This window comes from Streptomyces endophytica, assembly GCF_026153355.1.
Lineage (GTDB): Bacteria > Actinomycetota > Actinomycetes > Streptomycetales > Streptomycetaceae > Streptomyces > Streptomyces endophytica.
In genome coordinates this window covers 6,781,007-6,838,677 of record NZ_CP110636.1, presented here as the reverse complement: position 1 = coordinate 6,838,677, position 57,671 = coordinate 6,781,007, and the positions used below count along the sequence as shown (strand labels likewise).

The 57,671-nt window shown below is 70.7% G+C and carries 41 protein-coding genes and 4 pseudogenes (2 of these 45 running past the window's edge); 29 read left to right on the top strand and 16 right to left on the bottom strand.

The genetic code is table 11. The features are described from left to right. From mtnC to OJ254_RS30475, 3 genes are all read left to right on the top strand, one after another. Positions 1–689, top strand: partial view of an acireductone synthase gene (mtnC, locus tag OJ254_RS30485; RefSeq protein ID WP_265364956.1) — the 3' portion only. 79 nt of this gene lie to the left of the window's left edge; the window shows 689 of its 768 coding nt (coding positions 80–768); its start codon lies beyond the left edge, outside the window; its stop codon occupies positions 687–689. 34 nt (positions 690–723) lie between these two features. Then, positions 724–1,539, top strand: coding sequence for an S-methyl-5'-thioadenosine phosphorylase (locus OJ254_RS30480; RefSeq protein WP_265364955.1), 816 nt, complete (start codon positions 724–726; stop codon positions 1,537–1,539). 245 nt (positions 1,540–1,784) lie between these two features. Beyond that, on the top strand, positions 1,785–3,014 hold the full coding sequence (locus OJ254_RS30475; protein ID WP_265364954.1) for a PP2C family protein-serine/threonine phosphatase: 1,230 nt from the start codon (positions 1,785–1,787) through the stop codon (positions 3,012–3,014). Between the two features lie 153 nt (positions 3,015–3,167). Here the strand turns inward: OJ254_RS30475 and OJ254_RS30470 are convergent, their stop codons facing one another. Continuing rightward, positions 3,168–3,554, bottom strand: a complete 387-nt coding sequence (locus tag OJ254_RS30470) for a cupin domain-containing protein (RefSeq protein WP_265364953.1) — start codon at positions 3,552–3,554, stop codon at positions 3,168–3,170. Between the two features lie 320 nt (positions 3,555–3,874). Between OJ254_RS30470 and OJ254_RS31295 the strand changes: the two are divergent. Further along, positions 3,875–4,299 (top strand): annotated as a pseudogene (locus OJ254_RS31295) (MarR family winged helix-turn-helix transcriptional regulator). 887 nt (positions 4,300–5,186) lie between these two features. On the opposite strand, the gene OJ254_RS30460 reads toward OJ254_RS31295, so the two are convergent. Next, on the bottom strand, positions 5,187–5,741 hold the full coding sequence (locus OJ254_RS30460; protein ID WP_265364952.1) for a hypothetical protein: 555 nt from the start codon (positions 5,739–5,741) through the stop codon (positions 5,187–5,189). 87 nt (positions 5,742–5,828) lie between these two features. Beyond that, positions 5,829–6,761: a hypothetical protein gene (locus tag OJ254_RS30455; protein ID WP_265364951.1), complete on the bottom strand. Its 933-nt coding sequence runs from the start codon at positions 6,759–6,761 to the stop codon at positions 5,829–5,831. Between the two features lie 588 nt (positions 6,762–7,349). Here OJ254_RS30455 and OJ254_RS30450 point away from each other — a divergent pair. The 5 genes and pseudogenes from OJ254_RS30450 to OJ254_RS30430 all read left to right on the top strand — a co-directional run bounded on the left by OJ254_RS30450 (position 7,350) and on the right by OJ254_RS30430 (position 12,347). After that, positions 7,350–8,156, top strand: coding sequence for a PTS sugar transporter subunit IIAB (locus OJ254_RS30450; RefSeq protein WP_265364950.1), 807 nt, complete (start codon positions 7,350–7,352; stop codon positions 8,154–8,156). A 144-nt stretch (positions 8,157–8,300) separates the two neighbouring features. After that, positions 8,301–9,769, top strand: a pseudogene (locus OJ254_RS30445) (PTS ascorbate transporter subunit IIC); the annotation flags it as partial. Positions 9,770–10,023: 254 nt separating this feature from the next. Then, positions 10,024–10,476: a MarR family winged helix-turn-helix transcriptional regulator gene (locus OJ254_RS30440; RefSeq protein WP_265364949.1), complete on the top strand. Its 453-nt coding sequence runs from the start codon at positions 10,024–10,026 to the stop codon at positions 10,474–10,476. Further along, entirely contained in the window at positions 10,476–11,525 is a 1,050-nt protein-coding gene (locus OJ254_RS30435) for an ATP-binding cassette domain-containing protein (RefSeq protein ID WP_265364948.1), read from the top strand. The genes OJ254_RS30440 and OJ254_RS30435 overlap by 1 nt, the downstream gene beginning before the upstream one ends. Then, positions 11,485–12,347: pseudogene (locus OJ254_RS30430) on the top strand (ABC transporter permease). Before OJ254_RS30435 ends, OJ254_RS30430 begins: the two are co-directional and overlap by 41 nt. A 168-nt stretch (positions 12,348–12,515) precedes the next feature. Here OJ254_RS30430 and OJ254_RS30425 read toward each other — a convergent pair. Next, the gene (locus OJ254_RS30425; protein ID WP_265364947.1) at positions 12,516–13,250 is read right to left on the bottom strand and encodes an SMI1/KNR4 family protein; all 735 of its coding nucleotides are present in this window, start codon (positions 13,248–13,250) and stop codon (positions 12,516–12,518) included. A gap of 80 nt (positions 13,251–13,330) precedes the next feature. Next, positions 13,331–14,488, bottom strand: coding sequence for a magnesium/cobalt transporter CorA (corA, locus tag OJ254_RS30420; protein WP_265364946.1), 1,158 nt, complete (start codon positions 14,486–14,488; stop codon positions 13,331–13,333). Positions 14,489–14,709: 221 nt separating this feature from the next. On the opposite strand from corA, the gene OJ254_RS30415 reads away from it, so the two are divergent. From OJ254_RS30415 to OJ254_RS30380, 8 genes are all read left to right on the top strand, one after another. Continuing rightward, the gene (locus OJ254_RS30415) at positions 14,710–15,099 is read left to right on the top strand and encodes a cell division protein SepF (RefSeq protein ID WP_265364945.1); all 390 of its coding nucleotides are present in this window, start codon (positions 14,710–14,712) and stop codon (positions 15,097–15,099) included. A gap of 55 nt (positions 15,100–15,154) precedes the next feature. Then, entirely contained in the window at positions 15,155–16,360 is a 1,206-nt protein-coding gene (locus OJ254_RS30410; protein WP_265364944.1) for a hypothetical protein, read from the top strand. Continuing rightward, the gene (locus OJ254_RS30405) at positions 16,297–16,596 is read left to right on the top strand and encodes a hypothetical protein (protein WP_265364943.1); all 300 of its coding nucleotides are present in this window, start codon (positions 16,297–16,299) and stop codon (positions 16,594–16,596) included. The genes OJ254_RS30410 and OJ254_RS30405 overlap by 64 nt, the downstream gene beginning before the upstream one ends. Next, positions 16,593–16,952: a nucleotide pyrophosphohydrolase gene (locus OJ254_RS30400; RefSeq protein ID WP_261955191.1), complete on the top strand. Its 360-nt coding sequence runs from the start codon at positions 16,593–16,595 to the stop codon at positions 16,950–16,952. Before OJ254_RS30405 ends, OJ254_RS30400 begins: the two co-directional genes overlap by 4 nt. 301 nt (positions 16,953–17,253) lie before the next feature. After that, complete coding sequence (locus OJ254_RS30395) at positions 17,254–17,709, top strand: DUF6099 family protein (RefSeq protein ID WP_265364942.1); 456 nt, start codon at positions 17,254–17,256, stop codon at positions 17,707–17,709. A 666-nt stretch (positions 17,710–18,375) separates the two neighbouring features. Then, positions 18,376–19,299 carry an LLM class F420-dependent oxidoreductase gene (locus tag OJ254_RS30390; protein ID WP_265364941.1) on the top strand — a complete coding sequence of 308 codons (924 nt, stop codon included), beginning with the start codon at positions 18,376–18,378 and terminating at the stop codon, positions 19,297–19,299. Between the two features lie 126 nt (positions 19,300–19,425). After that, positions 19,426–21,141 (top strand): 3' terminal RNA ribose 2'-O-methyltransferase Hen1, encoded by a 1,716-nt coding sequence (locus OJ254_RS30385; protein ID WP_265364940.1) that lies wholly within the window; start codon positions 19,426–19,428, stop codon positions 21,139–21,141. Next, on the top strand, positions 21,138–24,083 hold the full coding sequence (locus OJ254_RS30380; protein WP_423835985.1) for a polynucleotide kinase-phosphatase: 2,946 nt from the start codon (positions 21,138–21,140) through the stop codon (positions 24,081–24,083). Before OJ254_RS30385 ends, OJ254_RS30380 begins: the two co-directional genes overlap by 4 nt. A gap of 299 nt (positions 24,084–24,382) precedes the next feature. On the opposite strand, the gene OJ254_RS30375 is transcribed toward OJ254_RS30380, so the two are convergent. Then, entirely contained in the window at positions 24,383–25,354 is a 972-nt protein-coding gene (locus tag OJ254_RS30375) for a helix-turn-helix domain-containing protein (RefSeq protein ID WP_265364938.1), read from the bottom strand. Between the two features lie 279 nt (positions 25,355–25,633). On the opposite strand from OJ254_RS30375, the gene OJ254_RS30370 reads away from it, so the two are divergent. The 4 genes from OJ254_RS30370 (at position 25,634) to OJ254_RS30355 (ending at position 31,724) form a co-directional block, all read left to right on the top strand. Next, positions 25,634–27,202, top strand: coding sequence for an MFS transporter (locus OJ254_RS30370; RefSeq protein ID WP_265364937.1), 1,569 nt, complete (start codon positions 25,634–25,636; stop codon positions 27,200–27,202). A gap of 246 nt (positions 27,203–27,448) precedes the next feature. Further along, a complete protein-coding gene (locus tag OJ254_RS30365; protein WP_261955184.1) occupies positions 27,449–28,684 on the top strand; it encodes an arginine deiminase in 1,236 nt (411 codons plus the stop codon). A 131-nt stretch (positions 28,685–28,815) separates the two neighbouring features. Beyond that, a complete protein-coding gene (gene argF / locus OJ254_RS30360; protein ID WP_265364936.1) occupies positions 28,816–29,820 on the top strand; it encodes an ornithine carbamoyltransferase in 1,005 nt (334 codons plus the stop codon). 302 nt (positions 29,821–30,122) lie between these two features. After that, positions 30,123–31,724: an amino acid permease gene (locus tag OJ254_RS30355; protein ID WP_265364935.1), complete on the top strand. Its 1,602-nt coding sequence runs from the start codon at positions 30,123–30,125 to the stop codon at positions 31,722–31,724. Here OJ254_RS30355 and OJ254_RS30350 read toward each other — a convergent pair. Further along, positions 31,687–32,274, bottom strand: a complete 588-nt coding sequence (locus OJ254_RS30350; RefSeq protein WP_265364934.1) for an ATP-binding protein — start codon at positions 32,272–32,274, stop codon at positions 31,687–31,689. The two genes, OJ254_RS30355 and OJ254_RS30350, sit on opposite strands and share 38 nt — an antisense overlap. Positions 32,275–33,002: 728 nt before the next feature. Here OJ254_RS30350 and OJ254_RS30345 point away from each other — a divergent pair. Then, complete coding sequence (locus tag OJ254_RS30345; protein ID WP_030811271.1) at positions 33,003–33,830, top strand: enoyl-CoA hydratase family protein; 828 nt, start codon at positions 33,003–33,005, stop codon at positions 33,828–33,830. Between the two features lie 2 nt (positions 33,831–33,832). Continuing rightward, complete coding sequence (locus OJ254_RS30340; RefSeq protein WP_265365376.1) at positions 33,833–36,199, top strand: oxidoreductase; 2,367 nt, start codon at positions 33,833–33,835, stop codon at positions 36,197–36,199. 48 nt (positions 36,200–36,247) lie between these two features. Here OJ254_RS30340 and OJ254_RS30335 read toward each other — a convergent pair whose 3' ends face one another. From OJ254_RS30335 to OJ254_RS30325, 3 genes are all read right to left on the bottom strand, one after another. Beyond that, positions 36,248–37,231, bottom strand: coding sequence for a ScbA/BarX family gamma-butyrolactone biosynthesis protein (locus tag OJ254_RS30335; RefSeq protein ID WP_265364933.1), 984 nt, complete (start codon positions 37,229–37,231; stop codon positions 36,248–36,250). A gap of 143 nt (positions 37,232–37,374) precedes the next feature. After that, entirely contained in the window at positions 37,375–37,992 is a 618-nt protein-coding gene (locus tag OJ254_RS30330; protein WP_265364932.1) for a ScbR family autoregulator-binding transcription factor, read from the bottom strand. 473 nt (positions 37,993–38,465) lie between these two features. Next, a complete protein-coding gene (locus OJ254_RS30325; protein WP_265364931.1) occupies positions 38,466–39,110 on the bottom strand; it encodes a TetR/AcrR family transcriptional regulator in 645 nt (214 codons plus the stop codon). A 487-nt stretch (positions 39,111–39,597) separates the two neighbouring features. Here OJ254_RS30325 and OJ254_RS30320 point away from each other — a divergent pair, with 487 nt between their 5' ends. Next, positions 39,598–40,347, top strand: a complete 750-nt coding sequence (locus tag OJ254_RS30320; RefSeq protein ID WP_265364930.1) for an HAD family hydrolase — start codon at positions 39,598–39,600, stop codon at positions 40,345–40,347. 69 nt (positions 40,348–40,416) lie between these two features. Here the strand turns inward: OJ254_RS30320 and OJ254_RS30315 are convergent, their stop codons facing one another. Beyond that, positions 40,417–41,268, bottom strand: coding sequence for a PaaX family transcriptional regulator (locus OJ254_RS30315; RefSeq protein WP_265364929.1), 852 nt, complete (start codon positions 41,266–41,268; stop codon positions 40,417–40,419). A gap of 4 nt (positions 41,269–41,272) precedes the next feature. After that, a complete protein-coding gene (locus OJ254_RS30310; RefSeq protein WP_265364928.1) occupies positions 41,273–42,922 on the bottom strand; it encodes an AMP-binding protein in 1,650 nt (549 codons plus the stop codon). A gap of 240 nt (positions 42,923–43,162) precedes the next feature. Here OJ254_RS30310 and OJ254_RS30305 point away from each other — a divergent pair, with 240 nt between their 5' ends. The 3 genes and pseudogenes from OJ254_RS30305 (at position 43,163) to OJ254_RS30295 (ending at position 46,736) form a co-directional block, all read left to right on the top strand. Then, positions 43,163–44,290 (top strand): acyl-CoA dehydrogenase family protein, encoded by a 1,128-nt coding sequence (locus tag OJ254_RS30305; RefSeq protein WP_265364927.1) that lies wholly within the window; start codon positions 43,163–43,165, stop codon positions 44,288–44,290. A gap of 123 nt (positions 44,291–44,413) precedes the next feature. Next, positions 44,414–45,213 (top strand): annotated as a pseudogene (locus OJ254_RS30300) (VOC family protein). 410 nt (positions 45,214–45,623) lie between these two features. Further along, a complete protein-coding gene (locus OJ254_RS30295) occupies positions 45,624–46,736 on the top strand; it encodes an EcsC family protein (RefSeq protein ID WP_265364926.1) in 1,113 nt (370 codons plus the stop codon). 712 nt (positions 46,737–47,448) lie between these two features. Here the strand turns inward: OJ254_RS30295 and OJ254_RS30285 are convergent. The 4 genes from OJ254_RS30285 to OJ254_RS30270 form a co-directional block, all read right to left on the bottom strand. Next, positions 47,449–48,282 carry a hypothetical protein gene (locus OJ254_RS30285; RefSeq protein ID WP_265364925.1) on the bottom strand — a complete coding sequence of 278 codons (834 nt, stop codon included), beginning with the start codon at positions 48,280–48,282 and terminating at the stop codon, positions 47,449–47,451. Between the two features lie 62 nt (positions 48,283–48,344). Continuing rightward, complete coding sequence (locus tag OJ254_RS30280; protein WP_265364924.1) at positions 48,345–50,033, bottom strand: hypothetical protein; 1,689 nt, start codon at positions 50,031–50,033, stop codon at positions 48,345–48,347. A gap of 44 nt (positions 50,034–50,077) precedes the next feature. Next, the gene (locus OJ254_RS30275; RefSeq protein ID WP_265364923.1) at positions 50,078–50,584 is read right to left on the bottom strand and encodes a hypothetical protein; all 507 of its coding nucleotides are present in this window, start codon (positions 50,582–50,584) and stop codon (positions 50,078–50,080) included. Positions 50,585–51,235: 651 nt separating this feature from the next. Next, entirely contained in the window at positions 51,236–51,757 is a 522-nt protein-coding gene (locus OJ254_RS30270; protein ID WP_265364922.1) for a hypothetical protein, read from the bottom strand. A 939-nt stretch (positions 51,758–52,696) separates the two neighbouring features. On the opposite strand from OJ254_RS30270, the gene OJ254_RS30265 reads away from it, so the two are divergent. Together OJ254_RS30265 and OJ254_RS30260 are read left to right on the top strand one after the other, a co-directional pair. Then, positions 52,697–54,016: an AlbA family DNA-binding domain-containing protein gene (locus tag OJ254_RS30265; protein WP_265364921.1), complete on the top strand. Its 1,320-nt coding sequence runs from the start codon at positions 52,697–52,699 to the stop codon at positions 54,014–54,016. Positions 54,017–54,298: 282 nt separating this feature from the next. Further along, positions 54,299–57,671 carry the 5' portion of a CHAT domain-containing protein gene (locus OJ254_RS30260; protein WP_265364920.1) on the top strand. The gene runs 671 nt beyond the window's last position, so 3,373 of the gene's 4,044 nt are visible here — the first part of the coding sequence; its start codon is at positions 54,299–54,301; the stop codon falls past the right edge of the window.

Sequence of the window (57,671 nt, the reverse complement as noted above, 5' to 3'; positions counted from 1 at the left end):
AAGGCACCACCGGCTCCGCCGACCACGTCCACACCGTGCTCTTCCCGTACGCCCGCAAGCGGATCGCCGGCTGGCTCGCCGACCACCGCGGCGAGCCCCGCTGGACCGCGATCCTCGACGGTGTGCGCACCGAGACCCACGCCCCCGACCTCGACGAGGCGGGCGCCGCCGAAGCCCTGCACGCCTGGGCCGACGCCGACGTCAAGGCCGCCCCGCTCAAGGCCCTCCAGGGCGAGATCTGGGCGGCCGGCTACGCCGACGGCACCCTGCACGGCCACGTCTACGACGACGTCCCCGAGGCGCTCGCCCGCTGGCGGACGGCCGGCATCGCCCGCCACATCTACTCCTCCGGTTCGGTGGCCGCCCAGCACGACTGGTTCGCCCACAGCAACCACGGCGACCTGACCGGCCTGATCGACGGATACTTCGACCTGACCACCGCCGGACCCAAACGCGAACCGGACTCCTACCGCACCATCAGCCGCACCCTGGCCGTCCCGCCCGGACACACGCTCTTCCTCAGCGACGTCCGCGAGGAACTGGACGCCGCGGCCGCGGCCGGCTGGCAGACCGCGGCGGTCCGCCGCCCGGACGACCCCCGCGGCCGGTCCGTCGCAGGCCACCCCGTCCACGGCGACCTCACCGGGCTGCACCACCTTCCGCCCGCACCGCCACCCCCGGCCGCCTGAGCCACCTCCCGGCCCACCCACCGAGACAGGACACATGACCACCACCGCCACCCCCGCCGCCGAACTCGCCGTCATCGGCGGCAGCGGCTTCTACGAACTCCTCGCCGACGCCGAACGGATCACCGTCGACACCCCCTACGGCGAGCCCTCCGACGCGATCACCCTCAGCGAGATCGGCGGCCGCCGCGTCGCCTTCCTGCCCCGCCACGGCCGCGGCCACGCCGTACCCCCGCACGGCATCAACTACCGCGCCAACCTGTGGGCGCTGCGCTCCCTGGGCGTCCGCCAGATCCTCGCCCCCTGCGCGGTCGGCTCGCTCCGCCCCGAACTGGGCCCCGGCACCGTCGTCGTCCCCGACCAGCTCGTGGACCGCACGAGCGGCCGCGCACAGACCTACTACGAGCGGGGCGCGGTCCACGTCTCGTTCGCCGACCCGTACTGCGCGCACGGCCGGGAAGCGGTCCTGGAAGCGGCCGCCGCCACCGGCACCGAGGCCACCGACGGCGGCACCATGGTCGTCATCCAGGGGCCCCGGTTCTCCACCCGCGCCGAATCCCAGTGGTACGCCGCGGCCGGCTGGTCACTGGTCAACATGACCGGCCACCCCGAAGCGGTGCTCGCCCGCGAACTCGCCGTCTGCTACACCGCCGTGGCCCTGGTCACCGACCACGATGCGGGCATCGACGCCCACCAGAGCGTTTCCCAGGAAGAGGTCTTCAAGGTCTTCGCCCAGAACACCGAGCGGCTGCGCGCCCTCGTCCTGGAAACCCTCGACCGCCTCCCCAAGGAACGCACCTGCGGCTGCGCCGCCACCCTCGCGGGCCTGGAGCTGCCGTTCGAACTGCCCTGACGGGCGGGCCACGGACCGGCCCGACCGCCCCGCCCACCAGGGGGCCGTGTCCGACAGGCCGTGTCCGACAGGCGGTGTCCGACAGGGCCGTGTCCGACAGGTCATGTCCGACAGTCGTGTGTGACAGTCGTGTGTGACATGCCGCAGGTGGCGTAATGGCCGGGCCGGGCCGTCCGGGCACGCGACGCTGAAGGGCCTTGAGCACGGTCGCAGAACCGTGCTCACGGTCGTGTCAGGAGCCCGCGGTGGACAGGTCGGGGATGGACGGTTCGGGGCCGGACGGGACGCCCCGGCCGGTCATGGAACGGATCCGCGGCGATCGCCGGCCGGGCCGCGGCCAGCCGGCCCCCCGGCGCGCGGCGGTCGTGGAGAACAGCGGCTTCGAGGTCCCCCGCCCGCCGGCCTGGATGCGCTGGCTGCCGGTCGCCTACGTCGCGATGGTCCTGCTGCTGGAAACCGTCACCCCCACGGAATGGGCGGTCAGCTTCCTGCTCATCGCCCTCCCCGTGGTCGCCGCCTACACCCTCGGTCCCTTCAGCGTCGCCGCGGTCACCGTCTTCACCCTCGCCCTGGAAGGCGTGATCGCCGGCACCCCCTGCTGCACCGGCCACAACATCCACCAGCTCTGGGAGAACCACCACGTCGCCGCCTACATCGCCACCGCCCTCGTCGGCCTCCTCGGCGTCGCGCTGGCCGCCCACCGCCGGCGCCAGGAGCGGTCTCTGGTCCGCGCCCACTCGGTGGCCGAAGCCCTGATGCGCACCCTGCTCCGGCCGGTCCCGCACCGGGTCGGGCACGTGCTCGCGGCCGGCCTCTACCGCTCGGGCGAAATCGGCACCATGGTCGGCGGCGACCTCTACGACATCCGCGCCACGGAGACGTGCGAACGCGCCATCATCGGCGACGTCCGCGGCAAGGGCCTGAAGGCCGTCCGTACCGTCGCCGACATCCTCGGCAGCTTCCGCGAGGCCGCCTACGACCAGGGCGACCTGCTGAGCGTCGCGGACCGGATGGAACGCCGGATGGCCCGCGAGGCCGCCGAGCTGCGCGACGACGAACTCTTCGTCACCGCCGCCCTGGTCGAGTACGACGCGGTGGCCGGCGAGGTGACGATCGTCAACCACGGCCACATCGAACCCGTGCTGATCTCCGACGGCGAGGTGACCCCCCTCCTCGGACCGCCCGCCCTCCCGCTCGGCCTGGGCGCCCTCGCCGACGTGACGCCCACCGCCTACACCCACCGCTTCGCCCCCGGCGACGTCCTGCTCCTGTGCACCGACGGCCTGATCGAGGCCCGCGACCACGACGGCGCCTTCTACCCCCTCCTCGACCGGCTCCGCCACCACTTCACCGGCCGCCCCGCCCCCGGCCCCGCCGATGTCGTCGACTTCCTCAACACGGACCTGCCCCGGCACACCCGGATCTTCCACGACGACGTGGCCATCCTGGCGATCGCGCCGCAGGGGGCGCAGTAACGGCCGGGTGGGGGGAGGGGCTGGGGTGGGGGAAGCCGAGGGGAGAAGCCAAGAGGGAAGCCGAGGGGGAGGGGGAGGAGGGGCCGGGGCGTGTCCGGGAGCGACCAGGCGCGTCCGGGTGTGGGCGTCTGCCGCCGTCTCCCGCCACCCGGATCACTCCGCCCACGGCAACGGCCGGCTCTCCCCGCCTCCCGGCACGGACGCCCGCCCCGAGGCGGACATGGCCACCAGAGCCTCCGCCGGCTCCCCGCCCGTACGGAACTGCCGCAGCACGCCGGCGGGAACCACCACGGTCTGCCCCGCAGCCACCGTCTCGGTGCGCCCGCCGGCCGTCACCTCGATCGATCCGGCGGTCAGCATCCACACCTGCTCCCGGTCGATCACATGCTCCGGTCCGGCACTCCCGGGCTCCATCCGCACCTGCCAGGTGCTCAGTTCGGCACTGCCCCGACTCGGCGCGGCAAGCCCGGTCATGGCGGCGGCAGGCGTGGTGATGACGTCCTCGGCCGACGGCGTAACCACACACGCAAACAGGTTCACGTCCATAACATCCCCTCAAAACCAACGACATCTCAGACCGACGGACGGCAAGTAAAGCTGCTTTACTCGCTCTTCCGAGAGGCAAGTAAAGCAGCTTGACTCGCCTGTGTCACCATGACTCTGTGCCCCGCAATCAAGAACCCACCCCCCACACCCCCCACACCCCCCACTCCGACCCCGCCAACGCCAACTCCGACAGGAAGACGCCCGCCAACGACGCCCCCGGTACCGCACCCACGCCGCCCCCCGACAACCAGCTCCCCAGCGACCAACTCCCCAACGACCAACTCCCCGACGTCGAGCTGACCTTCCTCCTCGGCATGGCCTTCCAGCTCCTACTCGGAGAATTCACCGGCCGCGTGGCCGAGGCCGGCTATCCGGACCTCCGCCCCGTCCACGGCATGGCCTTCCAGGTCCTGCGCAGCCACGGCGCCACCAGCAGCGAACTCGCCGAACGGCTGGGCGTCACCAAACAGGCCGCCGGCCAGATCGTCGACGACTTGGAAAAGCGCGGCTACGTACGCCGGCAACCCCACCCGGCCGGCGGCCGACGCAAACTGGTCGTCCTCACCGACGCGGCACACCAGCACCTGGCAGTGGCCGGCCGCATCCTCCACGACGTAGAAGCCGAAGCCGCCCGCAGCACCGACCAACAAGACCTCGCCCCGCTACGCACCGAACTGGCCAACCTCATCCGCGCCTTGCACCCCCACACCCCCTCCCACCCCTCCGCCCGGTCTGGTGACCCCCGAGGTCACGCCAAACGCCACACCCATAGGGCGCGGGCAGTCCCCGGAGAGGGGACGACGGGCCCACGGGGCAGGGTGACGGCGGGCTCTACGGGGTGGGGCGACGGGCCCACGGGCAGGGTGAGGGCGGGCTCTACAGGGTGGGGCGACGGGCCCCGGGGCAGGTTGGCGAGCCTGACGATGGCGGGGTGGCGAGCCCTATGGGGGCGGGGTGGCGAGGCCTACGGGGCGGGAGGCGTGCGCCATGGGGGATGACCGGGCCCGAGCAGCAGGGCGACGAGCCTTGCGGGGACGGGTCCCACGGGGGAAGCAGCGGGTCCCACGGGGCGGGTGGTGCTCCATGGGAAGACGGCCCTGCGGCAGGATGTGGGCGCTACGAAGCCGGTGGCGGGTCCCACGGGGCACAGCGGCGGGCTCACGGCGAAGGGGCGGCGGGCCATGACGTGCACGGGTTGAGGGCGTCTACGGCGAGACGACCGGCCCCCTCCCGCGGCGAGGCCCCTGCAACACCCACGGCGGGGATGCGCGACACCCACGGGGGATGGGGCGGGCCCCGCGATACCTACAAGGGCGGGCGCCCTGCGACGCCCACGGGGCGGGGGCCTCCCCCCCGGCCCCCTCCCCTCCGCCCCCACCCCCCAATCAACCCATCAGCCCACCAAGCCACCAACCCACCATCAACCCACGCCAGGTCGCTCCGAGCGCCCCCGGACCGTACCGGGAGGCCCCCTCCGGGAGCACCCCTATCGGAGCACCCCTCCGGCCCCCAGGAGCACCGCCCCAGGCGTGCCCCTCGCGAGCGTCCGTGTCCGCTTCCGCGCGTGCCCGCGTCCACTTCCGCACGTATCCGTGTCCGCGTTCGCTTCCGCTTCCGCTTCCGCCGCTAAGCGTCTGCTCCCGAAGCCTCAGCCCTCTGGTGCGCGTCACGGGCCGCGTCCACGAAGTTCTCCAGGGCCGCCCAGAACGGGCGGTAGGCGACGTCGAACGCATCACAGCCGTCGCCCTCACCGGCCAGCTCCTGTTTGACGGCCGCGTAGAACGGGCCCGTCGCCTTCTGGAGCGACAGCGCCGCGGCTGCGGCCGACGGCGGGCCCTCCAGTTCGACGACACGCGTGCAGCGACGGATCTTGGCGTACTCGGCCACCTCCCTGTCATGCAGCTCAGTCAGCGTCGCCGTCCGGTCGTCCGAGCCGGGCAGCCGCAGTGTCGCAGAGATCTCCCAGTACAACTCGCCCATGCGGTGGGTCTGTTCAATCAGCTCCAGGTACGCGGTGCGCCGGCTCTCACGCAGCCGCTCGGCGCTTTGCGAGCGAGCGGCGATCTCTGCCTGGATGCGCGCCGCCTGCGCGCTGCCACGGCTGGTGACCCAACTGGCCAGCACCGCCGTGCCACCGGTTACCGCCGCGATTGCCAGAGTCCACCAGCTGCTGTCGCCCACCCGACGCACAATACCCAGCCATCGTCGCAGCCCAGCGGCCGCCCGGCACCCACCTTCCGCTCTTGCCCGCCGCCGCCGACCGAACCCTTACGACGGGAACTCGCCCGGCGGCACCGTGCTCGTGGTCGCATTGCCGCCAATCACCTTGTTCAAGGTGAACGTCAGCACCGTGTACTGAGTCCCACCGGAAACCTGGACGGTCCGGAAATTCGCCTTGTCGTCGAACTTCTCGAAGCTGCACTCGCGGGTGAAGGAACTCTTCCGGCTGTTCCAGTCCTCTCCGGTAGTGAAGTACACGGTGTACGAACCGCTGTTGACGCTACGTATGGTGGTGTCGGACCCCTTACGTATGTAGACGGAGAAGGCCGTCCGCGCGCCTCGGGTCAACGTCACCACGGCATCGCTGCTCGTACCGTTCCTCACCGTCAGCCGGCCCAACCCGCCCCGGCTGCTGTCACGTATGAGCGCGCCATTGGCCAGCCGCCGGTGTTGCGCCTTTTCCGTACGTGGCAGCCGTAGCGTGGCCTCGTAGCCCAGGCTCGTGAGCGCGCGGCTCGCCTCTCTCACGCTCTTCGGGCTCTCCGCCGTACTGAGCGTCACGCGCGGCGAGTCGGCACACCGACCGCCACTCCCGCGTGCGCTCCTGAGGTCCTGTCCCAAGGCCCGCAGCGCGGTGGCGAATTGACTGTTGCCCGTGGTGGCGTTCTCCGGCGTCCGGGTGGTCTCCAGGGCGTCCGCGGCCGCCTCGGCCTTGCTGGCTGCCGAGTCCAGCGCCCGGTTCAGCGATCCTCCTTCTTGCGCCCGGTCGACCGCGCGAAGGGCGCCGTTGAGCGGGCCCAGGGCGTTGGCGAGGGCGTGACGGTAGGACTGCGGGTCGACGCTCGGAGTGGGGGAGGGGCTGGGCGACGACGCCGAATCGGCCGCCGACGAACCACCGGATCCACTCACCCCATTCGATCCACCGGCCTCGCTTCCCTCGCCCGACGAACAGGCCGACAGCGGGAGCGAGAGAGCGAGCACCGCCGCTCCGAGCGCGACCCCACGGCGCATCCGCGCCCGTGCCCCTGACCCGCCCCACAGAGACGGCGTACGCCGCACCCACATGTATCTGTTCATGATTCCCCCTGATCCCCCTGAGTCCCCCGGTTTCCCGGTGCCCCGGGCCCCCAATTCCGCTTGTATCCCTCTGTATTGCTGAAGTGCTGTATTGCCGGATTGCTCGGTGTCTGATGGAACTCCGCAGAACCGTCAGAACCCTTAGACCCCGGAGCCCTCAGACCCAGGAACTCTCAGACTCAGGATCCTCAGCCCCCGGAATCCTGGAATCCCTTCGCTGCCCCCAGAGCCCCAGCGCCCCCTGCGTTCGTCTTCCTTCCCCCAAGTCCCGCAAATCCCTCGAGCCCCCTGGACCCCCGGAACCCCCGGAACCCCCGGACTATCCGTACTTCCGGCAACTGTCGAAAGGAACCGGATCCAGAACTAAGGCTTCTCCGGCCCGAGTTGACTGTCAAGGTTGCCCGTCCGGGCTGTGGATAACTTCCTCGCTCGCCGGAATTTCTGCTTCCGCACCCGTGCGCAGCCACCGGTGCGTAGGTAGAGTCCGCTGCCATGGCAGCGCTGAGTGATCTTCTCCCCCTTGCCGCTGTGCGCCTGGACGTTCAGGCCGCGGACTGGCAGGAAGCCATCCGGACGGTTGGCGGATTGCTGGTGGAGACGGGGGCCACGACCGACGCGTACACCGCCGAGATGATCCGTAACGTCGAGGAGAACGGCCCCTACATCGTCCTCGCCCCCGGTTTCGCCTTCGCCCATGCCCGCCCCTCACCCGCCGTCCTCAGGACGGGGCTTTCCTGGGTCCGGCTGTCCCGGCCGGTGGAGTTCGGGCACGAGACGAACGATCCGGTGACGTTGGTCGTGGGCCTCGCCGCTCAGGACGCCGACGCGCACACGGCAGCGCTGGCCGCCCTCGCGAAGCTCCTGGCCGACCCGGCAACGGCACAGGCCCTCCAGGATGCGGCCGATCCAGAGGCGCTGCATACGGTGCTGGCGGAATCAACTGCCCTTCCGGCGGTGCCGGGTGAGGGAGCGGCACCGGAGAAGCGAGGCCAAGAGCCTTCCCGTGGCCCGTCCGTCCACAAGATCCTCACCGTATGCGGCAACGGCGTCGGCACCAGTCTCTTCCTCAAGAACACCCTGGAGCAGGTGCTCGACCGCTGGGGATGGACCCGGCATGTGACGGTCGAGGCAACCGACACCATTTCGGCCCGGGGCAAGGCGTCCGAGGCCGTGGCGATCCTCACCTCCCGGGAGATCGCCAGGACGCTGGGCGACGTCGGCGTACCGGTCAGGGTCGTCGAGGACTTCACCAGCGGCCGCGAGGTCGACCGCGTACTTCGCGATACGTACGACGTCTGAGCCGCCCCGATCCGCCCGCCCCAAAGCCGCCCGCCCCTCCCCGCCCACGGCTGAGGACGCCCCCCACCTTCATCCCACCCCACCACCACCCCTTCCCACCCCACCCCCTCCACCCCAGTCAGCCACAGGAGGACGGACCGCACCATGCACGGGCTCATATCCCTCGCCACGTTCCTCGTGAACGAGATCCTCAGCCAACCCGCGTACCTCATCGGCCTGATCACCGCCGCGGGCCTCATCGCGCTCAAGAAGTCCGCCGGGCAGATCGTCGGCGGCGCCATCAAGGCGACGCTCGGCTTCCTGCTGATCGGGGCGGGTGCCGGTCTGGTCGTCAGCGCGCTCGGTCCACTGGGCGGCATGATCCAGGGCGCGACCGGCGCGCACGGCGTGATCCCCACCAACGAGGCCATCGTCGGCATCGCCCAGGCGAAGTTCGGCGCCCGGGTCGCCTGGCTGATGATCCTCGGCTTCGCCGTCGCCCTGCTCCTGGCCCGCTTCACGCCCCTGCGCTACGTCTTCCTGACCGGCCACCACATCCTCTTCATGGCCACGCTGCTGACCATGGTCCTGGCCACCTCCGGCCAGACCTCCGTGCTCGTGGTCCTCGTAGGAGGAGTGCTGCTCGGCATCCTCCTGGTAGCGCTGCCGGCCTTCGCCCACCCCTGGACCAAGCGCGTCACCGGTAGCAACAGCATCGCCATCGGCCACTTCGGCACCGCCGGTTACGTCCTCTCCGGTGCTGCCGGCCAGTTCGTCGGCAAGCGCAGCCGCAGCACCGAGGACATGAAGCTCCCCGAGGGCCTGCGCTTCCTGCGCGACTCCATGGTGGCCACCGCGCTGTCCATGGTGCTGATCTACGTCATCATGTCGCTGGTCTACCTGGCCAAGGCGGGCCGGGCCACGGCCTTCAAAGCGTTCGCGGCCGGCGGCGGCAGCCCGGCCGCCGACCTCGGCAACTACGTCATGCACTCCGTCATGCAGGGCCTGCAGTTCGGCATCGCGGTCGCGGTGATCCTCTTCGGAGTGCGCACGATCCTGGCCGAGCTGGTCCCCGCCTTCCAGGGCATCGCGGGCCGGCTCGTGCCCGGCGCGGTGCCGGCACTGGACGCGCCCATCGTCTTCCCGTACGCGCAGAACGCCGTGCTGATCGGCTTCCTCGCCAGCTTCGTCGGCGGACTGGCCGGCCTCGGCGTGCTCACCTGGGCGTTCCACCCGGCGTTCGGCCTCGCACTGGTTCTGCCGGGACTCGTACCGCACTTCTTCACGGGCGGCGCGGCCGGCGTCTACGGCAACGCGACCGGTGGGCGGCGCGGGGCGGTCGTGGGTGCCTTCCTCAACGGCCTCCTGATCACCTTCCTGCCGGCGCTGCTGCTCAAGGTGCTGGGGGCGTTCGGCAAGGAGAACACGACCTTCGGCGACGCCGACTTCGGGTGGTTCGGCACCTTGATCGGCAATGCGGCCAAGTCGGGGGCCATCGGGGGCGTCGTGCTGACGCTGGTGATCGGCGGTGTGCTGCTGGGGCCGCGATCCTCTTCCAGAAGCGTGTCGTGGACACCGGCTGGGACCCGGGTGCCGCTCGCGACACCGCCCTGCCGCCCAGCACGGCATCCGGGCGGACCTCCCCGGAGCCGTCCGGCACGGACCCGGCGGCAGCGGCGTCCCGTGTCTACGGAAAGATCGCCCCGCCCGCAGGCGCCCCGACCCCGCCTCCGCCCCGTCCCCGTCCCCGGAGTCCGGCTGAACGGCAGCGGGGCGCTCCGCCTCCTCCGGGGCAGCACCGGGGGCGGGTGCTCTGGCCGGGGGTAAGGCGCCGCAGCCCGGCCACGCGACCCCTCCGCTAGCTCGCACTCAGAGCTAAAATTGAGGCATGGCCATGGGGGAGTTCCCCGATGCGCTCGCCGACGTCCTGGCCGGAGTCCAACGGCTGATCCGGCGCCGCCTGCGGGCCGGCCTCACCGCGCCCCCGTTGCGCGGCGCCGAGGTGGAACTCCTGCGTCTGGTCGTGGCCCGCCCCGGCATCCGCGTCTCGGCCGCCGCGAAGGAGCTCTATCTCGCCGGCAACTCCGTCTCCACCCTCGTCAACCGGCTCAGCCGGACCGGCTACCTCCGCCGGGAGACCGCGCCGGACGACCGCCGCTCGGCCCTGCTGTTCCCCACCCCCGCCGCCTGCACACGGCTGAACGACTGGGAAGTCCGCCGCAGCGCCCTCGTCCGCCAACAGGTGGCCCAGCTGTCCGACGCCGACCAGGCCGCCCTGGCCGCGGCCCTCCCGGCACTACGCAGACTCGCCCACAACCTGCATGAGGAGGCGGAGGGCTGATGACTCCCGACGAGACCCCCGAGGAGATCTGCGGGGAGGCCGCCGACGCGACCCTCGGCGGCGCACCACGCACCGGTGCGCCGGGCTCCGCGGCCGCCCCGAACGCGTCCGACGCCGTGCTCTGCCGCGGCCTGCGCTACGCCTTCGGCGAGACCCGGGCCGTCGACGGGGTCGACCTCTCCGTACGTGCCGGCGAGGTCTTCGGCCTGCTCGGGCCCAACGGCGCCGGGAAGACCACCGCGATCCGCTGCATCACCACCCTCCTGCCCGTCCCGGCCGGCATGGTGCGGGTATTCGGGCACGACGCGGCCAAGGAGCGGATGGCGGTCCGCCGGCTGCTCGGGTACGTCCCCCAGCAGCTGTCCGCCGACGCCGGCCTGACCGGCCGCGAGAACGTCACCCTCTTCGCCCGGGTCTTCGATGTCTCCCGCCGCGAACGCGCCGCACGCGTCGACCAGGCACTGGCGGCGGTCGGCCTCACCGAGGCGGCCGGCCGTCTCGCCAAGACGTACTCGGGCGGCATGATCCGTCGCCTCGAACTCGCTCAGGCACTGGTCAGCGCGCCCCGTCTGCTGATGCTCGACGAGCCGACGATCGGTCTCGACCCGATCGCCCGTACCAGCGTCTGGGACCACATCAACGCGGTACGGGACGCCACCGGCATGACCGTCCTCGTGACCACCCACTACATGGACGAGGCCGACCAGTACTGCGACCGTGTCGCCCTGATGCACCACGGCCGGATCCGCGCCCTCGGCACACCGGACGACCTCAAGTCCGCCCTCCGCACCCGCCGCCGGGCAGCCCCCGCCCCGGCCACGACGGGCACATCGGCCCACTCGCACCCGGTCCCGACCTCACACCCCCACTTCTCCGCTTCACCGCTCTCCTCCTCCCCGCCCTCCTCAGCGGCCCCGTCGCGCTCGTCCGATGCCGCTCCGACGCTGGAGGACGTCTTCCGGGACGTCGCCGGCAGCGGCCTCGACGAGCAGTCAGGAGACTTCCGCGATGTCCGAAGCACCCGCCGCACCGCCCACCGCGTCGGCTGACGTCCGTCACGGCCCCGGGCAGCTGGACCTGCTGCTCGCCCCGCCGCGCGCCCGTACCGGATGGCGGGTGCTGCCCGCCCGGGTCCTCGCGATGTGCGTGGTCGAACTGCAGAAGCTGCGGCACGACCGGACCGAGCTGTACACCCGCGCCGTCCAGCCCGCCCTCTGGCTCCTCGTCTTCGGGAGACCTTCACCCGCATCAAGGCGATCCCCACCGGCGGCACCCCCTACATCGACTATCTCGCGCCCGGCATCATCGCCCAGTCGGCCATGTTCATCGCGATCTTCTACGGCATCATGATCATCTGGGAGCGGGACGCCGGCATCCTCACCAAGCTGCTGGTCACCCCGACCCCACGCGCCGCCCTGATCGCCGGCAAGGCGTTTGCCGCCGGGGTGAAGGCGCTGGTCCAGGCCGTAGTGGTGATCGTCATCGCCGCACTGCTGGGTGTGGCCATGACCTGGAACCCGCTACGGCTCCTCGGTGTGGTCGTGGCGGTGGCGCTCGGCTCGGCCTTCTTCTCCTGCCTGTCGATGACCATCGCCGGCATCGTGCTCACCCGCGACCGCCTGATGGGCATCGGCCAGGCCATCACCATGCCGCTCTTCTTCGCCTCCAATGCGCTGTATCCGGTGGCGATCATGCCTGGCTGGCTCCAGACGGTCAGCAAGATGAATCCGTTGAGCTATCAGGTCGATGCCCTCCGCGGCCTCCTCCTCGGCACCCACGCCCATCTCGCGCTGGACTACGCCGTACTCGTCGCGGCCGCCGTAGCCGGCATCGCCGCTGCCTCCTCCCTCCTGGGCCGCTTGGCCCGCTGACCACCTCGCCGCCATCAGGCCCGTCGGTCATGCGGGCCGGCATCCCGCGCCGGGCACCCGTGCGCGCACCGTGTTCCGCCGGCCATGTGGTCGGCATCCGGCGCCGGACACCCGGCACCCGTGCGCACACCGTGTCCCACCGGTCATGCCCCGCCGGCCGGCCGCCGTTCATCCCGCCATCGCAGCCCCGTCCGTCGCCGCTCCCTCAGCCGCACGCGCGGCGTCCGCCGCCGTACGCTCGGCCTGCTCCAGCCACGCCAGGTACCAACTCCGGAACGTGGCCGGCGTGCCCTCGTCCGTCCCCAGGCGCAGGGGCTGCATGTCGATGCCGTCGCAGCGGGCGTCCGCCCATATCCGTCCCCGTTCCGGCCCGCTCACCACCAACCACCGGCGCTCGGCACACCCGATGTGGCACAGGCATATCGCCCCGACGGTGCGGTCGTCGGACCACATCAGCGTCTCCCACCGGTCCCACCAGGCCTCTTCCGCCTCTTCGTACTCCTCCGCACTCTCGAAGTCGGCCTCGTCGGGCCGCTCCGCCTCCAACGCGTCGAGCAGCTCGGCATCGGGACCGGCCAGGGGAAACGGCTCGGTCAATCGGGCGGGGGTCGTCAGATTGCCCCCGTCGCCCACCCACTCCCAACCGCCGCCCGCCGCCCTGCGTAGAGGAAAGACGCCGTAGGCCGGGCCCGCCCCACCCGCGCCCACCTCCCGCAGGAACTCCCGGTACGCATCAGGCAGACGCACTCCCAACCAGCGCTCAGCGTCCGCCAGTTCGTCCGCCGTGAGCGGATCGGCCAGGGCGAAGCCATGCCCGTGGTACCCGAATACCCGCTCCGCGCCCGGTGCCGAGCGCAGCCGCAGCACCCGCTCGCGGACCCCCGCCCATGTCTGCTCAGTCATGTTCCCAAGGTACGAGGCACCACTGACAACGCCCGCCGCGCAGCCGACGCCGCGACGGTGGGCCGGGCCCGCGGCACGTCTCAGAGCCAGTCCCGCCGCTTGAAAATGAAGTACAGACTCACGCACACCACCACCATCAGCCCGATGGCGAAGGGATATCCGAACGACCAGTGCAGCTCCGGCATGTTCTGGAAGTTCATGCCGTAGATCGTCCCGACCAGCGTCGGCGCGAACAGGATCGCCGCCCACGACGAGATCTTCTTGACCTCCTCGTTCTGCTCGAAACCGGCCTCGGCCAGGGCCCGCATCTCGGCGTTCTGCTGCTGGTTCACCAGGGTGGCGTTGACGGTGAGGATGTCCTGGAGTGCCTGCCGGAAGCCGTCCACCCGCTCCGTCGTGTGCATCACGTGGTCCGCCACGTCACGCAGATAGCGCCGTAGCTCCTCGTCGATCGCGTACTTCTCGAAGCCCGCGGTCAGGCTCTCCAGGATGCCGTTCAGCGGACGGGTCGCGCGCTGGAACTCCACGACCTCCCGGGAGAGTTCGTAAATGCGGCGGGAGACCCGCGGGTCGCCGCCGAACACCTCGGTCTCGATCTCGTCGATGTCGGTCTGCACCCCGGCGACGACCGGCTCATAGCCGTCGACGACCGCGTCCAGGATCGCGTAGAGCACCGCCTCCGGGCCGCGCTTGAGCAGCTCCGGGGCGTCCTCCATGCGGCGGCGCACGGCTGTGAGGTCCGGTGCGCCCCCGTGCCGCACGGTGATGACGAAGTCCCGCCCGACGAACAGGTGCAGCTCGCCGAAGTCGACTTCTTCGGCGTCGTCCAGATAGCGCGCGGCGCGCAGCACGACGAACAGGGTGCCGCCGTAGCGTTCCAGTTTGGGGCGCTGATGAGCCTCCAGGGCGTCTTCCACGGCGAGCGGATGGAGGTCGAACTCCGAGGCAAGCGTGACCAGTTCGGAGGGAGTGGGGCGGTGCAGACCGATCCAGGCCAGGGTGTCCGTAGTGGCGCGCTGCTGCCGGAACGCGTCGGCGAGTGTGTCGTGGGTGCTGACGCGATGTCCGTCGCGATACAGGGCGGCGGTGATGACGCTGCTGGCGTTCTCGGCGGGCGGCTCCTGCTGGTGGGAACCGTCCGCGTCTTCGGCGGGCGGGGGCCCGGCGGCCCGCTTCTTCGCGGTTTTGCGCAGGCCACGCAGGGCACGCGGCCGACGGCCGGGAGGTTCAGAGCTCACGACAGAACCGACCTCCGTCACAAGAGGGGATGAACGGGCACACAGAATCTCGACGCAGGATATCTGCCGCAGATGTCAGCACAGGTCAGGGGCCATGGTGCAGGATGGAACGGGACGTGGCGCGGCGTGTGTCGCGTCCGGCGAGCTTTGTGTGTTTATCCCTAGAATTGCGCGATGCAGATACCGCAGACAGTCATTGCTCCTCCGGGCGAGGTGATTCGGTGAACGGCCCCGATGCCACCGACGAACAGTGGGAAGGGCTCGCCGAGGTCGTCCCGCTCCGCGGCAGTAGTGAGTGGCCCTCCTGGCCCGACCACCGCGCCCTCCCCGAGGACGAACCGGCCGAGGAGCAGCGGCGGTTCATGGTCATTCGCGTCCAGACCTTCGCGGATGCCCGTGAGGTCGCCGAGTACCTGATGGCTCAGATTCCGGTCCTGCTGGACCTCAGCAGCGCCGACACCGATGTCGCCAAGCGCATCCTGGACTTCTCCAGTGGTGTCGTCTTCGGACTCGGCAGCGGTATGCACCGCGTGGACACCAACGTCTTCCTTCTGGCGCCGGTCGGCACCGAGGTCGCAGAGGCGGTGACGGGGGGCATCCCCCGTTCGTAGGAAGGGCGGTCGGGCGGAACGGTTCTCCGGTCGCGCCACTGCATAGCGTCCCCCTATGGATACCGGCAGTGTGCGACCGGCCGTCACCGAGTTACGGCTGTCCGCCTTCAAGACCCATCGCGGCATCAACCTGCCGCTCGGCCCGCTGACCCTGTTGAGCGGCGAGAGCGGAAGCGGCAAATCCAGTGCGCTGCAGGCGTACGAGATCCTCGCCCGCCTGGGAAGTGGGGAGTCCCTGGCCCGGGCAGTACGGGACGTCGCGGGCAGCGCATCGGCGTGTGTGCCGGCGGGGTCCCGCCCCGACGAACAGGGGAGACGGGGCTTCCGCATCGGCTGCACGGTCGACGGCCCGGCCGGCCCCGTCGACCTCGATCTCGCCGTACAGGCCGAGCCCGAACTCCGCATCGTCGGCGAGCGGTTGACCGGCGGCGGTGAAACCTTGCTGACCACCGCCCTCACCGACCCGGCGCGTCCCGCGGTCCAGGCGGCCTGGCACACCGCGGGTGCGGTCCCCGTCACCCGCGCCCCGCTGCCCGACGACCTTCTCGGCACGTCGCTGCTGCCGCTGCGCGTCGCCGGTAAGACGGAGGGCCAGCGGCTCGTCCTGGCCGCCGCCGAGCAGGTCGTGGTCGCGCTGCGCTCGGCATTCGTCTGCGATCCCCGGCCGGAGGTCATGCGGGGGACGAGGGCGGCCGCGGTGGCCGGCGCCGTAGGTGCGGGCGGAACGGGGATCAGGCCCAAGAAGGCGGGAACGGGGAAGGCCTCGGCAAAAGGGGCGGCGACCACGACGACCGCCGGGAGCTGGGGCACGCGGGCCCGCAAGGGGACCGGGGACGGTGGCGAGGCCGGGCGCTGGGGCCGCGACGCCGAGGGAGCGCACGACGAGGGCGGCTGCGGACCTCCTGCGACAACCTGCCCGCCGTATTGGAGCGGACGAGCAAGGAGTGCACACGGCGGCACGCGGTGCTGGTCGCGGCAGTACGGGAGGCATGCGCCGGCCCGGTCGACGGACTGCGCGCCGTCCCGAGACACCCGGATCAGGCGGGGGAGCGGGCGGCCACTAGTCCTTCGCCGGTGGCGCCGTCGGCACCGGCGGGCGGCGGACGCAGCGCGTCCGGTGCTCAGCGGGCGGTGCAGGAGGCAGCGGCGGCGGAACGGCGCCTGCAGGCCGTGGTCGACCGGGGCACCCTCGGCGAGATGCCCATTGAGCAGCTCGGCGACGGTGAGCTGCGGTTTCTCGCCCTGGCGCTGGTGCTGCTGACCGGGCCGGGCGTCCTGGCCATGGATCCGGCCGGGGAGATCCCCTCGGCACAACAGCAGATGACCGTCATGGCCGACGGCATGGACCGCTGCATGGACCGCAGGCAGGCGCGCGAGCTGGTCTCGCTGGCCGTGCGCATGGCGGAACGCGGGCACGTCCGGCTGCTGGGCACGGTACGGGACCCCACGGTCGCCGACGGACTGCCCGGCGTGCAGGTGCTACACCTAGGAGCATGAGCGAGGATCTTCATGCGCTGCAGCGCCGACTGGCCGAGTTCGCGGCCGCGCGGGACTGGCAGCAGTACCACACCCCCAAGAACCTGGCCGCGGCGCTGAGTGTCGAGGCCGCGGAACTCGTCGAGATTTTCCAGTGGTTGACCCCGGAGGAATCGGCGAAGGTGATGTCCGATCCGCGGGTGGCCGGCCGGGTCGAGGACGAGGTCGCGGACGTGCTGGCGTATCTGCTGCAGTTCTGCGAGGCGCTGGGGATCGACGCCTTGGCGGCGCTGGCCGCGAAGATCGAACGCAATGAAACGCGCTTCCCGGCGGTCCGGCAGGCCCCGCCGGACCGGCCGCGGGAGGGCGAGGAGTAGCAGGCGGGAGGGGCGGCGGGTCCGGGAGCGGGGCGCCGCCCTGATGCTGAATTTTCCGGTCATTGTCGGCTTTTCTGGTGCCCTGAGCCGATCGTGTGGCGGGTGGGGGTGATGTGACGCGAGGGGGGCGGGGCGCGCACATATCGGACTCTCGTCACTCTCCGGAGTTATGGATCTATCCACAGCGCCTTGGTTGTCCACAGATTTGCGAATTCCCCTGGCTTTTTTGGCTGTTGACCCTCACTCTGGGTAGTGAAAGGAGTGCGGGGTGCATGCGAAGAAAGAAGGAAGGAGGGAGAGGATGGACGCGGTGCGGATCATCGCGGCCAGCCGGTGCGGCCTGGCGGAGTCGACCACGGTGCAGGACGTGATCGTCGAGGCGTGGCAGGCGCAGGCCTTGGCGGAGGCGATAGGCAGCCATCTCGCGATATTCGGGCCGTACGAGGTGCGGTCCCGGGCCCAAGGGCTGGGCGACGCGAGCGGGCGGTTCAGCGGGGGACTGCCGTGCTCGACGCCGATCGGCGGCGGACTGCGGGCGGCGCAGCTCTCCGAAGTCCGTGATGTCAGGGCTGCCTTGACGGGGCTGTGCCGACTGCTGCGCGAGGTATGCGAAGCACTGGTCGGAGTGGTGCTGCTCGCAGAGGAGGAAGGAACCTACTGGACGTGCGTGGAGGCGATGGACACGCTCGACGAATCGAGAGACCGCGTTACCGGAATACTGGAGAAGCTGGAGGTGCGTGACCGGAACCCTGCCTGAGTACGACCACAGGAGAAGCCCGAGGGCAGCAGTGGCCCTGACGACGGCGATAGCCCTGACTACAGGGGTAGTCGTCACAGGCAGCGCCGCCACTCCTTCCCACGGGATGTCCTGCGCACCCTGTGCGTCGGCCACTCCGCCTGCCGCTGATCACCCGACCTGCTGGCCGGAGACCGACCTGCTGGCCGGAGACCGGCCTGCCACCGACTGGCTCAGCTATCGCTGCCACCGACCGGCTCAGCCACCGCTGCCGGTGCCCCTGCCACTGCCGAGTGCACCTGGCTGTGCCCAGCACCCCCGCCCCTGACCTCGCGCCCTCGCCCGCCGTCACCAGACACCGCCCGTTGCCCGCGGCCAGTCGTGCACCGGCACAGGTCCGGCCCCGCCGTTCATACACCGTCGCCCGTCGCTTTCGTGCCCCCTTGAAGCCCGCTCATGGGTAGGGCCGCCCCCGACGGGCCTGAATCCGCCGATCATCACCGGCCCTTGCCACAGCCGAGGTTTGCCCGAGGCGTGTCGATCGACCGCCCCGCACGGTCGGGCAGCCGGCAGCGATGAATGAGCAGGGTCCGGCCGGGACCGGGCGGGTCCGGTCCGACCTGAAGCAAGGCCAGGCAACGACGCACTGCCGCGGTTGGTCCGCCGCAGGACGTGCAGGATGGAGGTATGGACCTACGAATCTTCACCGAGCCCCAGCAGGGGGCTTCCTACGACACGCTCCTGAAGGTCGCCAAGGCCACGGAGGACCTCGGCTTCGACGCGTTCTTCCGTTCCGATCACTACCTGAGCATGGGCAACGGCGACGGGCTGCCCGGTCCGACGGACGCCTGGATCACCCTGGCGGGCCTGGCGCGTGAGACGAAGCGGATCCGGCTCGGCACGCTCATGACGGCGGGCACCTTCCGGCTGCCGGGTGTGCTGGCCATTCAGGTGGCGCAGGTCGACCAGATGTCGGGCGGCCGGGTGGAACTCGGCCTCGGCGCAGGGTGGTTCGAGGAGGAGCACAAGGCGTACGGCATCCCGTTCCCCAAGGAGAAGTTCGCGCGGCTGGAGGAGCAGCTGGCGATCATCACGGGCCTGTGGGCCACCGAGACAGGAAAGGAGTTCACCTACGACGGGACCTACTACCAGCTGGAGAAGTCGCCGGCGCTGCCCAAGCCCGCGCAGGCCAAGGTGCCGGTGCTGATCGGTGGGCACGGTGCGACCCGTACGCCGCGGCTGGCCGCGCAGTACGCCGATGAGTTCAACATTCCCTTCGCCTCGCTCGAAGACAGTGAGCGCCAGTTCGGACGGGTGCGGGCGGCCGCCGAAGCCGCCGGGAGGAAGGGTGATGAGCTGGTGTACTCCAACGCCCTGGTGGCCTGCGTCGGCAAGGACGATGCGGAGGTGGCACGGCGGGCCGCGGCCATCGGGCGGGACGTGGACGAACTGAAGGCCAACGGCCTCGCGGGTTCCCCCGCGGAGGTCGTCGACAAGATCGGGCGCTATGCCGCCATCGGCACTTCCCGTGTCTACCTGCAGATCCTGGACCTCGATGACCTGGACCACCTGCAGCTGATCTCGGACCAGGTGCAGTCGCAGCTGGGCTGAGTCGGGCAGGGCTGGCGCCGGCTTGGACCGACTGCGTTGCTTCGGCCGGGCCGGGGTTGTGCGGGGGAGCGGGGCTGCCGGAAAAACTGGTGGGGATCGGGGCGCGGTGCCGCAATACTCGGACGGGTGTTCCTGACGATAACCACCACCGGCAGCGCCGACCGTCCTGCGACCGACCTCGGATTCCTGCTGCACAAGCATCCCGACAAGGCGCAGCAGTTCTCGACGGCGCACGGCACCGCGCATGTCCTGTACCCGGAGGCGGATACGGAACGGTGCACCGCGGCGCTGCTGCTGGAGGTCGATCCCATTGCCCTGGTTCGCCGGAGCCGTGGCAAGGGCCGTGGCGGCGCTCCGGACTCGGCGCTCGGGCAGTACGTCAACGACCGCCCGTATGCGGCCTCCTCGCTGCTGGCGGTGGCGTTGCGGAGCGTCTTCTCCAGCGCGATGAAGGGGCAGTGCGCGGCGCGGCCGGAGCTGGTGGCGCGGGCGATGCCGCTGCGCATCGAGGTGCCCGTGCTGCCGGCCCGGGGCGGTGCGGAACTGGTGCGCAAGCTGTTCCGGCCGCTGGGGTGGCAGGTGCTGGCCGAGGCGGTGCCGCTGGACGAGACGTTCCCGGAGTGGGGTGACTCCCGCTACGTACGGCTCGTACTGGAAGGGGAGTGCACGCTCGCCGAGGCGCTGCGGCATCTGTACGTGCTGCTGCCGGTGCTGGACGACGCCAAGCACTACTGGGTCGCGCCCGATGAGGTCGACAAGCTCCTGCGGGCAGGCGAGGGCTGGTTGGAGGAGCACCCGGAGCAACGGGTGATCGTCGGCCGCTATCTCGCGCGGCGCTGGGCGCTGACCCGGGAGGCCATGGCGCGGCTGGAGCTGGAGCGGCTGGCCGAGTCGGACGACGTGGCCGCCGAGGAGATCGACAACGCGGTGGACGAGGAGGCGGACACCGAGGAACGGCCGGTGCCGCTCGCCGTACAGCGGAGGGAGGCGATTCTCGCGGTGCTGCGGTCGGCCGGAGCGGCGCGGGTGCTCGATCTCGGTTGTGGGCAGGGTCAGTTGGTCGGTGCGCTGCTCAAGGACCCGCAGTTCACCGAGATCGTCGGTGTGGACGTGTCGATGCGTGCGCTGCATGAGGCGCGGCGCCGGCTGCGGCTGGACCGGATGTCCGAGCGGCAGGCGGCGCGCGTACGGCTCGTACAGGGGTCGCTGGCGTACACCGACGCGCGGCTGAAGGGGTATGACGCGGCGGTGCTGAGCGAGGTCGTCGAGCACGTCGACCCGGAGCGGTTGCCGGCACTGGAGTACGCGGTGTTCGGGGCGGCCCGGCCGAGGACGGTCGTGGTGACGACGCCGAACGTCGAGTACAACGTGCGCTGGGAGTCGCTGCCGGCCGGGCACGTACGGCATGCGGACCACCGCTTCGAGTGGACCCGGGAGGAGTTCCGGGGCTGGGCGCGGGAGGTGGCCGCGCGGCACGGCTACGAGGTGGACTTCGGCCCGGTGGGGCAGGACGACCCCGAGGTCGGCCCGCCGACCCAGCTCGCCCATTTCCGCAGGGCGGAGGAGGCCGGCGGCGGGAAGGGCGCAGGCCGAGCCGTGGGCCGGGGCGAGAGTGCCGCTGGGGCTGGGGCTGGGGCCGGAGCCGGAGCCGGAAACGGTGACGGTGTCCGTGCCGGTCACGGTGCTAGTGCCGGTGCCAGTCACGGTGCCCGTGCCCGTGTCGGTGAGGGCGTCAGTGCCCTTGCCGGTCATGGTGCCAGTGACGGTGTGGGTGTCGGTCCCGGTGCCGGGGGACGTGAAGACGGAAGCAGTTCTGTGAGTGGGGAGGAGGTTGCGGTATGACGGGCGTCGACCGTGTGGAAGCAGTGGTGGAAGGCGAAGACGAAGGCGAGGGGCGCGTGGGGCGGCGGGTGCTCGAGGTACCGGACCTGTCGCTGGTGGTGCTGATCGGAGCGACGGGGTCCGGTAAGTCGACCTTCGCGGCCCGGCACTTCAAGGCGACGGAGGTCATCTCCTCCGACTTCTGCCGCGGGCTGGTCAGCGACGACGAGAACGACCAGAGCGCGAGCGGCGACGCGTTCGACGTGCTGCACTTCATCGTCGGGAAGCGGCTGGCGGCCGGGCGGCTGACGGTCGTCGATGCCACCAACGTGCAGTCCGAAGCGCGCACCCAGCTGGTGAGACTGGCGCGGGAGCACGACGTCCTTCCGGTGGCGATCGTGCTGGACGTGCCCGAGCAGGTGTGCGCCGAGCGCAACGCGACGCGTGCCGACCGGGCCGGGCTGCCGCGCCGCGTCATCCAGCGCCATCAGCGCGAACTGCGCCGTTCCCTGCGCCACTTGGAGCGTGAGGGATTCCGCAAGGTGCACCACCTCAGAGGCCAGGCGGAGGCCGATGCCGCCGAGGTCGTCAGGGAGCGCAGGTTCAACGACCTACGGCACCTCACAGGGCCGTTCGACATCATCGGAGACATCCACGGCTGCCGTTCCGAGCTGGAGTCGCTGCTCGGCCGGCTGGGGTACGTCCCGGTGCGCGACGGGCTCGGCAGGGCCGTGGACGCGGCGCACCCCGAGGGCCGTACCGCCGTGTTCGTCGGGGACCTCGTCGACCGCGGACCGGACAGCCCCGGCGTGTTGCGGCTGGTGATGGGCATGGTCGGAGCCGGGCACGCGCTCTGCGTACCGGGCAACCACGAGAACAAGCTCGGCCGCTACCTCAAGGGCCGCAAGGTCCAGCACACCCACGGCCTCGCCGAGACCATCGAACAGCTGGAGAAGGAGGACGCCGCCTTCCGGGACGAGGTGGGGGCGTTCCTGCACGGGCTGGTGAGCCACTACGTCCTCGACGGTGGCGGACTGGTGGTGTGCCACGCCGGGCTGCCGGAGAAGTACCACGGCCGGACGTCCGGCCGGGTGCGGTCCTTCGCGCTGTACGGCGACACGACCGGCGAGACCGACGAGTTCGGCCTGCCGGTGCGCTACCCGTGGGCCGAGGACTACCGCGGCCGCGCCGCCGTCGTCTACGGACACACGCCCACCCCGCGCGCCACCTGGCTGAACAACACCATCTGCCTGGACACCGGCTGCGTCTTCGGCGGCCGGATGACCGCGCTGCGCTGGCCGGAGCGGGAGCTGGTGGACGTACCGGCCGAACGCGTCTGGTACGAGCCGGCGAAGCCGCTCGCCACCGAGGCGCCGGGCGGTGCGGACGGCCGTCCGCTCGACCTGGACGACGTGGCCGGCCGCCGGATCGTGGAGACCCGCTCCATGGGCCGGCTCGCCGTGAAGGAAGAGAACGCGGCGGCCGCACTGGAGGTCATGAGCCGCTTCGCGATCGACCCGCGGCTGCTGCCGTACCTCCCGCCGACGATGGCGCCCTGCGCGACGTCGCAGGAGGACGGCTACCTGGAGCACCCGGCAGAGGCCTTCGCGGGGTACCGCGCGGACGGCGTACGGGAAGTGGTGTGCGAGGAGAAGCACATGGGTTCCCGTGCGGTGGCGCTGGTGTGCCGGGACGAGACGGTGGCCGCGGAGCGCTTCGGGGCGCCCAAGGGGGTCCCGGGTGCGCTCTACACCCGTACGGGACGGCCGTTCTTCGACGACCGGGAGGCGACCGGGACCCTGTTGCGGCGGGTCGCTGCGTGCGTCGCGGAGGCCGGTCTCTGGGAGGAGCTGGAGACCGACTGGCTGCTGCTGGACGCCGAGCTGATGCCGTGGTCGCTCAAGGCGACCGGGTTGCTGCGCAAGCAGTACGCGGCGGTGGGCGCGGCGTCCGGGGCGGCGTTCCCGGGCGTGCTCGGCGCGCTGGAGGCGGCGGCCGGCCGTGGCGTCGAGGTGGGACCGCTGCTCCAGCGGCAGCGGGACCGGGCGGCGGACGCCGCGGCGTTCACGGCGGCGTACCGGCGCTACTGCTGGCGCGTCGGCGGGCGGGCGACGCCGGACGGGCCGGACGCGTCGGACCCCTCGGCCCCGTCGGCGCCGTCGGCCCCGTCGGCGCCGTCGGCCCCGTCGGACCCGGTGGTTCCGCTCCAGGCGGCGGAGGCAGTGGACGGGGGCGCCCTCGCGGGTGCGGGTGCGCCTGCGCGTGCGGGCGCGGCGCCGGGTAGCGGCCCGGTGCCAAAGGGACTCGGCCCGGTGCCGGAGGAGCTCGGGCTGGTTCCGGATCGGCTCGGTCCGGTGCCGAAGGGGCTCGGGGCGCTGGAGGGAGTGCGGCTGGCGCCGTTCCAGATCCTCGCCGTACAGGGGCGCAGCCTCGCCGGGCTGGCGCATACGGAGCAACTGGCGCTGATCGACCGGATCGTGGCGGCGGAGAGCACGGTGTCCGGCAAGCAGGACGGGGCGTCCGGAGGCGGACGTGCCGCCGGCGGGACCGGGCTGCTGGCCACGACCCGGCGGATCATCGTCGACACCGAGGACGAGGCGTCGGTCGCGGCCGGCATCCGGTGGTGGCTGGAGCTGACTGCGGACGGCGGCGAGGGGATGGTCGTCAAACCGGTGGAGGCACTGATACGGCAGCCGGACGGACGGCTCGTCCAGCCGGGCGTCAAGTGCCGTGGTCGCGAGTACCTGCGCATCATCTACGGGCCGGAGTACACCCGCCCGGAGAACCTCAAGCGGCTGCGCATACGCCACCTGGGCCACAAGCGTTCGCTGGCACTGCGGGAATACGCGCTGGGGCTGGAGGCGTTGGACCGGCTGGCGGAGGGCGAGCCGCTGTGGCGGGTGCACGAGGCGGTGTTCGGCGTGCTCGCGCTGGAGTCGGAGCCGGTGGACCCGCGGCTGTAGGGGCGGCGGCCCGCTGACCGAGGCGGCGCGCTCGTCGGTCCTGCCCTCGGTGGCGCTCGCTCGGCGGGCCGCCGTGGGCAGGGGGCGTTGGTCAGCCCGTGGGCGGCGCGCCCGGCGTCAGGTCGGTCTCGTCACGCTCGCCGCCAGGTCGGTCTCGTCACGCCCGCTGTCAGGTTGGCCTCGTCACGCCCGCCGTCAGGTCGATCTCGTCGCGCCCGCTGTCAGGTCGGTCTCGTCGCGCCCGGCGTCAGGCCGATCTCGCCGCGCCCGGCGTCAGGTTGGCCTCGTAACGCCCGCCGTCAAGCCGTCCTCGTCGCGTTCGTCGCGCGGTAGGACCGTCGGTAGTCGTTCGGCGGTACGCCTACCGTGCGGGTGAAGTGGCGGCGGAGGTTGGCGGCGCTGCCCAGGCCGGACAGTTCGGCCACCCGGTCGACGGGCAGGTCGGTGCGTTCGAGCAACTCGCGGGCCCGCCCGATGCGTTGGGTCTGGAGCCACTGCATGGGCGTGGTGCCGGTGGCCGCGTGGAAGCGGCGGACGAGGGTGCGCGGGCTGGTGTTGGCGCGGCGGGCGAGGTCGGCGACGGTCAGCGGTCGGCGCAGCCGTTCGGTGGCCCAGTGCAGCAGCGGCGCGAGCGAGTCGTCGCGGCGCTCGGGCAGGGGCGTCTCGATGTACTGCGCCTGCCCACCGGGACGGTGGGCCGGGGCGACCAGTTGGCGGGCCAGCGAGTTGGCCGTCTCGGTGCCGAAGTCCTCCCGTACGAGGTGCAGGCAGACGTCGATGGCCGCGGTCGACCCGGCGCCCGTCAGCACATCGCCGTGGTCGACGTAGAGGACCGAGGAGTCGACGGTGACGGCCGGATAGCGCTCGGCAAGCAGAGCCGCGTACATCCAGTGCGTGGCGGCCGTGCGGCCGTCGAGGAGTCCGGTGGCGGCGAGGGTGAAGGCGCCGGAGCAGAGGGAGACCAGCCGCGCGCCGCGGCGGTGTGCCTCGCGCAGTGCCGCGACGAGTTCGTCCGGCGGATCGCCGTGCACATCCGCCGAGCCCGGTACGAGGACGGTGTCGGCAGTCACCAACTCCTCGATCCCGTAAGGGGTCTGGGCATGGAACCAGGGGCCGGTGCGGGGGGCGGCGCCGTCCGCGCCGATCGCGCACACCCGCAGGTCGTACCAGCCCGGAGGGGTCTGGATGCGGTCGAAGCCGAAGATGTGGCAGGGGATGGCGAGTTCGAAGAACGGGATGCCGTCGGTGACGGCGACGGCGATGGACGGCATGGGCCGAGTATGACAGGGAGGTGGCAGGAATGTAGCGGGTGTTGTCAGGGCTGCCACTCGTGAGGCTGGGCGCGGCGTTCGATGCTGAGCGGCATGACCAGTTCTGTTTCGAAATGCCATGGGACGCGTGGGCCCGCGGAGGAGCCGGCGGAAGGGCCGGCGGAAGCTTCTACGGAAGAGCTCGGGGCCGGACCGGCGGAAGTGTCTGCGGAAGAGTTCGGGAGCGGGCCGGCGGAGGTGTCTGCGGAAGCGCTCGGGGACGGGCCAGCGGAAGCGCCTATGAAAGAGCTCGGGGCCGGGCCGGCGGCGGTGTCCACGAAGGTGCCGGGTGTCGCGGCCCGGGACGACGCCCCCGCCGACCCCCGCCGCTGGCTGGTACTGGCGATCGCGTCCGCGGCCCAGTTCCTCGCCGTACTCGACCTGATCGCCGTCACCATCGCCTTCCCGGCGATCGGCCGGGACTTCGCGCCCGCGTCCGCCTCCGCGCTGTCGTGGGTGCTCAACGGCTACACCGTCGTCCTCGCCGCGCTGCTCGTACCGGCAGGACGGATCGCCGACGAGGCGGGGCGACGGCGCTGCTTCCTGATCGGCATGGTGCTGTTCGGCCTGGCCTCGGCGGCCTGCGGCGCGGCGCCCACGCTGGGGCTGCTGGTCGCGGCCCGCGTGGTGCAGGGCGTGGCGGCGGCGGTGCTGATCCCCACCTCGCTCTCCCTCGCGCTGCCCGTCTTCCCGCCGCACGAGCGGGCGACCGCGGTCGGTGCGTGGACGGCGGTCAGTGCGGTCGCGGCGAGTTCCGGGCCGGTGATCGGCGGACTACTGGCGGCCTCCGACTGGCGGCTGGTCTTCCTGATCAACGTGCCGGTCGTGGTCCTCGCGGTCGCGGCGGGGGTGCGGTTGCTGCCGCGCTCCGTGGGCGGTCGTGGGGCCCGGCAGAGGTGGGACCTGCCGGGTGCGGCGCTGGTGCTGGTGTGCATCGGGGCGCTGGTGACCGCGTGCGTACAGGCCCCGGAGTGGGGCTACACCGCGCCGGCCACCCTGGTCGTCCTCGGCGTCGGCGTGGCGGCCGGTGTCCTCGGCGTACGGCATGCGCGGCGCGCCGTGGAACCCGTCGTGGACCCGGCCCTGTTCCGGACGCCCGGTTTCGGGGCGGCCACCCTGGGGCTGCTGAGCTATTTCGTCGCGTACTCCGTGATGATGCTGGGCGCGACGCTGCTGTTCACCGATGTCTGGCACTACTCGGTCCGGACGGCCGGGCTGGCGCTGGCCCCCTGGCCGCTCACGGTGCTGGTGGTCTCCGCGCTCTCGGGCCGGATCGTCCGGGCGGTCGGCGAACGCGCCGCCGGCGTCATCGGGTCGCTCTGCTTCGTCGCGGCCGCGTCGTGGTGGCTCGGGTGCGTGGACGACGGCGGCGCGGGCACGCACTACGCGGTGCGCTTCCTGCCGGGCCTGGTCCTCGCGGGAATCGGCGCCGGCCTGTACCAGCCGGTGATGTTCGCCGCCGCGGGGCTGCTGCCCGCGCGGCGGTTGTCCGTGGGGTCCGGGGTGCTGATGGTGTCCCGGCAGGTGGGTACGGCGCTCGGGGTGGCCGTACTGATCGCCGTCATGGGAGGGCAGGGCCAAGGCCAGCAGCAGGGGCAGGGGCACGGTCAACAGGGGCCGGAATTGGGCGCGTTGAAGGTCGGCTGGATCGTCGCGGCGGTGACGGGTGCGGTCGCCGTGGGGGCGGCGATCACGCTACGGACGGGCGGCGGTGGCGCCCGGGCCACCGGCGGCCGGGCCACGCACCCGGCCAACCGCCCTCGGGACCGTAGGGCGACCGCCGGGCAGCGCCGACCACCCACCTCCTAGGCAGGCGCCCACCCCGCCCGGCCCCGCTCCGCACCTTCCGCCCACCCACACCCGCAAGTCGCCCGACCCGACCACCACCGGGACCGACCACCACCGGGACCGACCACCACCGGGGCGGGCCAAGACCGGGACCGGCCACCACCAGCCCGCAGCCCACCCGGGCCCAGCCGCCCCCGTCGGCCGACCCGTGTACCCCACATCGCCCGACTCCCTCCACCCGGCCCCCCGAGCGGCCAAGATGGGGAGATGGGATTCCAAGTCGACTCCGAGGCCGGGCGGCTGCGCCGGGTCATCCTGCATCGTCCCGATCTGGAGCTGAAGCGGCTCACCCCCTCCAACAAGGACGCCCTGCTCTTCGACGACGTGCTGTGGGTACGCCGGGCGCGGGCCGAGCACGACGGTTTCGCGGACGTACTGCGCGACCGTGGCGTCGAAGTGCACCTCTTCGGGGATCTGCTGGCCGAGAGCCTGCAGATCCCCGCGGCCCGCGAGCTGGTCCTGGACCGGGTCTTCGACGAGAAGCTGTACGGACCGCTGGCCACCGACCATCTGCGCGCCGCCTTCGACGAACTGCCGGTGCCGGAACTCGTCGAGGCGCTGGTCGGCGGGATGACCAAGCGTGAGTTCCTTGAGCAGCACCCCGAACCGACCTCGGTCCGCTTCCACGTGATGGATCTGGACGACTTCCTGCTGGGTCCGCTGCCCAATCACCTCTTCACGCGCGACACCTCCGCCTGGATCTACGACGGGGTGTCGATCAACTCGATGCGCTGGCCGGCCCGGCAGCGCGAGACCGTCCACTACGAGGCGATCTACCGCTACCACCCGCTCTTCCGCGGCGAGGACTTCCACGTCTGGTCGGAGGGGCAGGCGGACTACCCCTCGACGATCGAGGGCGGCGACGTCCTGGTCATGGGCAGCGGTGCGGTGCTGATCGGGATGAGCGAGCGGACCACTCCCCAGGCCGTCGAACTGCTGGCGCGCGGGCTGTTCGCGGCCGGTTCGGCGCGCACGATCGTGGCGCTGGACATGCCCAAGCGGCGGGCGTTCATGCACCTGGACACCGTCATGACCATGATCGACGGGGACACCTTCACCCAGTACGAGGGGCTCGGCATGCTCCGCTCGTACACCATCGAGCCCGGCTCGGGCGAGACGGACCTCAAGGTCACCGATCACCCGCCGGAGCACATGCACCGCGCCATAGCGGCCTCGCTGGGACTGTCCGACATCCGGGTGCTGACCGCGACCCAGGACGTGCACTCCGCGGAGCGCGAGCAGTGGGACGACGGCTGCAACGTGCTCGCCGTGGAGCCCGGCGTGGTGGTGGCCTACGAGCGGAACGTCACCACGAACACGTTTCTGCGCAAGCGCGGCATCGAGGTGATCACGATTCCGGGGAGCGAGCTGGGGCGCGGGCGGGGCGGTCCGCGCTGTATGAGCTGTCCGGTGGCGAGGGATGCGGTGCCCGGGGCAGGCTGAGGCGTGCGGCGGCGGTGGGCGGGGCGCACATGGCGTGCAGCCGCACGGAGACCGGTCGTCGTATATAGATACGGCATGTCGTATACACTTCCAACCCCGTCCCCCGACCGCTGCTAAACAGGAGCCGACCGATGGCGATAGATCTCACGGGCCGCCACTTCCTCAAGGAGCTGGACTTCAGCGCCGAGGAGTTCCGCCGACTGATCGACCTCGCGGCCGAGCTGAAAGCGGCGAAGCGCGCCGGCACCGAGGTCCCCCGCCTCCGCGGCAAGAACATCGCCCTGATCTTCGAGAAGACCTCCACCAGGACCCGCTGTTCCTTCGAGGTCGCGGCCGCGGACCAGGGGGCCTCGACCACCTACCTCGACCCGTCCGGCTCGCAGATCGGGCACAAGGAGTCGGTCAAGGACACCGCGCGGGTGCTGGGCCGGATGTTCGACGGCATCGAGTTCCGCGGCAGCCGCCAGTCCGACGTCGAGGAACTGGCCGCCCACGCCGGCGTACCGGTCTTCAACGGGCTGACCGACGACTGGCACCCGACCCAGATGCTCGCCGACGTTCTGACCATGGTGGAACACGGCCACGGCCGCCCCCTGGAGGAGACCGCCTTCGCCTACCTCGGCGACGCCCGCAACAACATGGGCAACTCCTACCTCGTCACCGGCGCCCTGCTCGGCATGGACGTACGGATCGTCGCGCCGAAGGAGCTGTGGCCCGAGGAGACGGTGATCGCCCGGGCATACGAGCTGGCCGACGCCAGCGGGGCCCGGATCACCCTCACCGAGGACGTCGCCGAGGGCGTGCGCGGGGCGGACTTCGTCGCCACCGACGTCTGGGTGTCCATGGGTGAGCCCAAGGAGGTGTGGGACGAGCGGATCGCGCTGCTGGCCCCGTACGCGGTCACGATGGACGTGCTGCGCGCCACCGGCAAGCCGGACGTGAAGTTCCTGCACTGCCTGCCCGCGTACCACGACCTGGGCACGGCGGTCGGCCGGGACATCCACGCACGGCACGGCCTCGATTCGCTGGAGGTCACCGACGAGGTCTTCGAGTCCGCGCACTCGGTCGTCTTCGACGAGGCGGAGAACCGGATGCACACCATCAAGGCGGTACTGGTCGCGACGCTCGCCGGCTAGCGGCGGCGGGCTTCACCTCTGTGCCCGGTCTCTCCGGCCAGGGGAGTCGGAGGGCTTCGCCCCCTCTGGTCTCTCCGGTCTCTCCGGTCTCTCAGGTTTCTTCGGCCAGGGGCGTCGCGGTACGGCCGCTCGTCGGCCGTCGGCAACATCACACTGCATAGGCATACGCCCGACAGGGCGATCATGCGGCTCCGGCAGCTACCATCGAGCCGCTCGCGGGGTTCGGACCCACCGGTCCGGACCCCGCTTCGTGCGTGGCCCACCCGTGCCACGCGCACCGCACCACCAGAGAGAGAACTCCCATGCGTGCCCCTGGTCCCTCCGGCCTGCGCATCAAGTCCCCCGACCTCCTCGTCGCCGAATCGGGCGCGGACCGGGAAGGCAACGGCCTCCAGCGCAGCATGGGCCTCTTCCAGCTCGTCTGCTTCGGTATCGGCGCCATCGTCGGCACCGGCATCTTCGTCGGCCTGTCCGACACCGTCGCCGAGGCCGGCCCCGCGGTCATCGTCTCCTTCCTGCTGGCCGCCGTCACCTGCGTCTTCACCGCCTTCTCCTTCGGGGAACTGGGCGGCGCGATCCCGGTGTCCGGCAGCTCGTACTCCTACGCGTACGCCACCCTCGGCGAGCGCACCGCCTTCCTCGTGGGCTGGTGCCTGCTGCTCGAATACGGCGTCTCGGTGTCGGCCGTGGCCGTCGGCTGGGGCCAGTACCTGAACGAACTGCTGGGCAGTCTGACCGGCTGGCAGCTGCCGGCCGCACTCTCCAACCCGCCCGGTGAGGGCGGGATCGTCAACGTCCCCGCCGTCGTCGTGATCCTGCTCGCCGCGCTGCTGCTGGTCCGCGGGATCCGGGAGAGCGCCCGCGCGACCGCCGCGATGGCGGTGCTGAAGCTGGCGATCCTGGTGCTGTTCTGCGCGATCGGCCTCACCGCCTTCCGGGCCGGCCACCTCTCGCCGTTCGCACCGCAGAGCATCGCCGGCATCACCTCCGGCGCCTCGGTCGCCTTCTTCTCGTACATCGGCTTCGACGCGATCACCACGGCTGGGGAAGAGGTCAGGAACCCGCGGCGGAACATCCCGCTCGCGATCATGATCTGCATCGGCGTGGTCACCGTGCTGTACTGCCTGGTCGCGGTCTCCGCCATCGGCGCGCTCTCCTCCGACCAGGTGGCCGACCAGCCGGCCGCGCTGTCGCTGATCGTCAACCGGGTCACCCACTCCGCACTCGGCGGCGGCGTGATCGCCTTCGGCGCGGTGGTCGCCATCGCGTCCGTCGTTCTCGCGGTGATGTACGGGCAGACCCGCATCCTGATGTCGATGTCCCGGGACGGACTGGTCCCGCGCGTCTTCGAACGGATCTCGCCGCGTACGTCCACGCCGGTCGCCAACACCTGGATCGTCGCGGCCGTCTTTGCGGTGCCCGCCGCGGTCGTCCCCCTGGACGTCGTGATGAACCTGACCACCATCGGGACGCTGGCGGTCATGGCGGCGGTCAATCTCAGCGTGCTGGTGCTCCGCCGGACCCGTCCCGACCTGCCGCGCCGCTTCCGCGTCCCGTTCTTCCCGCTCAGCCCGATCCTCGGCATCGCGTTCTGCGGCTACCTGGTCTACGGGACCGGACCGGCGACCTGGCTGCAGTTCGTGGCGTTCCTGGTGGCCGGCGCGCTGGTCTACGCGCTCTACGGACGCCGCCACTCCCGCCTCGGCCAGGGCGCCGGGGGCGGCGGGCTCGGGTCGGCCTCCGCGCCGGCTGCGGACGGCGAGGAGGACGGCCAGAGGGGCGACGGGAAGGACGACGAGAAGAGCGGCGAGAAGAGCGGCGAGAAGGACGACGAGAGGGACGACGGCAAGGAGCGCGGGGCGGCGGTCAGCGCCGGCGCGTCCGGTGCACCTCGGGAAGGGTGAACCACACCGCCTTACCGTCCTGGGTGCGCCGACAACCGGAGCCGGAGCTGAGGGAACGCACCAGGAGCAGCCCGCGGTTCCGGATGGCTGGGACGCGGGGTGCGGTTGCGGCTACCGGAGCGGCGGGGGCTGGGAGCGGTGCGCCCGGTCCGGTCGTGCCTGGCTCGGTCGTGCCCGGTCCGGTTGTGCCCGGTCCGGTCGCGCGCGGTCCGGTCATCGGCAGCGGCTCGCCCGGCCCGGCCGCCGACATCAGCATCGCCATCGGCGCCGGCTCTCCCAGCCCTTCGACGAGCACCGTGTCGCCGTCGTGCACCTCCACCTGGCACCCGTCCGGCCCCCGCTCCACCACCAGCTCGATGGGGTGATCGCCGCCGGTGTGCTTGAGCGCGTTGGCGACCAACTCGGCGGTCAGCAGCTGAGCGGTGGTGCGGTCCGCCGTGGTCCCCAGGTCCTGGAGGGCGCAGCGGACCATCGCACGGGCGATGGGGACCGCCGTCGCGCCCCGAGGAAGCGCGATGCGCCAGTTCGACGACGGAGGCGTTTCCAGCATGCGCGCGACGTTCCGTTCGCGAGGGGCGGGCTCGGACGGTTCCACCGTAGGAAGCGCGGGGGCGGCCGGGGGAGGGCCGGGCGGCCGCAAGGAAAGTGACCCAGGTCATACGCGACGCAGGACGAAAGTCCCGAACGGGCGGGACCTTCGACCCGGCGGACCGGGCGCGGGCTCGTACGGGGGCGGGGAGTACAGGCTGGGCCGTACGGGCAACGGGTAGCGGGCGCGGGCCGGGCGATCGGTGACCAGCAGGCGGCGGGCGAGGCGTGCCCCCGCAGGCGGAGGGCGAGAGCGACCCCGCGGCGGCGGGCGAGCGGTGACCCGATGGTGCCGTCGCGCTGGATCAGGGGTGGTCGGGGGAGGGCCTTAGGGGGCAGGGGAACGGATCCCCTAGTGGTCGCGAGCGCCCCCTCGGGGCCGACAACGCGAAGGCGGGGCGCGGCATTCCCGATGCGCGCGACATTCCCGACGGGCGAGGCATTCCCGATGCGCACGGCGTCCCCGCCGGGCGCGGCGTCCCCCATGCGCAGGGCGCCTCCAACGGGCGCCGTGTCCCCGAGGGGCGCGGCATTCCAAAGGGCGAGGCATTCCCGATGCGTACGGAATTCCCGACGGCCGCAGCGTTCCCGATATCGCGCCCTCATGACGACAGTCACAGAACAGTGATAGCTTCGAAGGGCATCCGGAAGAGCACCACCGGCCGACCCGCCGAAGGGGCAGGCAGTCCGATGAGTCCGTTCGCAGGATCCGCCCGAAGTACAGAGGCCTGGCAGCACATCCGTGTGACCAGGGAGGACGGGGTCGCCACGGTCACCCTGGCGCGACCGGAGAAGCTCAATGCGCTGACCTTCGAGGCGTACGCCGATCTCCGTGATCTGCTCGCCGAGCTGTCCCGGGAGCGCTCGGTGCGCGCCCTCGTGCTGGCGGGGGAGGGGCGCGGGTTCTGCTCGGGGGGTGATGTCGAGGAGATCATCGGCGCCACCCTGGGCATGGACACCGGCCAGCTGCTGGACTTCAACCGGATGACCGGGCAGGTCGTGCGGGCCGTGCGGGAGGCACCGTTCCCGGTGATCGCGGCGGTGCACGGCGTCGCGGCCGGTGCCGGTGCGGTGCTCGCACTGGCCGCGGACTTCCGGGTCGCCGACCCCTCGGCCCGCTTCGCGTTCCTCTTCACCCGGGTCGGGCTGTCCGGCGGTGACATGGGCGCGGCCTATCTGCTGCCGCGGGTCATCGGGCTCGGACACGCCACCCGGCTGCTGATGCTCGGCGACGCGGTCCGGGCGCCGGAGGCCGAACGGCTCGGTCTCATCAGCGAGTTGGCCGACGAGGGCCGGGCCGACGAGGCGGCCGCGGCGCTCGCCCGGCGGCTCGCCGAGGGACCCGCGCTGGCGCACGCACAGACCAAGGCGCTGCTCACCGCCGAACTCGACATGCCGCTCGCCGCCGCCGTGGAGATGGACGCCGCGACCCAGGCACTGCTGATGAACAGCGCCGACTACGCGGAATTCCACGCCGCCTTCACCGAGAAGCGGACGCCCAAGTGGCAGGGGAAATAGCCATGCGGGTCGCGGTCATCGGCGGCGGACCGGGCGGACTGTACGCCGCGGCGCTCCTCAAACGGCTCGACCCCACCCGCGAGATCACCGTATTCGAGCGCAACGCCCCCGACGACACCTTCGGCTTCGGCGTCGTCCTCTCCGACGAGACGCTCGGCGGCATCGAGCACGCCGACCCGGAGGTCTACCGCGCGCTCCAGGCGGAGTTCGTCCGCTGGGACGACATCGACATCGTGCACCGCGGCCGCACCCTCACCTCCGGCGGGCACGGCTTCGCCGCACTCGGCCGGCGCCGGCTGCTGGCCGTACTGCACCGGCGCTGCCGCAGCCTCGGCGTGGAGCTGCGCTTCCGCACCGAGGCGCCGCCCGCCGCCGAACTGGCCCGCGACTACGACCTGGTCATCGCCGCCGACGGGGTGCACAGCGCGACCCGCACCGCGCACGCCGACGTCTTCCGGCCGCAGCTGACCACCCACCGCTGCCGCTACATCTGGCTCGCCGCGGACTTCGCCTTCGACGCCTTCCGCTTCGAGATCGCCGAGACCGAGCACGGCGTCGTCCAGCTCCACGCCTATCCCTACGCCGCCCCCACCTCCACCCCCACCCCCGCTCCTGCCTCCGCCGACGCCGGACCCACCCCGCCCCACGCCCGCCCTGCCGCGGAGTCCGCCGCCCCCGCGTCCGCCGCCGGTGCCAGCACCGTCATCGTGGAGATGCGGGAGGAGGTCTGGCGGGCCGCCGGGCTGGACCGGGCGGATGAGCGCACGTCGGTGGAGTGGTGCGGCAAGGTCTTCACCGACGCCCTGCGCGGCCGGGCCCTGCGGTCCAACAACTCCAGCTGGATCGCCTTCCGCACCGTCGTCAACGAGCGCTGGTCGCACGGCAACACCGTGCTGCTGGGCGACGCCGCGCACACCGCGCACTTCTCCATCGGCTCCGGCACCAAACTCGCCGTCGAGGACGCCCTGGCGCTGGCCGCCTGTCTCCAGGAGCAGCCCGACATCCCCCAGGCCCTCGCCGCCTACGAGGCGGAGCGCCGGCCCGTCGTCGCCTCCACCCAGCGGGCCGCCCGCGCCAGCCTCGCGTGGTTCGAGGAGCTCGCCGGGTACGTCGACCAGCCGCCGCGCCAGTTCGCCTTCAACCTGCTCACCCGCAGCCGTCGCGTCACCCACGACAACCTGCGGCTGCGCGACCCCGGATTCGTCGCCGCCGTCGAGGACGAGGCGGGCATCCCGGCCGGCACCCCGCCGATGTTCACGCCCTTCCGGCTGCGCGGACTCACCCTGCGCAACCGCGTGGTCGTGTCACCGATGGACATGTACTCCTCCGAGGACGGCGTCCCCGGCGACTTCCACCTCGTACACCTCGGCGCCCGGGCCCTCGGCGGGGCCGGACTCGTGATGACCGAGATGGTGTGCGTCAGCGAACAGGGCCGGATCACCCCGGGCTGCGCCGGTCTCTACACGTCCGAACAGGCGGCGGCCTGGCGCCGCGTCACCGACTTCGTGCACACCCGGGCGCCCGGCACCGCGGTCGGCGTACAGCTCGGCCACTCCGGCCGCAAGGGCTCCACCAAGCTGATGTGGGACGGCATCGACGAACCGCTCGACACCGGCAACTGGCCGCTCGTCGCCGCGTCCCCCCTCCCCTACAAGCCCGGAAGCCAGCGCCCCCACGAGCTGACCACCGAGGAACTCGCGGATATCCGGCGGGAGTTCACCGACGCCGCACGACGCGCCGCCGACTGTGGCTTCGACCTCCTCGAACTGCACTGCGCCCACGGCTATCTGCTGTCCGGATTCCTCTCCCCGCTGACCAATCAACGCACCGACGCCTACGGAGGTTCCCTGGCCGGCCGGCTCCGCTTCCCGCTCGACGTCTTCGACGCGGTGCGCGAGGTGTGGCCGGACGACCGGCCGATGACCGTCCGGATCTCCGCCACCGACTGGGCCGACGGCGGCACCACCGCCGAGGACGCGGTGGCCCTCGCGGGCGCGTTCGCCGAGCACGGCGCCGACGCCATCGACGTCTCCACCGGGCAGGTCGTCTCCGACGAACGCCCCGACTACGGACGCTCGTACCAGACGCCGTTCGCCGACCGGATCCGCAACGCCCTCGGCGTGCCGGTCATCGCGGTCGGCGCGATCTCCTCCTGGGACGACGTGAACTCCCTCGTCCTGGCCGGGCGCACCGACCTGTGCGCGCTGGCCCGACCGCACCTCTACGACCCGCACTGGACCCTGCACGCCGCCGCCGAGCAGGGCTACACCGGCCCGGGCGCCCCCTGGCCGCTGCCCTACCAGGCGGGCAGCCGCACCCCGCCCACCGGGCGCACCGACGCACCGAAGCCCCGCCTCACGCTGCGGTGACGGGGGAGGCACGGGCAGCGCGGGCGGGGCCGCTGGGGAGCCGGCCCCTCAGGGCACCGGCACACCGGTGATCCGCGCGGCGGCCACCGGTCTTCCGTGCTGTTCCACGCCGACCTCGACCCGTCGCGCGCCGCCGGCCGTGGCCGGTTCCGGGGTGCGCGCCCACACCCAACTCGGCGCGTCCAGCTCGGCGTACCGCTCGAAGGAGCACTCCAGCGCGACCGGCAGGGTCGGCACGCCGGGCGTCACCGCCTGGGCGGCCTGCCGGGCGGCCTCGACCATCAGCATGCCGGGGGCGTGGTCGACGGGATGGCCGAAGAGCACCGGGTGGGAGGTGTCGACCCGCAGTTGCCAGCGGTCCGGGTGGTCGGTGGGGGAGAGCACCACATCACGCTCGTGGTCCCGGCCGACCAGCCGCGGGCCGACCGGCTCCGGCACCGGCAGCCGACGGGAGTTGGCGAACGCCAGGTCGCTGTATCTGCCGCGCAGCCGGCGGTAGACCGCCGGGCTGTGACAGGAGGAGATCAGCCGGGCATGGGCCAGGTGGGCGCCGTCGCACCGGACGCGGAACTCCTGGCGAGCGCTGATCAGACGCTTCCCGCGGCGCACCACGTCATGGTCGGTGATCCGCAGCTCCACCTCGGCCGGTGCGTCGGCGGTGCGCAGCGCGTGCGGGGCGAGGGCGTAGCGGACGTGCTGCCAGGCGATGGGGTGGTCGAGCGGTACCCGGTGCGCGACATGGCTCAGCAATATCCCCGCCTGCCGCACGGTCTCGATCAACAGCAGCGGATCGTGCAGCCCGCCGACCGGTGCGTAGAAGCCGTGGGCCCCCGGCCACTGGGCGCTCACCACCCAGCTGTCGCCGGAACCGCGCCGCCAGTTGGTGAGGAACACCTCGGAGTCGGTGGTGCGGTGTCCGTACTCGCCGAGAACCGGGGTGTGCGGCGAGGTCGGTCGGATTCCTCCCGCCCACCGGCGCTGCCGGTGGTGTTGATCGGGTGAGGAGGAGGGCATCAGGGTGGCGCTGGCCATAGGCGTCCCTTTCTGCGGTGCGGCGCTCAGCGCCCTCACGGGCGAACGATCGACGACGGCCCAGAGGGACTAAGATACGGACCATGTGGTTTGTTTGCCAGGGGCCACATGTCCCAGGGCCGCATGTCGGAGTGCGGTGAGGGTCAGATGCGGATCTGCGTCCGGCGACCGCGCGGATCGAGGTGGCTCAGCGCGCCGGGCGCGGCCAGCCCCGGCAGGGTGTGCTTCCACAGTGCGGTGACCCGCTCGGGGAGGTCGGCGCGATTGGTGGCGGCCCGCGAGAACAACTGCACGCCCATGTAGGCGGCGACGAAGAACTCGGCCGCCCGTTCGGGAGTCACGCCGGGCAGTAATTCCCCGTTGTCCCGGGCCTCGCCGAACATCGTCGTGATGATGTCCGTCCACACCTGATACGGCATCAGCGGTTCCTCGCTGAAGGTCGTCTCCACCGCGATCCGGGTGCCGGCCTGCAGCATGGGGTCGCTGCGCAGCGCCAGGGACACCTGGTGCGTGAAGTCGATGGCGTCCTGCAGGCGGGACGCGCTGACCTGTGGGAGGAACGGTTCGGCTTGCTCCGTGATGACGGCGCGGGCCAGCGCGTCCTTGGACGTGAAGTGGAAGTACACCGCCCCTTTGGTGACGCCGGCACGCTGGATGATCTCGGCCATGGTGGCCGCCTGGTAGCCGCGATGTCCTATAACATGAGCCGCTGCTTCGAGGACCGTGCGTCGGGTGCGCAGTGCGCGTTCCTGCTTGACCACAGATCATCCTCCGCATGCACTCTTGGAGTTGTTTAGCCTTCGACCGCCGCTCGTGGCCGCGCAGTCTATTTGCGCCATGATAAAGAAGCCAACCATGCGGTATTGAACCCGCGCGCCGCCCGTGCCCAAGGCCCGGCGGGCGTGGGGCACTTCGTGGAGGAAGGCCGGTCCCGCCGCCGCACGCACGTCGGCTCGCGGGTCACGGCGGCGGCTGCATGCCCGGCGTACCCGGGCACCGTCCTTGTGCGGGGCGGAAGTTCACCGCCGAGCAGGGGGACGGCGGTGGCTGCTGGCGCCGGACGGCATCGACGTGCCGGCATCGGCGCGGTGTTCATGGAGTGGCGACGGGGGACGCCCGGTGAAACGGACGCCCGTTGGTGTCGGTGCGGTGTGCGTGCGCCGGAGGCATGAAGAGGGGCCGCGGGTGCGGCCCGGTGTGGCGCGACGGTCCGGTGCGGCGCGGCGGCCTGGGATCAGCCGGCCGCGGGCAGTTGTGCCGGTGCGGGAATGCCGGCGGCCGGCACCCGGTCCGGGGCCTCCGGCAGCAGTGCCCACAGCCCGGCCACGGCCTCCTCGTCCCACCAGGTGCCGTCCTCGCCGCCGAGGTGCAGCAGCCCCACCACGACCGAGGTCAGCAGCTGGGCGGTGCGCCGCGGTTCGGCATCCGGCGCGTCCGCCGCGGCCGGTCCGCCGGGGCTGCCGGTGCCGCAGGTGACCGCCTTGTCGAGGAAGAGCGCGTACCAGCGCTGCTCCAGGGCGTAGATGCCGAGGCCCGGCGCGGTCTCGGGCCGCAGCCGCAGTCCGGCGCGCAGCACGGCGTCGGTCCGCACCCGGCCGAACAGCTCGACGGCGAAGTCCCGTACGGCGTGCGGCAGTGGCTCCGGGGAGCGGGTGAAGGCGTCCTCGATCTCCTGGAGGGTGGCGAGCGCGGAGTCCCGCACCGCGAGGGTCAGGTCGTCCTTGGACGTGAAGTGGAAGTAGAGGGCGCCCTTGCTCAGGCGGGCCCGCCGGCTGATCTCGACCATGCCCGCGGCCGGGACCCCCTTCTCCAGGAAGGTCTCGGCGGCCGAGCGGATGAGTGCCTGGCGGCTCTGGATGGCGCGATGCTGGGTGGGCACGGTGTCCGTCCCGTCTCTAGTACGGCTGCGAGCTGATTGCAGTCTACATAGAAAACCAACCATGCGGTTCGATATGCTTCAGGGGTTTGGCCGGAACTCGCGCCTCCTGACGGGAAGTCGACGGTCCGCCGCCCGTTCGGGGGCATCGGCGGCCCCTGTGAAGCGTGTGTCCCCAGTCTGAACGCCAGGATGGGCGTTGTCGACCCGTCAGGGAGTGACCAAGGCGCATTGACAAACAGCGCAGGCGGTTTTTAAATCTCCGAAGGCGGTAAACGGGACGTTCCCTTCCGTTGCAGCCGCCCCGTCGGTCGCGTGCCGCCGTTGGACAGCGGTGCGCCATGGCGAGACCGCCTCAGCCGTTACGAGTCGTCGACCGCGGGCCGCCGCCCCATCAGCAGAGCCGGCAACGTCACCCGAACCCGCACCCCCACCGGAACCCGAAAGGTCTCCAGCCATGCGCGTAGCAACGGAAGTCCGCGAACGTCCCGTGAGAGGCGCACGGGGTACCGGAGTCGACACGCTCCGAGCCGCCGTCTTCGACCTGGACGGCACCCTCGCCAACACCTTGCCCGCCATCAGCAAGCTGTTGGTCAAGGTGGCTTCGGAGCAGGGTTGCTCGGTGACCGCACGGCAGGCGGCGGCGGCCATCGGCAAGCCGCCCGGCCCGGCCTTCGGACGGCTGCTGGGCTGCCCCGAGGACGACGGCCGGGTGCAGGCCGCCATCAACCGCTACCGCGAACTGTTCTCCTACGAGGTGCTCTGCCAGGGGCCGCAGCTGCTCTTCCCCGGCGTGAGCGCGGGACTGTCCGCACTGCGTGCCCACGGTGTCGAGCTGGCGGTCGCCACGTCCAAGCCCACCCGCAGCGCCGAGGCGCTGCTCGACGTCATGGGCATCCGCGACCTGGTCGGGCCGGTCATCGGCCAGGACATGGTCCGGCGTGGCAAGCCGCACCCGGAGATGGTGCTGCGGGCGGCCGGCCGGCTGGGGGTCGCGGCCTGGCAGACCGCGTACGTGGGGGACACCGTGGGGGACATGAGGATGGCGGTCACCGCGCGGATGGAGCCGGTCGCGGTGACGTACGGAGTCGGCACGTTCGGCGAGTTGGCCGCGGTCGCCGGCACCCGGATGTGCAGTTCGTTCAAGGACGTGGTGTCGGTGATCGCCGCCGCCCGGCCGCGTCCCGCCATGGCCGCCGGAGCCGCGGGCGCCGCGCGGGCCGTGCAGCGCCGCCGCTGAGGCCCGGTCCGGCGCATGGTGCGCCGTGTGGTCCGGCACGCTGACGGCCCTTCACCGTCCCCGCGTACCTCACGGTCCTGCCGTCACCTCACGCACGTAACGGGCGCCCGCCGCCTGCAAGGTGCCGTGCAGCCGGCCGAAGACCTCCGCGGCGCGGCCGCCCGGCCAGTCCTCCGGCAGGAGGGGAGAGGGCAGTCCGGGATCCGCGTACGGCAGGCGGCGCCAGGCGTCCAGGGCCAGCAGATAGTCGTGGTAGGCCGCCTCGCCCGGCACCGTGCGCCGCCGTGACCACCGGCGCAGCACCGGCTCCTGCTCCACCAGGAAGGCGCGGTGCTGCGCGGCGATGGCGTCCAGGTCCCACCAGCGCGCCACCGACCGGGCCGTCGGCGCGAAACCCGCGTGCGTACCGGTGAACAGGTCGACGTACGGGGCGAGTTCGAGCCGCTCCAGGGTGTGCCGGGTCTCCTCGTAGAGGTGCGCGGGGGCGATCCACACACCCGGGGCGGCGGTACCGAAGCCCAGCCGGGCCAGTCGTGAGCGCAGCAGGTGCCGTTTGTGCCGCTCCTCCTCGGGGACGGAGAAGACGGCCAGCACCCAGCCGTCGGACAGCCGCGCGGCGGGCCGGCCGAAGATCCGCCGGTCGCCGTCGTCCAGCAGCTGGCGGCCGGCGTCCGACAGCCCGTAGCCGGCCGCCCCGGTGACGGTGCGCCCGGGGACGAGCAGGCCGCGCCGCTTGAGGCGGGAAACCGCGGAACGTACCGACGGCGGGTCGACGCCCAGCACGCCGAGCAGCCGGATCAGCGCGGCGACCGGCACCGGCCCGGCCGCCTGGTCCGCCGGGCCGGGCTCGTCGCGCCCGTACGCACCGTAGAAGGTGACGATCAGGGACCGTGGGGTGCGCTGTGTCTGCTGGTCGGTCACCGGATCACTGTAGATCGGCGACCGGGTCCGGCCCGCGGGCCGGGGCGCCCGCCCCGTCCGGCGCGCGCAGCCGGAAGCGCTGGAGCTTGCCGGTCGGGGTGCGCGGCAGCGCGCTGTGGAAGACGATCTCGCGCGGGCATTTGTACGGGGCGATGCGGGACTTGGTGAACGCGCGCAGCGCGGCGACGGTGTCCGGCCCCCGGGGCACGCCGGCCCGCAGGACGACGTGGGCGACCACCACCTGCCCGCGCTCCTCGTCCGGCCGTCCGACCACCGCCGCCTCGGTCACGTCGGGGTGGTGCAGCAGCGCGTCCTCCACCTCGGGACCGGCGATGTTGTACCCGGCCGAGATGATCATGTCGTCCGCGCGGGCCACATAGCGGAAGTAGCCGTCCGGCTCGCGGACATAGGTGTCGCCGGTGAGGTTCCAGCCGTCCCGTACGTACTCGGTCTGCCGCGGGTCCGCGAGGTAGCGGCAGCCCGTCGGGCCGCGGACCGCCAGCAGTCCGGGTTCGCCGTCCGGCACCGGGGCGCCGTCCGCGTCCACCACCCGCGCCTCGAAACCCGGCACCGGCAGGCCCGTCGTGCCGGGCCGGATCGCCTCGTCGGCGGCCGCGATGAAGATGTGCAGCAGTTCCGTGGCGCCGATGCCGTTGATGATCCGCAGGCCGGTCGCCTCGTACCAGGACTGCCAGGTGGCGGCGGGCAGGTTCTCCCCGGCCGACACGCAGCGGCGCAGCGAGGACACGTCGTGGCCGGCGAGCCGGGGGAGCATCGCGCGGTAGGCGGTCGGCGCGGTGAACAGCACCGAGATCCGGTGCCGGGCGATGTCGCCGAGCAGCCGCTCCGGACCGCCCCAGTCGGCGAGCAGGGCCGAGGCGCCGGCCCGCAGCGGGAAGATGACCAGGCCGCCGAGGCCGAAGGTGAAGCCCAGCGGCGGGCTGCCGGCGAACACGTCGTCCGGGGTGGGCCGCAGGACCTGCGCGGAGAAGGTGTCCGCGATGGCGAGCACGTCCCGGTGGAAGTGCAGACAGCCCTTGGGGCGGCCGGTGGTGCCGGAGGTGAAGGCGATCAGCGCGACGTCGTCGGCCGCGGTCGGCACCGCCTCGTACGGGGCGCCGCCGGGCCGGGCCAGGTGCCGCAGGTCGCCCGGTCCGTCGCCGCCGTACGTCGTGATGCGCAGCCCGGGAACCCCGGCCTTGGTGAGGTTGTCGACCGCCTCGGCCGCGCACAGGGCGTGCTGTACCTGCGCCAGCCCGCAGATCGTGGCGAGCTCGTCGGGGCGCTGGGAGGCCAGCACCGTCACCGCGACCGCCCCGGCCTTCATCACGGCCAGCCAGCAGGCGGCCAGCCAGGGGGTGGTGGGGCCGCGGAGCAGGACGCGGTTGCCGGGGCGGACGCCCAGCGGGCCGGTGAGCGCGTGCGCGATCGCGTCCACCCGGGCGCGCAGGTCCCCGTACGTCCAGACCCGGCCGGCCGCGTCGCGCAGCGCGGGCCGGTCGGCGCCGTGCCGGGCGAGGGTGCCGTCCAGCAACTCGGCGCCGCAGTTCAGCCGGTCGGGATAGCCCAGGTCGGTCAGGTGCGGCCACTGCTCGCGGGGTGGCAGCCGGTCGCGCGCGAAGGTGTCGGTGTGGGCCGAGGACCGTGGCTCCATGGCGGTGCGCCCCCTAGGACGGCCGGGTGGCCGGCTCGGTCGGCTGCTCGTCCCTCCGGCCGGGACCGGCCGACGAGCCGTCGAGACTGCTCCAGAACTGTCTGTTGTTCAAGGGACTGCTCGTCGCTCAAGGGCTGTCCCTCGCCCCGGGGGCTGCCGTTCGGATCCGTCGTCAGCGTAACGTGTTCGTGACGGCAGTCAACAGACCGCGATAGAGGACCGCTACCAGGGAGCCGACTCGTGACTGTATTCGCGCTGGGACCGGACGAGCAGGAATGGTGCGCCGCGTTGCGCGCCATGACGGCCGAACGGCTGAGCCCGCTCGCCGAGAAGGGCACCGAGGGCCGGGTCAACCGCCCCCTGGTGGCGGCACTCGGCGAACTCGGCCTGCTGCGCCGCCTGTTCCCCGACGACGGGCCGCTGCGCGCCCTGGACCTGTGCCTGCTGCGGGAATCCCTCGCCCAGGAGTGCACGGAGGCGGAGACCGCCCTCGCCCTCCAAGGGCTGGGGACCTATCCGATCGTCCAGTCGGGGACCGAGGCGCAGCGCGCCCGCTGGGTGCCCGAGGTCGCCGCGGGCCGCGCGGTCGCCGCCTTCGCGCTGAGCGAGCCGGACGCCGGCTCGGACGCCGCCGCGTTGTCCCTGGCCGCCGAGCCGGACGGGCCCGGCCGCTGGCGGCTGACCGGCGAGAAGTGCTGGATCTCCAACGCGCCCGAGGCGGACTTCGCCACCGTCTTCGCCCGTACCGGTGGCGCGCCGGGGTCCCGCGGCGTCACCGCCTTCCTGGTGCCCGCCGACCGGCCCGGCCTGAGCGGCGCGCACCTGGACCTGCTCAGCCCGCACCCCATCGGCACGCTGGTCTTCGACGGCACACCGGTGACCGGCGAGGACGTGCTGGGCGAGGTGGACGGCGGATTCGCCGTCGCGATGGGCACGCTGAACCTCTTCCGGCCGAGCGTGGGCGCGTTCGCGGTCGGCATGGCACAGGCCGCATTGGACGCCGCGGTGGCACACGCCGGCACGCGCACCGCGTTCGGCGGCCCGCTCAAGGACCTGCAGTCCGTAGGACACCAGCTCGCCGAGATGGCCACCCGCACCGAGGCCGCCCGCCTCCTGGTGTACGCGGCGGCCACCGCGTACGACACCGGGGCCCGCGACATCGCCCGCCGCTCGGCGATGGCCAAGCTGCTGGCCACCGAGACCGCGCAGTACGTGGTCGACGCCGCCGTCCAGATCCACGGCGCCCGGGCACTGCGCCGCGGCCACCTCCTGGAGCACCTCTACCGCGAGGTCCGGGCTCCCCGTATCTACGAGGGCGCCACGGAGGTGCAGCGCTCGATCATCGCCAAGGAGCTCTACCGGACCTGAACGCCGACGGCGGGCCGGTGCCGGGCACGGCCCGCCGCCCGCCGGTCACCCACCGTTCCGACGGGCGATTGTCAGTGGCGAATGTCAGGCTGAATCCAGAGAGGATCCGCGAAGGGAAACGCCATGATCACTACTGACTTCGTCCCCGGCTCCCCGTGCTGGCTCGATCTGGGTGCGCCTGACGTCGAGGTCGCGACGGCCTTCTACCGCGCGGTGTTCGGCTGGCGGTCGGAGCCGTTCGGTGACCAGCAGGCGGGCGGATACACGCTCTTCCGGCTCGACGGGAAGGCGGTGGGCGCGGTCGGCCCGCTCACCGAGCACGGCGCCGCGTCGGCCTGGACGATCTACTTCCACACCCCCGACGCGGACGCCACGGTCAAGGCGGTGGAGCAGGCGGGCGGCGCGGTCCGTTCGCAGCCGGTCATGGTCGGCGCCGACGACGGCCGCTTCGCGCAGCTCACGGACCCGCAGGGGGCGGACTTCGCCATCTGGCAGCCCGCGCGGTACCCGGGCTTCGAAGCCGCCGACGCCCCGGGCAGCCTGGGCTGGACGGAGCTGTACACCACCGACCCGGCCGCCGCCCAGACCTTCTACCGATCCGTCTTCGACTGGCACACCCAGGACATGCCGCTCCCCGCCGGCGGCGGCACCTACACCCTGCTCACCCCCGCGCACTGCGGCGACGACCGCACGCACGGCGGCCTCATGGGCGTCCCCACCGACCTCCTCGCCCCTCGGGCAAGCCCTACTGGCACCCGGTCTTCATCTCCAAGGACTGCGACGCCACCGTCGGCCTGGTGACCGGCAACGGCGGCACCCTCTCCATGGGCCCCGAAACCGCCGAGGGCGTCGGCCGCCTCGCCGTCTGCACGGACTCCGCAGGCGCCGAATTCGTCATCCTCACGCCGCACGGATCGCTGTGACGCCCACCGCGCGGGCCGTCGTGACGCCCGCCGCACGGGTTGCGTGACACCGGCGATCCCAGCAACCCCAGCGATCCCGGCCATTCCGGCACGCCCCGGCCGACGGCAGCCGGTGGCGCTGGGCCGACCGGAACTGCCGCAGCCGGGGCGGCTCGTCAGATGTCCCGGAAGAGACCAGGGGGCGCCGTGACCTGCCGCGATGGGTGGCTGTGGGGTGCTGACCTGCGCTGATGGCCTTTCGGCTGTTTCACGGTCATGCCCGTTGATGCGGCCGGAAGTCCCAGGAAATTCCCAGGGGGACTCCCACTGCCGACGGCCACTCTTTCGGCTCTATGAAGCTGCGTGGTGCGCGTGAACCGGGGTGCAGCATTGCGGCACTGCGCGAAGGTCTTGGCAACTACCATCGCGGTATGGCAGACCCCTCGGACTACGAGCTCGCGGCATGGCGTGACATCCAACGGTTCAAGGGCCGCCCGCTGTCACGAGTAATGAGAAACACTGGCGAGCAAGTGGCCACCGGCGCTGCGGAACTCGGCAAGCGTGCCGCGAAGTACCTGGAGAACCACCCACGGGCCCAATCGGCCGTTTCGCGTGGACAGGAAATCGCTGCCAAGGGCGCTCACAAGGTCAGCGCCGGGGTTCGCGGAGCCGTCGACGCCCTCCCGGACTGGAGCGGAGCCGCCTTTCAGTCCATGCGGCAGACGGCGGGACGGGTCTCGCGAGCGGGACTCTCCTCCAAGCGGGTGGTGGCGCTCCACAAGAAGCGCGGGCACGATGTTGCATCACTGTCCGACCTGCGCCGCCTCGGCCTCGAGCAGGTCGATGCTGTCCGTGGACGGGCAGCGAGCTGGTACTACCCCGCCGGTGCGGCGCTAGCTGGAGCGGGTGCTGGGCTTGTGATCTCCGGAGGACAGCTCGTCACCGCTGCCTCCGCGGGCGCTGCGGCAGCGCCTTCGGGAGGTGCAATCGTCGGCGCTTTTGCTGCCGATGCCGCAGTCGTCCTCGGACTCGCATCTCGCTCCGTCGGCCAGATCTCGCTGCTCTACGGCTACGACCCCGAAGAGCCTGCCGAGAAGCTCTTTGTGATGTCTGTTGTCAATGCCGGGACGGCAACGTCGGCCACCGCCAAGACCGCCGCGATGGCCGATATCTCACGGCTCACTCAAGCACTCGTCCGCGGTAAGACGTGGGCGGTCCTCAACGAGGCAGTTGTCACCAAGGTTTCCGCGCGGTTCGCGAAGGCGTTCGGCTTTCGCCTTACCAAGAAGGGACTCGGCAAAGCCGTACCCGCATTTGGGATCCTCGTGGGAGGCAGCCTCAACTGGACCACATTGGAGGGGATCGTTGACGCCGCCGACGTGGCGTACCGGCGGCGGTTCCTTCTTGAGAAGTACCCACATCTCGGTGACGAGGAGGCATCCGGATCGTTCCCTGATACCGACCCGGACGTCCCGGACGACGCTGACGAGGCGATCAGTGTGCTTGGCGAGCTCGCCGAGGCGGGCGGACCCGACCTCCGCTGAACCGACGCGGTTCACATGCCCGGAGCGGGGCCGAGAATGCGAGCTGGTATTGCTCGGACGCCCCGGTGGAGCGCCGGCCCTGGCAACAGGCCCTCCGCCGGGGCTTTGACATACCCGCTGCCCAGCGAGGAACAGCGACTAGCACCCGACCGGTGCTGTCGATGTTGCGGCAGCACGAGATGCAGCAGGCGCTTAGAAGGCACCTGGTGGGTGGGGGAGCGAGGCGGCTCTGACCTGCGCGAACGCGCCCGACCACTGGCTCGTCCCGGAAACTTCCGGCGTTTTCGGGACGGCGGGGGTCTTCGACACGGAACGCCGCAATCATTTGCCCGGCACCAACTCCAAGAGCCGACCCACGCGGTGCCAGCCACCGACCAGGTTGGCTGCCAGTACAGAGCATCCGTAGAGGCCACGAGACTTCGTTTGGCGGCAGCGTGCGCTGCGACCACGCTGCACGAGTCGTGGCCCAGCACTACCAGCAGCGAGTAGTCCAGCACACTCACGCCGTGCTCACTACTGCCCAGAATTTCCGGGCCACTCTATGGCATGGGTTCCCGACCGTGGCCGTGGAGTCGGTAGACCAACTCGTCGGGGTAGCGAGTGACGCGGGCTAGTCGCCAGGCCGCGTCGTACGACATACGGCCGTGGGTCCCAGCCCGGAGGCGCAGAGCTAGGAGGCTTGTGGCTGGGTCCAGGGCCCATCGCCACAGGGTTAATCGCATTCTTGCTCCCCTGCGGCGTCGATGAGCGCTTGGGCTGTCTTCTCGTCGCCGTGCACCTTGACAGCCTTTGCGAGGATGGTCACGAATTCCTTGCGGCCTTCCTCTGTAAGGCCGGTCGCGAAGTCGTGGAGCAATTGGGCGATGACTACCCATCGAGCATGTGGTTGCCATCCCTGAACTTCGCGCACCAAATCCGGAAGACTCGTGCCGGCAGGAGGCCCGCCCAGCCGGGGCCAGTGCTCCGCAGAGCGCTCTAGCAGTGTGTAGAGACGGGCTGACGCAGGATTGGCGAGGATCTCGTTACGGAGGAATTCCGCACGCGCTCGCGCTTGCCTGCGGGCTAATGCGTCCAGTTCGTAATCGCGGCGAAGCCGATCCTCCTCACGAGTGTGTTCCTCGTGCCGCTGGGCCTCTTCTCGCTTGCGCTGCAGGCGCAGGTGGGTTTCCTTACGTTCCTGCTCCTGGCGTTGACGAGCCTCCTCGAGGGCGTAGCCCTGGCGCATTCGCTCTGCCAGGAGAGCTGCCCTCTGCGTGGAGTCATCGATGGCGAGGCGGACATGGCTATCCAGTACCTCGATGCCGTACCCAGCTAGCGGCAGCTGGTCCCGCAGGGCTGCGTTGATGTCCTGCTCGGCAACGTCACGTCGTAATACGTCGCACGATCCTGCCGCCTCATCTACGACTCTCCGAACGAGACGTGCTGCGTCGTCGGGATTAACTGCCGTGCCATCGGGCTCTGCCCGCCATGTCACCTGTACTTGCGCACCGAACCGCAGCGTCGGATCGCTGCTGGCCAGACGGTCGGTGAATGTTTGCGTCCACACAGCGGGTAGGGTTGGCGGCTCTTCTGCCGGAGTGTTCCGTCGCGGCCAGGGAATGAATCGCCTCACTCGGTGTCGGTCCCCTTGCTCCTGACGCCATCGCCGCTGGGGTCTGGGTCCTCCTGCTCCTGCACTGCGGCGTACAGGTCCTCGTCGAGGAGGGCGCCCAGTTCTTGTCGCACTGCCTCCCGTTCCTCGGAGAAGGGGCGGTCTTCACCTTGCACCCAGCCGTGTGCGCAGGCGCGTAAGGTCTCGCGCAAGACTCTTCCTTCCTCCGTGCCTCGTACGTCGACGGCCTTCCGCAAGGAGTCGAGGATGAGGGATTTCAGGGGAGGATGCCGTAGGGCTGCGTCCAGCCAAAGGAAGACTGCCGTGTCTACTTGCCTTGCGCCCGTTGGCCCTGGCCCTTCCGCTAACAGGGTTCGCCAACCCTTGACCAAACCCTCTGACGATGGGCGGAATCCTTCTTCATCTCCGGAGTTGGGATTCCCGAGGATCAGCGGGATGCCATCGCTGTTGGGGTCTGTGGTGGTCGCCAGAGCAGCGAAGGTCTGGCGACCGACGGTTTCCTTGATCTTGGCGTTCCCACACCAGCCGACGATGTCCTTGAAGAGCAAAGGGCGCACGGAGTCATCCGCCCAGAGAGTGCGCACGGCGGCCTGCAGTGCGTCTGCCACCTCAGTGTGCTCCGACTCCGCAGCATCCCGTAGGCGTCGTAGTGCCTTTCCGGTGTGGGTACGGCCGAACTTGCCCGCGCAGACAGACACGACTGCCAACGGCAGGGCAACTTCGGTCTTTCGCCTGCCCCAGGCTCGCAACATTGTATGGATGTAGGGGGCGCTGGCAGGGTGAATGGCGGCGTCGTCCAAGAGGGAGGTGGCAAGGGGCCACAACCCCTTAGCGCGCTGCTTGTGCCATTCAGTGACGATTTCCTGCAGCGGTTCCTGACGACGGTGGCGGACTGCCCAGCGGACAGCGAAATCACCGACCCTTTCGGCTAGTGCCCGCCGGTCGTCTATGCCGACGCTTTCCATGGCCACTTTTGGTTCGTCCAGCGGCGCCTGCGCCAGCCATTCTAGGAATGGCACGCGGGCGAGGGGACGGTCAGTCCAGAAGTATTCGAGAGCGGCGTCGTCCCAATGCGGACGCTGGAAGCTGAGTACACCTTCCTTCGTGCGGTCCGCGTGGATGGCTCGGGTCATGGAGATTACGCCGGGTGCCTGCTGTCCTGTCACCTTGACGTCGTCGCCCTCAAGCAGCTTGCTGAGGTCGGCGGCTTTGGCGTAGATGTGGCCAACAGGCGCTCCGCGGAGTACGGCAGCGGTCACCAGGAAGTTGCGTTGGAAACTAGTTCGGTCTGGCTTCTCATGCCATGTGTACAGCTGGTCTTCCCAGTTGTTGCGGGCAGCTGCGACGTTGGCTACTTGCTTGGCGATTGCGTCATCGGTGTCGGCGGTTTCGGCGCGGCGCTGCAACGCATCGAGACCCATGGCTTGGTTAGCGATGGTCCGCAAGGCAGTCCGTCGTGCCTCGCGCATGAGGTCCACGATGCGCAGCACCTCGGTCGGGCTCTGGCCGTCCAGGAGGGCTCTCATCTGTGGGTGCTTGAGCCATGCCGCGACGGGAAAGCTGGGCTCTTCGGCGCGCAACCATCGCTCCGCTACGTCGGCAGGCCGCGCGGCGCCAAGGTCAGGGGCCACACTGTCCGGAGCGCCGCGGCCGATGCGGCGCCACTGATCGGGCGTCGTGATCACGATGAGTCGGCAATTGCGCGGGCTGAGATGCTCCTGGACATCCTTCAGGTTCGCGCCGAACGAGTTGTGAATCTCGAAGTCGTCCTCGTCGGGGGAAGCTCAAGTACGTAGCCACGGTGGTGTTCACGTGGCAGACGCTTTGCAGGAAAGATCGAAGCGCTTCCGAACGAGAGCGGCCACACTTCCTTGATGAGTCCGTCGTTCAAGAGGCGGGACATGAGGGCGTAGGCGGTGATGTTGCGACTCGTGCCAGAGGGCCGGCTGAGGACCAGCACGGACCCTGCCGGTCGCAGAAGCGAGAAGGCGTCGTCGAACGTGCTGCGTTCGTTCTCGCCGAAGTAGCCCCGGTCCAGCTTCGTGTGCAGCTCGGCGTACACCTCACGGACGACGTCCAGGTACCCAGTGGAAATCGGTGCATGAGTATCGAGCGTCTGCTCGAATACATTCTTTACAGCGATCATCTCGCCGTTGTTGATCAGCGCACGCTGAAGGAGAGCTGCCTGATGAAAGGCTTCTACCGTGGACGGATCCGGCGCCTGCCGCTGCGACACGGCAGAAGAGTCCTCTGTCGGCAGATCAGGGGGCGAGCAGGGAGCAGGCTGAGCATGGGGATCAGCGCCGTTTGGCTCGATTGGGGAGGTATCAAGGGCCGCTGGCTCGGCCCGCGTTGTGCCTTGTGAGGAAGCATCCGCCGGAGGCGTGTAGTCCCCTTCCCAGCTTGGCGTCGCTGCGGGTGGCTCTTCTGTGTGACGGCGCTGGCTTTCGTGCGGTGTCGATGGTTCTGGCTCAGAGCCCTTGCCGGCCGCCTCGCCCTCGCTCGAGGCGGTTGCGGGTGAGGGCGTCTCTGTCTCGTGGGCGGAGTCACTATGTAACTGGGTGGTCTTCGCCTTCTCGGGCTCGTGCGGTAATGCTCCCGAGGGGAAAATGACTTGGGCCGGCGGCGAGCTAAGGGGCCTGTCAGCTGTTTGGGCAAGCGGCTCGTGATCCGGAGCGCCAGCCGCGTCAACGGGGCTCGGTGAGTCCTCAGCAGAGCTCGCCCCGTCGTCTACTGCTGCAGTAGCTGGGTCGCTTGGGGCGGGAGTTTCCGCACCTTCCGACAGGTACGGCGCTTGAGGCAGCGAATTGTGTTGTCCGCGCGGGTTGGGGTCTTGTCCGGCCGTCTGAGAGTCGCCGTGCTCGAAGTTCATGGTGTGCCGCCAACCTCAGCCGATTGATCCGTCGATGCGCAGCCCGACCTGCTCGCCGGTTTCCGTGATGGTCTTGGCGGTCTGCACCACGTGGGCTCGGCCGTTGGCCGTCATGCTCTGAGCGCGGATTCCCACCTGCTGACCTGAGACCTCGTCGGCATGTTGGGAGACTTCCGCCCCTGGCCGAGGGCGCTCTTCGTCTCCGAAGGGAAGGCCGCAGCCGTACACCTCTTCCAGGTCTCGCCTCAGCTGTGCGAGGAGGTCGCGAAGGTCATCGTCATCGCCCTGCAGCAAGTTTGGCCGCGATAGATAGACGCGGAGTGCGCCTTGAGCCTGACTGAGGCGCTCGAGACGCGCGTCCGTGAGTTCGGCAGCTCGCACCTGAAGGGCTGCAGATCGCCCGGCTACCTGCTCCGGTTCCTCGATTGGAACTCGCCCCGCTCGCCTATCTAGCACCGCACTTGCGCGGTCGAACAGAAACTTGACTGCCTCGGTCAACACCGTTCCGGCAAGCACCGGAAACGACAGCGGATCCATGATGTGCCCCTCCCCGTTCCCTGTCCTTGACCTGGCACCAGGAAGGAGTGCTGATCAAGGCAAAAGTGTGACTCACGGTATGGTCGCGATCACTGCTCCGGAAGAGGCAAATAAGCCAGTCCCGCGGCGGTAAGGCGAGGTGTCTTCAATGCCGAGCCAGTGCCTGGAAGTTTGGGGAGCGGTGTCCCGTGTGGCTGGAGCACGCCTCCCTCTTGCAGGTCCGTCACATCCTTGAGCCGGGCTGGCAACAGAGTGGATCCTTACCGGGCCTCATGTGAGACGGCCGCAGCGATCCCTCCCGCGCCAGCGGGGCACCGTCCCCTCAACGACGCGGCGACGACGCCCTCATCGCCCAGCTGGACTGGGACCGCGATCTACGCTCTGTCTCCTACAACACGTGCGGGGGGCGGCAGCCTCCAACCGCGTGCTGTGGGAAGGGCCGGTCGCTCGCGGAGGGACGTTTCTCCTGGCCGTGCTCGCCGTCGCGGGCGGTGCTGCTCGGGCCCGGATCGCCGGCGGCTCGGACGCTCAGTGTGGCCTGGTCGGCTTTGGCCGGGCAGCAGAGCTCTTGAGCTTGGAACGGCGGGCCAGCAAGCAGATCGCAAACGCCGTGCGGGAGCCGTTCAGCCGGGTCGCTAGCGCAGCGGCCCCGCTCATGCGGTGCTCGGATCCTGCCGTCGTCGACTCCACCGAGCATCTGCTGAATGCCGTCTCCGAGGTGGAAAACACGGCTCGCTTGGACGCCTCCCTGGCTGCGTTCGGCAGGGCCGTAGATGCAGTCACCGCACCGTGGCATTCCTATTGGGCGCGGTGGCGTGCGAGGCGAGCCGATGGGGCACGGTCATAGGATCAAAACCCTGGTTACGCACAGCAGTCTGCTTCTAGCCTTGTGTGACTGACGATAGTCAGTCGCGAGAACGGCGAACACTGGAGTGCCGGATGGTTCTGCCCGCACGACTCACAGCCGCATTGGGACGACACCCCGACGACCTGGACGAGGATGACCTTCAGCGCGCGGTCGACAGCCAGATACCTGAAGGTGTCGACCTCGACTGGAAGAAGGACTTCTACAAGGGCACCGACGCGGGCAAGAAGGAACTCGCGAAAGATGTGAGTGCCATGGCCAATACCGTCGGCGGCTTGGTCGTCGTCGGCGTTGACGACGGGAGCAAGGACCATGCACACGAACTTTCACCCCTTGAGCCAGCACAGGGCCGCGGCGAGGAGTGGATCCGCTCGGTGCTCGCGAACTGGATCCAGCCGGTCGTCCCCCACATCGGCGTGCGCTCCCTGCGGTCCGCCAAGCACGACGGCAGGATCTACTGGCTGATCACCGTTCCTCGCAGCACGCAGGCGCCGCACGCGGTCGCCGCTCCGGGCAACGACTACAACTTCCGTGTGCACGTCCGGAACGGCACAACAACCCGGAGCCTCGCCGAATCCGAGATCGCGCAGCGCTACCGCGACCGATTCCAAGCCGCGTCCGACGACATCGCCCGCCTCAACTATGTCGCCGAGGCGGGCCTCCGCTATCTGGTGAACGACGTGAACACTCCATTGCCCAATGGCGGCACCCGCGCCACCGACCTCTACCCCCTCTGGGCCAGCCTGACCGCCATCCCAACAATCCGCGGAAACTACTCCGTGACCACCTTGAACGAGCGAAACGCGGCCTTTGAACGCTTCCACAAGCTGGCTGGAGCGGCGTTGACGGACAAGATGCAACCCCGCCATCCCGTCCTGGCCGGTCGCCGCCAGGTCCGCTTCGAGGGCGCCCCTATCGGGCAGCTCCACCAGGACGGCTCCTTCTACGGCGCAATGCCGCTCGACTACAAAGAGGCACAGTGCGACCGCGACGGCGCCAACGCACTGTCCCAGATCGGCCTCGAACTACACCTGGTGACGTTGGTACAAGCCGCTTCCGCCTGGGCGGTGGAGAGCGGCGCGACGGGCGAAATCCTCCTCGCGACGGCACTCCACCGCTTCGACGACAAGGATGTGCGCCTTAACAACTCGGAGGACCCCGGCCTGTGGGGCTCCGCCGTTGCTCTGCCTTCAACGCCAGTACGGACCACGGCGGATCTCGTCGCCGTCGCCACCAACATGCGCGAGGCCATCACCATGGCCTACACGCTCGCCTCCGACCTGTTGGCCGACATGGGAGCCCATGAGCCCGGCATCCTGACTCCCGAAGGAGACCTCAGGGTCGAACGGCTCAACTCCGGCTGGAGACACAGGCTTACGGGCTGGAAGTGGTAGCAGAGGTGCGCGAGAAGGCCGCTGGCGTGGGGCTGCTCGCGCGCCTCTTTCCCTATTCAGCGGCAGGCCACCTGCGATAGGTTGCCGCGTTCTCATCGCGCGGTCGATCCAAATCTCGATCATCGCCCCGCTCGTGGTGTGGATCGACGGTTCGCCCTGGTCGATCGTGCCGCCGTCACTACCATGAGTACTCCAACGGACGGGGGATTCGTGCAGGATGCGCGTCTCAGTGAGCTGGCCGCTCGCGTACGGGAGTTCGGCGAAGGCGGAGATCCGCGACGTGTGCTCGAGGACGACGCTTTGGGCGTCGCGTCGGAACTCTTCGCCTCGGTCAATGGGCGACCCGAAGAGGCCGACCCTGATGTCCTTCACACCATTGCCGCGTTCTACTGGGCCCGCTCCCTGGCGCAGAGGCGCGGCGCCCTTGCAGCCCGGGACCTTGAGACAGCCATCGGTGTATTCGGCCTGCTTTACCTGGTCGATCACCGGCGAGTGCCGCGTGAGCTGTGGCCCCGGCTCGCCGATGAGACCGGATACGACCCGTGGAGCGACCCGGTGCAACATGCGGCAGATCTGGTCGTCGATGCTGAGGAGACAGGTGACATCGCTGCCCTCGACCAGGCCATCAGCCTGATCAGGACCGTCACGGACAGCGATGACAACTCATACCGGGACACCGTCCACGGCCTTGCGCTCCAACACCGCGCGGCTCTTCCCGACCGTCCCGCGGTGGAACGGAGTGCCGACGCAGATGCCGCGGTGGAACTGCTGGGCCGTGTCGCCGCTCTCCCGGAGCCATCCGCTGTACGGCGCGCGAGCCGCGGAATGTCCTACGCCGATGCCCTCGTACAACGCTTCGAGGTCTCAAGAGGCATCAAGGATCTCACCCGAGCCGAGAGGGCCTATCGGGATACTCTCGCGGTCGCTGCCGGGGACGCCCCTACGTATGCGCGTGCGGCGGCCGGGCTTGGTTCGACTCTCGGCCGCCGTGTGGAAGCAGCGGAGGCGACAGCGGGTGACGAGGACGGCGCCGTACCGGTGCTGCGGGAAGCGGCCGGGTGGCTGCGCCGCGCGGTCGACCTGACGAACAGCAATGGTCGCGAGTCGAACCTGGCCAACCTCAGAAGAGTGATGAGGCTTCTTCTCGAACGGACGTCCCACGCCAGGAAGGCCACGGGGGTTCCGCTGTTCAACGACGCCCATGCGGCAGAGGACGACCGAGCAGACCATGCGGACGATCCCGTGGTCCGGCGCCAGGTGGAAGCCTTAGTCGATCTTGCTTCGCAGCTCTCGTCACGCGTGGTGACCGAGAGCGAGGCCATACGCCGAGTGAAGGATCAGTCCCTTGAGCTCTCGGAGGCCGCCGTGGGCTCCGTGGTGCTCGGGGCCTTACGTCTCGTACAGGCCGGCACGCCGTACGATGCGGTGCCGGCGCTGACCCTCGCTCTGGAGGCCGCGCGCTCCCGTTGGGCTGCCGGACAAGGAACGCCCTGGTGGTGGGCGGCCGATGCTTACGTCGAAGCAGGACGGCTCGCGCTGATCGAGGTGGCCGACGGGCTGCTCTTCCGCCGCGCCTGTGCCGTGGCGGACGAACAGATCGCCGTTCTGCGCGACAGCGGCCGCGCCGAGCACATCGCTGAACTCGCCGAGACACTGTTCGCCGCAGGGCTGCTGCGGGTCAGCCCGTATGTGGGGAACATGTCGGGACTGTCCTTCGAGTCGGCCCATGCTCTGTGGCGCGAACGCCAAGCTCGGCGCCGCTCCATCCACCCCGACGATTCCGTCGCACCGGAAACTGCGGAGATGCCTCCTCCACTGGTCGCCGCCGAGGAGGCGGTCCGGTATCTGCGCGAGGCCGCCGACCTGTCGCGCGAGCACGAGCGGGGGCGTGTTCTCAAGGCGTTGGCTGAAGCCCTGTCCATGGTCGCCGGTCTCAAGCAGGAGTCGCATGACGAGGAGATCCGGGCGGTTGCCCGTGAGGCGTTCGACCTGCTGGACCCGGTCAGGGATCCCCTCACCCATCTGTACCTGCTGAGAGTCCTTTGCTTGCTGAGTGAGCTCTCGCTGCCCGGTGACCTTCAGGATGTCCTGCCATTGCCGCTAGCCGCCATCCGGGACCGACAAGGGATGCAGGGGGCCGCGAGCGTCTTCGCCGAGGCGCTCACGCTTGCGGAGGAGGTCCGCCGGCCCGACCTGGAGTTCCAGCTGATCGAGGCCGCGGACCGCGAACTCCCCGACTTGCCCGCGGATTCCTACCGTCGTCGCCGCTGGGCCAGTGAGGTGCACTGTCTGGCGGACAATCGCCTGGGCTGCTTCGCAGGGCTGATCCGAGTGGAGGAAGCCGCGGGACAGCTCCGCACCCGCGCGGACGAAGAGGGCTGGCCTCCCGAGGAACGTGCGGCGACCCTCATCCACCTCGCCGCGCATGCCAGGGGAGACGAGGAGGAGCACATCGGCCGCGCTCTGACAGCGGAGGCTCGGGAGCTGGCTCCGGAGCTGTGTCGCCGGTGCGGTCCCGCACTGGACTATCTCGACGGCACACTCTCGTACGACATGGGGCTGCGCATGTCGGGGACAGGACAAGAGGCCCTCGCCGCACGTCACTTCGCCGATGCACTCGCCGCCTACGCCTTGTGCGGCCAGATCGATATGGCGCTGAACAGCCTCGATGCCGCATCGCGCAGTGCGCTCGCAGCCGACGAAAGCAGCGTCGGCGTGGCCGTGGCAGCACTGATCCCCGCCGCCGTATGGCTGCGGGGCGGCATCGACGAAGTCATCGGCTGGAAGCTCCGGGATCTGTACCAACAGCTGATCCTCAAACTGAGCGGACCCACCATCCCTTACGGCCTGATGATGGCAATTCACCAAGCCGCCAAAGGGATTGACTTCACGGTCATCACCGAACAGCCCGGCCCGTTCACACCCTCCGCAAGCCTCTCGCGACTGCTGGACCGCATCCGGGCGGACGAGGCGCAGCTGTCCGGACCGCTGAGCGAGCCCGAACTGCCGGGCCCCGAAGAGGCCATGCTCTTCTACGTGGGTACCGGCGAGTCCGAACTCGGAAGCGACGCCGAAGCGGAGCACCGCAACACGCAGCGTGCCGCGGACCGGTGGATCAGTCAGGAACTCCTGGCCACCGGCCGCATGGACCGCATACCGATGATGTTCCCTGACGAGTTGCAGGCACTCCTGACCGAGGACACGGTCCTGCTCTCGCTGTATCTCGGCCACGCCCGCCGGGAGGGAACCGAGACGCCGGTGACCTCTCTGTCCGGCATGGCGATGACACGCGACGACACGGAGCACCACACCGTGCTCCTGTCGAACTTCGAAGCCGGACTCGTTCGCTTCACGCGCGCAGAGCACTCTCTCTCCGCACACCCGGTGGCATTTCACGTCGGTGCCCTAAGACAGGCCATCATCGCGGACCCCCTGCACCGGGCTGTCAGCCGTGAGGCACAAAAGCGGCTCAGGGAGGACAGCGTCCCACATCTAGCGGGCTTCACCGCTTCGCTGGACGGCTGGCGGGCCCAGGGAAAGCGGCATCTGTGCATCTGGCCGAACGGCCCATTGCACTACCTCCCATACCACCTCCTGGAGGTCAACGGCCGTCCCCTCGCCGAGGACTGGATCGTCACTCAGGTGCCGAGCCTGG

Coding starts and splice junctions, on each gene's coding strand:
- OJ254_RS30480 (WP_265364955.1), top strand. CDS start 724: ATGACCACCACCGCCACCCCCGCCGCCGAACTCGCCGTCATCGGCGGC.
- OJ254_RS30410 (WP_265364944.1), top strand. CDS start 15,155: ATGGATACCGGCAGTGTGCGACCGGCCGTCACCGAGTTACGGCTGTCC.
- OJ254_RS30370 (WP_265364937.1), top strand. CDS start 25,634: ATGAAAGAGCTCGGGGCCGGGCCGGCGGCGGTGTCCACGAAGGTGCCG.
- OJ254_RS30295 (WP_265364926.1), top strand. CDS start 45,624: ATGGCAGACCCCTCGGACTACGAGCTCGCGGCATGGCGTGACATCCAA.
- OJ254_RS30340 (WP_265365376.1), top strand. CDS start 33,833: ATGCGGGTCGCGGTCATCGGCGGCGGACCGGGCGGACTGTACGCCGCG.
- OJ254_RS30270 (WP_265364922.1), bottom strand. CDS start 51,757: ATGGATCCGCTGTCGTTTCCGGTGCTTGCCGGAACGGTGTTGACCGAG.
- OJ254_RS30405 (WP_265364943.1), top strand. CDS start 16,297: ATGCCCATTGAGCAGCTCGGCGACGGTGAGCTGCGGTTTCTCGCCCTG.
- OJ254_RS30390 (WP_265364941.1), top strand. CDS start 18,376: ATGGACCTACGAATCTTCACCGAGCCCCAGCAGGGGGCTTCCTACGAC.
- OJ254_RS30375 (WP_265364938.1), bottom strand. CDS start 25,354: ATGCCGTCCATCGCCGTCGCCGTCACCGACGGCATCCCGTTCTTCGAA.
- OJ254_RS30350 (WP_265364934.1), bottom strand. CDS start 32,274: ATGCTGGAAACGCCTCCGTCGTCGAACTGGCGCATCGCGCTTCCTCGG.
- OJ254_RS30365 (WP_261955184.1), top strand. CDS start 27,449: ATGGGATTCCAAGTCGACTCCGAGGCCGGGCGGCTGCGCCGGGTCATC.
- OJ254_RS30440 (WP_265364949.1), top strand. CDS start 10,024: ATGGCCATGGGGGAGTTCCCCGATGCGCTCGCCGACGTCCTGGCCGGA.
- OJ254_RS30435 (WP_265364948.1), top strand. CDS start 10,476: ATGACTCCCGACGAGACCCCCGAGGAGATCTGCGGGGAGGCCGCCGAC.
- OJ254_RS30310 (WP_265364928.1), bottom strand. CDS start 42,922: ATGGAGCCACGGTCCTCGGCCCACACCGACACCTTCGCGCGCGACCGG.
- OJ254_RS30265 (WP_265364921.1), top strand. CDS start 52,697: ATGGTTCTGCCCGCACGACTCACAGCCGCATTGGGACGACACCCCGAC.
- OJ254_RS30345 (WP_030811271.1), top strand. CDS start 33,003: ATGAGTCCGTTCGCAGGATCCGCCCGAAGTACAGAGGCCTGGCAGCAC.
- OJ254_RS30450 (WP_265364950.1), top strand. CDS start 7,350: ATGGCAGCGCTGAGTGATCTTCTCCCCCTTGCCGCTGTGCGCCTGGAC.
- OJ254_RS30380 (WP_423835985.1), top strand. CDS start 21,138: ATGACGGGCGTCGACCGTGTGGAAGCAGTGGTGGAAGGCGAAGACGAA.
- argF (WP_265364936.1), top strand. CDS start 28,816: ATGGCGATAGATCTCACGGGCCGCCACTTCCTCAAGGAGCTGGACTTC.
- OJ254_RS30395 (WP_265364942.1), top strand. CDS start 17,254: ATGGACGCGGTGCGGATCATCGCGGCCAGCCGGTGCGGCCTGGCGGAG.
- OJ254_RS30355 (WP_265364935.1), top strand. CDS start 30,123: ATGCGTGCCCCTGGTCCCTCCGGCCTGCGCATCAAGTCCCCCGACCTC.
- OJ254_RS30400 (WP_261955191.1), top strand. CDS start 16,593: ATGAGCGAGGATCTTCATGCGCTGCAGCGCCGACTGGCCGAGTTCGCG.
- OJ254_RS30335 (WP_265364933.1), bottom strand. CDS start 37,231: ATGGCCAGCGCCACCCTGATGCCCTCCTCCTCACCCGATCAACACCAC.
- OJ254_RS30425 (WP_265364947.1), bottom strand. CDS start 13,250: ATGACTGAGCAGACATGGGCGGGGGTCCGCGAGCGGGTGCTGCGGCTG.